Annotated in this window: 63 protein-coding genes and 1 pseudogene (2 of these 64 cut by a window edge); 59 read left to right on the top strand and 5 right to left on the bottom strand. The window is 45.5% G+C overall.

Going from position 1 to position 56,821, the window contains the following annotated elements; genetic code table 11:
* The 4 genes from ACRRU2_RS01795 to ACRRU2_RS01810 form a co-directional block, all read left to right on the top strand.
* Positions 1–73: the 3' portion of an ABC transporter substrate-binding protein gene (locus ACRRU2_RS01795; protein WP_331702357.1), read on the top strand. The gene continues 956 nt to the left of window position 1, outside the view; 73 of the gene's 1,029 nt are visible here — the last part of the coding sequence; the start codon falls outside the window, past its left edge; the stop codon is at positions 71–73.
* A gap of 80 nt (positions 74–153) precedes the next feature.
* Complete coding sequence (locus ACRRU2_RS01800) at positions 154–945, top strand: ABC transporter permease (RefSeq protein WP_432499761.1); 792 nt, start codon at positions 154–156, stop codon at positions 943–945.
* The gene (locus ACRRU2_RS01805) at positions 945–1,715 is read left to right on the top strand and encodes an ABC transporter ATP-binding protein (protein WP_432499762.1); all 771 of its coding nucleotides are present in this window, start codon (positions 945–947) and stop codon (positions 1,713–1,715) included. Before ACRRU2_RS01800 ends, ACRRU2_RS01805 begins: the two co-directional genes overlap by 1 nt.
* Positions 1,712–2,512 (top strand): TatD family hydrolase, encoded by an 801-nt coding sequence (locus ACRRU2_RS01810; protein ID WP_432499763.1) that lies wholly within the window; start codon positions 1,712–1,714, stop codon positions 2,510–2,512. Before ACRRU2_RS01805 ends, ACRRU2_RS01810 begins: the two co-directional genes overlap by 4 nt.
* Positions 2,513–2,569: 57 nt before the next feature.
* Here the strand turns inward: ACRRU2_RS01810 and ACRRU2_RS01815 are convergent, their stop codons facing one another.
* Positions 2,570–4,759 (bottom strand): heavy metal translocating P-type ATPase, encoded by a 2,190-nt coding sequence (locus ACRRU2_RS01815; protein WP_432499764.1) that lies wholly within the window; start codon positions 4,757–4,759, stop codon positions 2,570–2,572.
* A gap of 915 nt (positions 4,760–5,674) precedes the next feature.
* Here ACRRU2_RS01815 and ACRRU2_RS01820 point away from each other — a divergent pair.
* Both ACRRU2_RS01820 and ACRRU2_RS01825 read left to right on the top strand, forming a co-directional pair.
* Positions 5,675–5,848, top strand: coding sequence for an S-layer homology domain-containing protein (locus tag ACRRU2_RS01820; protein WP_432499849.1), 174 nt, complete (start codon positions 5,675–5,677; stop codon positions 5,846–5,848).
* A gap of 28 nt (positions 5,849–5,876) precedes the next feature.
* Positions 5,877–6,332, top strand: coding sequence for a GNAT family N-acetyltransferase (locus tag ACRRU2_RS01825; RefSeq protein ID WP_432499765.1), 456 nt, complete (start codon positions 5,877–5,879; stop codon positions 6,330–6,332).
* A gap of 300 nt (positions 6,333–6,632) precedes the next feature.
* Here ACRRU2_RS01825 and ACRRU2_RS01830 read toward each other — a convergent pair whose 3' ends face one another.
* Positions 6,633–7,505, bottom strand: a complete 873-nt coding sequence (locus ACRRU2_RS01830) for a TetR/AcrR family transcriptional regulator (protein ID WP_432499766.1) — start codon at positions 7,503–7,505, stop codon at positions 6,633–6,635.
* 168 nt (positions 7,506–7,673) lie between these two features.
* On the opposite strand from ACRRU2_RS01830, the gene ACRRU2_RS01835 reads away from it, so the two are divergent.
* The 20 genes and pseudogenes from ACRRU2_RS01835 (at position 7,674) to ACRRU2_RS01930 (ending at position 21,515) form a co-directional block, all read left to right on the top strand.
* A complete protein-coding gene (locus ACRRU2_RS01835) occupies positions 7,674–9,164 on the top strand; it encodes an MDR family MFS transporter (protein ID WP_432499767.1) in 1,491 nt (496 codons plus the stop codon).
* A gap of 667 nt (positions 9,165–9,831) precedes the next feature.
* Positions 9,832–9,993: a hypothetical protein gene (locus ACRRU2_RS01840; protein WP_331698339.1), complete on the top strand. Its 162-nt coding sequence runs from the start codon at positions 9,832–9,834 to the stop codon at positions 9,991–9,993.
* 20 nt (positions 9,994–10,013) lie between these two features.
* Positions 10,014–10,433 carry a DUF1801 domain-containing protein gene (locus ACRRU2_RS01845; RefSeq protein WP_432499768.1) on the top strand — a complete coding sequence of 140 codons (420 nt, stop codon included), beginning with the start codon at positions 10,014–10,016 and terminating at the stop codon, positions 10,431–10,433.
* Positions 10,434–10,517: 84 nt separating this feature from the next.
* Positions 10,518–10,983, top strand: a pseudogene (locus ACRRU2_RS01850) (PhzF family phenazine biosynthesis protein).
* 49 nt (positions 10,984–11,032) lie between these two features.
* On the top strand, positions 11,033–11,920 hold the full coding sequence (locus ACRRU2_RS01855; RefSeq protein ID WP_331698336.1) for an SMP-30/gluconolactonase/LRE family protein: 888 nt from the start codon (positions 11,033–11,035) through the stop codon (positions 11,918–11,920).
* A gap of 148 nt (positions 11,921–12,068) precedes the next feature.
* On the top strand, positions 12,069–12,836 hold the full coding sequence (locus tag ACRRU2_RS01860; protein WP_331698335.1) for a sugar phosphate isomerase/epimerase family protein: 768 nt from the start codon (positions 12,069–12,071) through the stop codon (positions 12,834–12,836).
* A gap of 320 nt (positions 12,837–13,156) precedes the next feature.
* Positions 13,157–13,729, top strand: coding sequence for a bifunctional transcriptional activator/DNA repair enzyme AdaA (locus tag ACRRU2_RS01865; RefSeq protein WP_331698334.1), 573 nt, complete (start codon positions 13,157–13,159; stop codon positions 13,727–13,729).
* Positions 13,719–14,273, top strand: a complete 555-nt coding sequence (locus ACRRU2_RS01870; RefSeq protein WP_432499769.1) for a methylated-DNA--[protein]-cysteine S-methyltransferase — start codon at positions 13,719–13,721, stop codon at positions 14,271–14,273. Before ACRRU2_RS01865 ends, ACRRU2_RS01870 begins: the two co-directional genes overlap by 11 nt.
* 130 nt (positions 14,274–14,403) lie before the next feature.
* Positions 14,404–14,643: a hypothetical protein gene (locus ACRRU2_RS01875; protein ID WP_432499770.1), complete on the top strand. Its 240-nt coding sequence runs from the start codon at positions 14,404–14,406 to the stop codon at positions 14,641–14,643.
* A gap of 14 nt (positions 14,644–14,657) precedes the next feature.
* Positions 14,658–15,101 carry a hypothetical protein gene (locus ACRRU2_RS01880; RefSeq protein WP_432499771.1) on the top strand — a complete coding sequence of 148 codons (444 nt, stop codon included), beginning with the start codon at positions 14,658–14,660 and terminating at the stop codon, positions 15,099–15,101.
* A gap of 33 nt (positions 15,102–15,134) precedes the next feature.
* Entirely contained in the window at positions 15,135–15,845 is a 711-nt protein-coding gene (locus ACRRU2_RS01885; protein WP_432499772.1) for an alpha/beta fold hydrolase, read from the top strand.
* 16 nt (positions 15,846–15,861) lie between these two features.
* Positions 15,862–16,680 (top strand): GNAT family N-acetyltransferase, encoded by an 819-nt coding sequence (locus ACRRU2_RS01890; RefSeq protein WP_432499773.1) that lies wholly within the window; start codon positions 15,862–15,864, stop codon positions 16,678–16,680.
* A 268-nt stretch (positions 16,681–16,948) separates the two neighbouring features.
* Positions 16,949–17,509, top strand: coding sequence for a hypothetical protein (locus tag ACRRU2_RS01895; protein ID WP_331698328.1), 561 nt, complete (start codon positions 16,949–16,951; stop codon positions 17,507–17,509).
* Between the two features lie 4 nt (positions 17,510–17,513).
* A complete protein-coding gene (locus ACRRU2_RS01900; protein WP_432499774.1) occupies positions 17,514–18,107 on the top strand; it encodes an AAA family ATPase in 594 nt (197 codons plus the stop codon).
* 21 nt (positions 18,108–18,128) lie between these two features.
* Positions 18,129–18,749: a histidine phosphatase family protein gene (locus ACRRU2_RS01905; RefSeq protein WP_432499775.1), complete on the top strand. Its 621-nt coding sequence runs from the start codon at positions 18,129–18,131 to the stop codon at positions 18,747–18,749.
* Positions 18,750–18,775: 26 nt separating this feature from the next.
* Complete coding sequence (locus tag ACRRU2_RS01910; RefSeq protein WP_432499776.1) at positions 18,776–19,324, top strand: GNAT family N-acetyltransferase; 549 nt, start codon at positions 18,776–18,778, stop codon at positions 19,322–19,324.
* Positions 19,325–19,328: 4 nt separating this feature from the next.
* Positions 19,329–19,460 carry a hypothetical protein gene (locus tag ACRRU2_RS01915; RefSeq protein ID WP_331698325.1) on the top strand — a complete coding sequence of 44 codons (132 nt, stop codon included), beginning with the start codon at positions 19,329–19,331 and terminating at the stop codon, positions 19,458–19,460.
* Positions 19,457–19,915, top strand: coding sequence for a GNAT family N-acetyltransferase (locus ACRRU2_RS01920; RefSeq protein ID WP_432499777.1), 459 nt, complete (start codon positions 19,457–19,459; stop codon positions 19,913–19,915). The genes ACRRU2_RS01915 and ACRRU2_RS01920 overlap by 4 nt, the downstream gene beginning before the upstream one ends.
* Before the next feature lie 32 nt (positions 19,916–19,947).
* Positions 19,948–20,418 carry an 8-oxo-dGTP diphosphatase gene (locus tag ACRRU2_RS01925; RefSeq protein ID WP_331698323.1) on the top strand — a complete coding sequence of 157 codons (471 nt, stop codon included), beginning with the start codon at positions 19,948–19,950 and terminating at the stop codon, positions 20,416–20,418.
* 47 nt (positions 20,419–20,465) lie between these two features.
* A complete protein-coding gene (locus ACRRU2_RS01930) occupies positions 20,466–21,515 on the top strand; it encodes a DUF1835 domain-containing protein (RefSeq protein ID WP_432499778.1) in 1,050 nt (349 codons plus the stop codon).
* 57 nt (positions 21,516–21,572) lie between these two features.
* Here the strand turns inward: ACRRU2_RS01930 and ACRRU2_RS01935 are convergent, their stop codons facing one another.
* A complete protein-coding gene (locus tag ACRRU2_RS01935; protein WP_331698321.1) occupies positions 21,573–22,430 on the bottom strand; it encodes a Ku protein in 858 nt (285 codons plus the stop codon).
* 363 nt (positions 22,431–22,793) lie between these two features.
* Between ACRRU2_RS01935 and ACRRU2_RS01940 the strand changes: the two genes are divergently transcribed.
* The 10 genes from ACRRU2_RS01940 to coaD all read left to right on the top strand — a co-directional run bounded on the left by ACRRU2_RS01940 (position 22,794) and on the right by coaD (position 33,739).
* Positions 22,794–24,581 carry a histidine kinase gene (locus tag ACRRU2_RS01940; protein ID WP_432499779.1) on the top strand — a complete coding sequence of 596 codons (1,788 nt, stop codon included), beginning with the start codon at positions 22,794–22,796 and terminating at the stop codon, positions 24,579–24,581.
* A complete protein-coding gene (locus ACRRU2_RS01945; protein ID WP_331698317.1) occupies positions 24,578–25,618 on the top strand; it encodes a response regulator transcription factor in 1,041 nt (346 codons plus the stop codon). Before ACRRU2_RS01940 ends, ACRRU2_RS01945 begins: the two co-directional genes overlap by 4 nt.
* A 137-nt stretch (positions 25,619–25,755) precedes the next feature.
* Positions 25,756–27,186: an ABC transporter substrate-binding protein gene (locus ACRRU2_RS01950; RefSeq protein WP_432499780.1), complete on the top strand. Its 1,431-nt coding sequence runs from the start codon at positions 25,756–25,758 to the stop codon at positions 27,184–27,186.
* Positions 27,187–27,265: 79 nt separating this feature from the next.
* Positions 27,266–28,147, top strand: coding sequence for a carbohydrate ABC transporter permease (locus ACRRU2_RS01955; protein ID WP_331698315.1), 882 nt, complete (start codon positions 27,266–27,268; stop codon positions 28,145–28,147).
* Positions 28,144–28,974 (top strand): carbohydrate ABC transporter permease, encoded by an 831-nt coding sequence (locus ACRRU2_RS01960; protein WP_331698314.1) that lies wholly within the window; start codon positions 28,144–28,146, stop codon positions 28,972–28,974. Before ACRRU2_RS01955 ends, ACRRU2_RS01960 begins: the two co-directional genes overlap by 4 nt.
* A gap of 300 nt (positions 28,975–29,274) precedes the next feature.
* Complete coding sequence (locus tag ACRRU2_RS01965) at positions 29,275–30,300, top strand: Gfo/Idh/MocA family protein (protein WP_432499781.1); 1,026 nt, start codon at positions 29,275–29,277, stop codon at positions 30,298–30,300.
* Positions 30,300–31,313 carry a Gfo/Idh/MocA family protein gene (locus ACRRU2_RS01970; RefSeq protein WP_432499782.1) on the top strand — a complete coding sequence of 338 codons (1,014 nt, stop codon included), beginning with the start codon at positions 30,300–30,302 and terminating at the stop codon, positions 31,311–31,313. Before ACRRU2_RS01965 ends, ACRRU2_RS01970 begins: the two co-directional genes overlap by 1 nt.
* Positions 31,310–32,314 (top strand): Gfo/Idh/MocA family protein, encoded by a 1,005-nt coding sequence (locus ACRRU2_RS01975; RefSeq protein WP_432499783.1) that lies wholly within the window; start codon positions 31,310–31,312, stop codon positions 32,312–32,314. Before ACRRU2_RS01970 ends, ACRRU2_RS01975 begins: the two co-directional genes overlap by 4 nt.
* Positions 32,315–32,595: 281 nt before the next feature.
* Positions 32,596–33,222 carry a 16S rRNA (guanine(966)-N(2))-methyltransferase RsmD gene (gene rsmD / locus ACRRU2_RS01980; RefSeq protein ID WP_331698356.1) on the top strand — a complete coding sequence of 209 codons (627 nt, stop codon included), beginning with the start codon at positions 32,596–32,598 and terminating at the stop codon, positions 33,220–33,222.
* On the top strand, positions 33,212–33,739 hold the full coding sequence (gene coaD / locus ACRRU2_RS01985) for a pantetheine-phosphate adenylyltransferase (protein WP_331698310.1): 528 nt from the start codon (positions 33,212–33,214) through the stop codon (positions 33,737–33,739). The genes rsmD and coaD overlap by 11 nt, the downstream gene beginning before the upstream one ends.
* Here the strand turns inward: coaD and ACRRU2_RS01990 are convergent.
* Positions 33,716–34,999, bottom strand: coding sequence for a hypothetical protein (locus ACRRU2_RS01990; RefSeq protein WP_432499785.1), 1,284 nt, complete (start codon positions 34,997–34,999; stop codon positions 33,716–33,718). The two genes, coaD and ACRRU2_RS01990, sit on opposite strands and share 24 nt — an antisense overlap.
* Before the next feature lie 122 nt (positions 35,000–35,121).
* On the opposite strand from ACRRU2_RS01990, the gene ACRRU2_RS01995 reads away from it, so the two are divergent.
* A complete protein-coding gene (locus tag ACRRU2_RS01995; protein ID WP_432499786.1) occupies positions 35,122–36,174 on the top strand; it encodes a S16 family serine protease in 1,053 nt (350 codons plus the stop codon).
* On the opposite strand, the gene ACRRU2_RS02000 is transcribed toward ACRRU2_RS01995, so the two are convergent.
* The gene (locus ACRRU2_RS02000; protein WP_432499787.1) at positions 36,161–37,408 is read right to left on the bottom strand and encodes a nucleotidyltransferase; all 1,248 of its coding nucleotides are present in this window, start codon (positions 37,406–37,408) and stop codon (positions 36,161–36,163) included. The genes ACRRU2_RS01995 and ACRRU2_RS02000 overlap by 14 nt on opposite strands.
* A gap of 225 nt (positions 37,409–37,633) precedes the next feature.
* On the opposite strand from ACRRU2_RS02000, the gene ACRRU2_RS02005 reads away from it, so the two are divergent.
* From ACRRU2_RS02005 to ACRRU2_RS02110, 22 genes are all read left to right on the top strand, one after another.
* Complete coding sequence (locus ACRRU2_RS02005; protein ID WP_331698306.1) at positions 37,634–38,152, top strand: YceD family protein; 519 nt, start codon at positions 37,634–37,636, stop codon at positions 38,150–38,152.
* A 30-nt stretch (positions 38,153–38,182) separates the two neighbouring features.
* Positions 38,183–38,356 carry a 50S ribosomal protein L32 gene (gene rpmF, locus ACRRU2_RS02010; RefSeq protein WP_331698305.1) on the top strand — a complete coding sequence of 58 codons (174 nt, stop codon included), beginning with the start codon at positions 38,183–38,185 and terminating at the stop codon, positions 38,354–38,356.
* 262 nt (positions 38,357–38,618) lie between these two features.
* On the top strand, positions 38,619–39,215 hold the full coding sequence (gene fapR / locus ACRRU2_RS02015) for a transcription factor FapR (protein ID WP_331698355.1): 597 nt from the start codon (positions 38,619–38,621) through the stop codon (positions 39,213–39,215).
* Positions 39,199–40,188, top strand: a complete 990-nt coding sequence (gene plsX, locus ACRRU2_RS02020) for a phosphate acyltransferase PlsX (RefSeq protein ID WP_331698304.1) — start codon at positions 39,199–39,201, stop codon at positions 40,186–40,188. The genes fapR and plsX overlap by 17 nt, the downstream gene beginning before the upstream one ends.
* 9 nt (positions 40,189–40,197) lie before the next feature.
* The gene (locus ACRRU2_RS02025) at positions 40,198–41,184 is read left to right on the top strand and encodes a beta-ketoacyl-ACP synthase III (protein WP_331698303.1); all 987 of its coding nucleotides are present in this window, start codon (positions 40,198–40,200) and stop codon (positions 41,182–41,184) included.
* Positions 41,185–41,270: 86 nt separating this feature from the next.
* Entirely contained in the window at positions 41,271–42,206 is a 936-nt protein-coding gene (gene fabD / locus ACRRU2_RS02030; protein WP_331698302.1) for an ACP S-malonyltransferase, read from the top strand.
* 12 nt (positions 42,207–42,218) lie between these two features.
* The gene (fabG, locus tag ACRRU2_RS02035; protein WP_432499789.1) at positions 42,219–42,968 is read left to right on the top strand and encodes a 3-oxoacyl-[acyl-carrier-protein] reductase; all 750 of its coding nucleotides are present in this window, start codon (positions 42,219–42,221) and stop codon (positions 42,966–42,968) included.
* A gap of 103 nt (positions 42,969–43,071) precedes the next feature.
* Entirely contained in the window at positions 43,072–43,305 is a 234-nt protein-coding gene (gene acpP, locus ACRRU2_RS02040; RefSeq protein ID WP_331698300.1) for an acyl carrier protein, read from the top strand.
* Positions 43,306–43,543: 238 nt separating this feature from the next.
* Positions 43,544–44,785, top strand: coding sequence for a beta-ketoacyl-ACP synthase II (fabF, locus tag ACRRU2_RS02045; protein WP_331698299.1), 1,242 nt, complete (start codon positions 43,544–43,546; stop codon positions 44,783–44,785).
* Positions 44,775–45,473, top strand: coding sequence for a ribonuclease III (gene rnc, locus ACRRU2_RS02050; RefSeq protein WP_331698298.1), 699 nt, complete (start codon positions 44,775–44,777; stop codon positions 45,471–45,473). The genes fabF and rnc overlap by 11 nt, the downstream gene beginning before the upstream one ends.
* 341 nt (positions 45,474–45,814) lie before the next feature.
* The gene (gene smc, locus ACRRU2_RS02055; protein WP_432499790.1) at positions 45,815–49,393 is read left to right on the top strand and encodes a chromosome segregation protein SMC; all 3,579 of its coding nucleotides are present in this window, start codon (positions 45,815–45,817) and stop codon (positions 49,391–49,393) included.
* 66 nt (positions 49,394–49,459) lie between these two features.
* The gene (gene ftsY / locus ACRRU2_RS02060; RefSeq protein WP_432499791.1) at positions 49,460–50,467 is read left to right on the top strand and encodes a signal recognition particle-docking protein FtsY; all 1,008 of its coding nucleotides are present in this window, start codon (positions 49,460–49,462) and stop codon (positions 50,465–50,467) included.
* 180 nt (positions 50,468–50,647) lie between these two features.
* The gene (locus tag ACRRU2_RS02065; RefSeq protein WP_432499792.1) at positions 50,648–51,055 is read left to right on the top strand and encodes a putative DNA-binding protein; all 408 of its coding nucleotides are present in this window, start codon (positions 50,648–50,650) and stop codon (positions 51,053–51,055) included.
* Entirely contained in the window at positions 51,034–52,416 is a 1,383-nt protein-coding gene (ffh, locus tag ACRRU2_RS02070; RefSeq protein WP_432499793.1) for a signal recognition particle protein, read from the top strand. Before ACRRU2_RS02065 ends, ffh begins: the two co-directional genes overlap by 22 nt.
* Before the next feature lie 41 nt (positions 52,417–52,457).
* Positions 52,458–52,730 carry a 30S ribosomal protein S16 gene (gene rpsP / locus ACRRU2_RS02075; RefSeq protein WP_331698293.1) on the top strand — a complete coding sequence of 91 codons (273 nt, stop codon included), beginning with the start codon at positions 52,458–52,460 and terminating at the stop codon, positions 52,728–52,730.
* A gap of 25 nt (positions 52,731–52,755) precedes the next feature.
* Entirely contained in the window at positions 52,756–52,986 is a 231-nt protein-coding gene (locus tag ACRRU2_RS02080) for a KH domain-containing protein (protein ID WP_331698292.1), read from the top strand.
* Positions 52,987–53,082: 96 nt separating this feature from the next.
* Complete coding sequence (gene rimM, locus ACRRU2_RS02085; RefSeq protein WP_331698291.1) at positions 53,083–53,607, top strand: ribosome maturation factor RimM; 525 nt, start codon at positions 53,083–53,085, stop codon at positions 53,605–53,607.
* A gap of 1 nt (position 53,608) precedes the next feature.
* Positions 53,609–54,367 (top strand): tRNA (guanosine(37)-N1)-methyltransferase TrmD, encoded by a 759-nt coding sequence (gene trmD, locus ACRRU2_RS02090; protein WP_331698290.1) that lies wholly within the window; start codon positions 53,609–53,611, stop codon positions 54,365–54,367.
* A 146-nt stretch (positions 54,368–54,513) separates the two neighbouring features.
* The gene (gene rplS / locus ACRRU2_RS02095) at positions 54,514–54,855 is read left to right on the top strand and encodes a 50S ribosomal protein L19 (RefSeq protein WP_331698289.1); all 342 of its coding nucleotides are present in this window, start codon (positions 54,514–54,516) and stop codon (positions 54,853–54,855) included.
* 165 nt (positions 54,856–55,020) lie between these two features.
* Positions 55,021–55,722 (top strand): signal peptidase I, encoded by a 702-nt coding sequence (gene lepB / locus ACRRU2_RS02100; RefSeq protein ID WP_331698288.1) that lies wholly within the window; start codon positions 55,021–55,023, stop codon positions 55,720–55,722.
* A 31-nt stretch (positions 55,723–55,753) separates the two neighbouring features.
* Entirely contained in the window at positions 55,754–56,656 is a 903-nt protein-coding gene (gene ylqF / locus ACRRU2_RS02105; RefSeq protein WP_331698287.1) for a ribosome biogenesis GTPase YlqF, read from the top strand.
* 47 nt (positions 56,657–56,703) lie between these two features.
* A protein-coding gene (locus ACRRU2_RS02110) for a ribonuclease HII (protein ID WP_331698286.1) crosses the window boundary here: on the top strand, positions 56,704–56,821 show its beginning. Its footprint extends 491 nt past the window's final position; 118 of the gene's 609 nt are visible here — the first part of the coding sequence; its start codon is at positions 56,704–56,706; its stop codon lies beyond the right edge, outside the window.

Genomic DNA, 56,821 nt, shown 5'->3' on the forward strand with positions numbered 1-56,821 from the left:
AAACAAGCTGCTTGATGGCGAATTGGATGCAGAGAAGGCGTTTACGAATCAATTTTTGCCAAGCGGCAAGTAATATTGATGAGAGGATGAGCAGCATGGCTAACGCATTAATACGCATTCTGCCGGTGGATCGATTGCTGGAGAAATATCCAGATGGCCAGTAATCATGGAGGAAGACGAGGAATATGGCGAAAAATATGGCCGCCGACCGTTGTGATGCTAGGCTTGCTGAGCGTATGGCAAGCTAGCGTATCGCTGGGGTTGTTCTACAGCTGGATCGTGCCCTCGCCATGGGCGGTCGTGCAGGAATCGATAAAGATAGGGCCGCGGCTGGCGGAGCATACCGGCTCTACGCTTCGCCTTACGCTGATGGGCTTTGGCTTCGGTGCAGCGGGCGGCTTTCTATTATCGATGCTGCTGCATCTAGTCCCGCTGCTGCGCTCGGCCCTGTACCCGCTCCTCATATTGTCTCAAAATGTGCCGCTTGTTGTCATTGCTCCGCTGTTGACGCTGCTGCTCGGATATGGGTTGCTGCCGAAGGTGCTGCTTGTAACGATGGTTTGCTTCTTTCCGGTGGCCATTGCCATGCTCAGCGGACTTTCCGGAACGGACCAGGTGCTGCTCAATTATATGCGCATGATCGGCAGCAGCAAATGGCAGCTGTTTTGGCGCCTGGAGCTGCCTTATTCGATTACTCATTTGTTTTCGGGTCTCAAAATCGCGGCTACATACAGCATGCTGAGCGCTGTTGTTGCGGAGTGGATATCACCCAAAAACGGCCTCGGCGGTTTTCTTATATTATCCTCGCGCAACTACAAGCCTGAACGGGTATTTGCTGCCGTTATTATTATAGTTGCGATCAGCCTGCTGTTATTTGGTCTCGTATTATTGGCGGAACGTTTCATCGTGCGCTGGCGGACGAAGAAGGAAGGGGGCTTGCAGTAATGCTTGAAGTATCGCAATTAAGCAAATCATTTGGCGGCCGCAGGCGCGGCGAAGCCGGCAAGCTCATACTTAATCGATTGTCCCTGCGCGTATCGGAAGGAGAGTTTGTATCGATTATCGGTCCCTCTGGCAGCGGCAAGACGACTTTGTTTCAGCTTATCGGAGGACTGGAGCTGCCCGATGAGGGAGAGATCAGTATTGCCGGCGCAACGGTAACGGGCCAGCGAGGCCATGTTGCCTACATGCCGCAGCAATCAGCGCTGCTGCCTTGGCAAACGGTTCGGCGCAATATCGATCTGTCGTTAACGATTGCAGGCATGCCTGCTGCTGAAGCAAGACAGCAGTCACAGCAATGGCTGCAGCGGATCGGTCTCGGCGAGTATGCAGATGCTTATCCGCAGGTGCTTTCAGGCGGGATGCAGCAGCGAGTATCCTTTTTGCGTGCACTGCTGTCGCCTAAGCCGCTGATGCTGCTGGATGAACCTTTCGGTGCGCTTGATGCATTAACGAGAATGGAGATGCAGCAGTGGCTGCTATCAATATGGGAGGCCAATCGCAGATCGGTGCTGCTTGTGACGCACAGCATTGACGAGGCGCTGCTGCTGTCCGACCGCATTATTGTATTATCTGCTGCTCCGGCCGTTGTTTTGCAGGAGCTGGCCGTTCCGTTTTCACGCCCTCGCAGCAATGAGCTATGGGCAGAGCCGGCATTCAATGAGCTGAAGCGTTATATTTACGGCTTGCTGCATAAAGGAGTGGAGAGCGGATGACGAAGCTGGCTTGCATAGATGCTCATATTCATTTGGATATGTATGAGGAAAGGCGTCAAAAGAGTCTGCTTGCTGATGCGAAGCAAAGCGGCGTTGAAGCAGTTGTCGCAGTATCGATGCATTTGGCGTCATGCAAGGCGACGAGAGAACTGGCCAGCCGCCATACGCCGTATATTATTCCAGCGTATGGCTATCATCCGGAGCAGCCTGTTCCCGGCAAGCTGGAGGCGGATAAGCTGTTTGATTGGCTGCAGCAGCGCTATGAAGCTGGCGAACAGTTTGCCATTGGCGAGGTAGGGCTTCCCTATTATCTGAGAACAGAGAAGGCTGAAGCGGGCGAGCTGTTTGATGAACAGCCTTATGTTGATCTGTTAGTACGGTTCGTGGAGCTTGCTGCCAAATGGAATCGGCCAATCGTGCTGCATGCCGTGTATGAGGATGCAGCCAAAGCCTGCGAGCTGCTTGAGAAGCATCGGGTGACGAAGGCGCATTTTCATTGGTTTAAAGGAGATCGGGCTGTTGTAAGAAGAATGGCCCAGGCAGGCTATTATATATCTGTAACGCCCGATGTGCAGTACGAGGAGGAGATCAAAGAGCTGGTACGCCAGTATCCATTGGAGCTTATAATGGTTGAGACGGATGGACCATGGCCATTCGAGGGCCGCTATGAAGGACTGGAAACTGTTCCGGCTATGGCACTGGATGCAGCAGTTTGTATCGCTGAATTAAAAGGCTTGCCGGCTGAGCAGGCAGCTGCAGAATTGATGGCAAATACGAAAAGGTTTTATGGTATATAAATTAAAAAGAAGAACTTGCGTGTCAGCAGGTTCTTCTTTTTTACAGCTATAGTAAGTTCAGCTTGTTCGCAAGCGCTCTTTACGACTGATCAAAATCGTCAAGCTGACCAGCGTTACAAATATAGTCGCTCCCATATCCGAAAGTATCGCTATCCAAAGCGTCAGCCAGCCTGGAATCGTGAGCAGCAACGCTATTAATTTCAGCCCAAGCGATACGGAAATATTAAATGAGATGATGCGATTGACACGCTTGGCTACGGAGATTGCTTCAGGCAGCTTGCCCAAATGATCCTGCATAAGCACAATATCAGCCGTTTCTATAGCGCTGTCTGTGCCTTTGCCCATTGCGATGCCCAGCTGTGCGGTAGCAAGTGCGGGAGCATCGTTGATCCCGTCACCGATCATAGCAACCTTGCCCTGGCCGGCAAGTGTTTTCACTTTAGTTACTTTATCCTCAGGCAGCAGGCCGCTGAACCATTTCGTCAGGCCTATTTCTGTGGCTACTTTGCTTGCCGATGCTTCATGGTCGCCGGTCAGCATAACAGTGTTGGCAATGCCAAGCTTGCGGAGCTGTGCAATAATAGAATGGCTTTCTTCTCTAATCTCATCGGCGATGCCGAACATGCCCAGCACAGCGGTTTCACTTGCAACGAGCACAATAGTAAGTCCATTAGCTTTCCATTTATCTATTTGCGTTTGCACGGAATCTGGCAGCTCCAAATGTGTAATATTGCTTTCGCTGCCGAGCCAATATGGCGTCCCATTAAGGGAACCTGTCAGCCCTTTGCCGGCTACAGCCTTTAGTTCTTCCATAGCAGGAAGCTCTATATGCTGTTCATCGACATGCTTCATAATAGCTTTTGCAAGCGGATGTGATGAGGATTTCTCCATTGCGCCGGCGATCATTAGGAAGCGTTCGTCGAAGCTTTCTTGTTCGACAACGTGCGGTTCACCCTTTGTAAGCGTACCTGTTTTATCAAATGCAATCGTATCAATCCGGCCAAGCTGCTCCAGATGGACGCCGCCTTTTATAAGAATGCCAGCGCGTGCTGCCCGTGTAATACCGGAGACAATTGCGATAGGAGAAGATAAAATTAGCGCACAAGGACAACCTACGATAAGAACAGACAGCCCTTGATACAGCCAATCCATCCAGCTGCCGCCGAAAAACAGTGGAGGCAGAACTGTAACCAGCACCGCGACGACAAGTATGAAAGGCGTATAATACTTGGCAAAGCGATTGATAAACAGCTCAGTAGGCGTCTTTGTTTCTTGCGCTTCTTGAACTAGATGTAAGATTTTTGCTAGAGAGGAGTCCTCATAAGCTTTATCAATCTGGACAATTAACTGTCCATCCTCATTGATCGTTCCGCCAAATACATGACTGTCGGCTTGCTTATCGACAGGCATCGATTCTCCGCTTATTGCTGCTTCATTTACTGAGCTGAACCCTGAAAGGACAGTGCCGTCGGAAGGTATTTTTTCGCCGGGTTTAATAATAACGGTGTCGCCGGCCTGCAGCTCAGAAATAGCAACAATATATTCGTTTCCGTCGATCAGCTTTGTAGCTTGACTAGGAGCTGTATCGAGCAAAGCTTCCATGGATCTTCTTGCTTTCTCCATGCCGTAGCCTTCGAGCAGCTCGTTAAGGCCGAATAGGATGGCGACAAGCGCTGCTTCCTTCCATTCCCCAATGCAGGCAGCGCCGATAAGGGCGATCGTCATAAGCGTATCAATATTGAATTTGAGCTTAGTTAATTGAATAAGTCCGCGAATAAAAGTGGTATAACCGCTTAACACGATAGCAGCAATAAAAGTTCCAATTACAATATACGGGCTAACGGCTCCGTCAAGCAGCAATGCTGCTGCATATAATATTGCTCCGCCAATTACCTTCATTAGCATAAAACGTTGATTGCCATGATCATGGCTATGCCCATCCTCATGAGCATGCCCATCTTCATGACTGTGCTCATGCCCGTCACTACCGGAGTGGCTGTGTGTATGATGCTGGCCGGAATGAGCAGCTGCCTGCCTTGAGTTAGCTGGATAGGAGCGGGCAATTGAAGCGCCGTCTTTTTTTAAAATACGCTTAATATCTTCCATAGATACTTCGGGATCGACGGTTAATTTACCGGAATTATAGCTGAGCGTTGCACTGTCTCCATGTTGAAGCTGTTTAATTTCTTCTTCAAGCCTGCTTGCGCAACCGGCACAGGATAAGCCTTGAATACGATATTGGTTCATTGTTCTCACCCTTCGAAACAACATATGAGTATTTATTCATATGATATTCCAAGCTGTAATATTTGTCAATTAAATAGGATAGGCAAATTTGTTAATTTGTATGTACATAAGCTAAAATGGTTATCTGCCTTTGAAAATCTTGTGTGAGAATAGCACGTGTAGTGTTTATGTGCAAATACAGGTTTCGGATGCTTGCGTTGTGAATCAATAGGAAAACAAAAAGAGGTGTCGGAGGAAATTCCTCTTTAACACCTCTTTATGACAATCTTATTCCTGAAATGCGACATTGACATTAATTTTTTACAGGGACGGGTTCCTCGTAAAACCAAGATATATGCGTGCAGCGATGACAAACTAAAATAGATGCATTTTTGTTAGCCCAGTCAAAGCCGAAAAAAGTAGCTCCACGGGAATTAAGCTGTCGATAATCTTTAGTAAAGCTGTCATTATGGCAAATGGGACAAGTAATTAATATTCCATTAATAGCAAAATTCATTGATCCTCAACCCCTCCCAGCTTAATAATAGTAATACGAAATATTGGTAAGTAAGTTGCAAATAGCTGATGCCGCAAGACAAGAAAGCATATTAATCCAATCTGCATCAAAACTGGATATGGACGATCATAAGGACGTATATAAGCGAATTAAAGAAATATCTCAGAGATCAACAAATATAACCAGCTATCAATAATTGACAAGTGTGAAGTTATTAGGTATCTTACTTTTCGACAGATGATAATCGGAGAATATGAAGAAGCTCTTAATATAATAGAATTAATAAAAACGTTTGCCAAATTAAACCTTATATCATGCTGTGAAATCTACTATGGATTCTATACATATTGTTACAATAAAAAACCAGTCCCACCCAATATTTCGCGGCAGATAGACGTGCCTTTGCAGCCGTTTGCAAAATTTACAATGACCACGATACTCCCAAGTGGGCAAAAGAAGCGATCGCAGTTGTTGCTGAGCAAGGCATTGTAAATGGGCGCAGTCATAATCGCTTTGCTCCGAATGAAACAGCTACACGAGTTGAGGCTGTTACTGTGCTTTTGCGATTTTTGGCTTTGCAAATAGGAGAGTAGTATTCATTTAAAGAAAGGATGCTGCAGGATGAATGTTTTTCATGTTGTACAGGTTCAATTGGAACAGATTGAGAAGGCCGCTTATTTATTTAACGAATACAGAGTATTCTACGGTCAGCCTTCTGACCTGCAGGGAGCAGTATTATTTTTGAAAGAGCGGACGATGAATGAGCAATCTGTCATTTATTTGGCAGAAGATACGGCTTCTCAACATGCAGCTGGCTTCCTGCAGTTATACCCTTCTTTTTCTTCTATTTCTATGAAAAGAACATGGATATTAAATGATCTATACGTAACAGAACCTTACCGAAAGCAAGGAGTTGCTCAAATGCTGCTGGATACAGCAAAAGAGCTCGCAGTGAGTTCGAACGTAAAAGGATTAGGGCTTTCAACTGCTGTTGATAACATCCAGGCGCAAAGGCTATATGAGAAAAATGGCTACAAGAGGGATAATGAATTTTTTCATTACTTTTTAAGCTTATAAATTTTAAGGGTGTATTTATAAAGATGCGACAGCTTTCCTAGCTGGTCAGAGGATTCGTTATTATGCCTAAAATCGCAGTTTCGGGGCGGCTAAATGACAGACGTTCCGTTATTGATCCATAAATTGCAGAAAAAACCCCATTCAGACACGAATAGCGGAATGTGTGACCGCCAAATTAAATAAATGGCTGTTTTAAGGCAAATAACGGAACGTGTGTCCATATCATACATATAGGCAACCGAAGATTGTCTTCTTTGCCTGCTAAAAAGTATAAAGCACTCCCGCTGGGAGTGCTTTATCTTATTGCTTCAAATACATCCAAGTCAAGCTTGTAATTTCCCTCGCTTGATCTATTAAGTCTGAGCCTTGGAAGGCATTAATGAGAGGCTGGAGCAAGGCGGTTAAAACCGCGTCTCTTACAGGCTCATGCTTTAATTCAGCTTGCATCGCACTCGTCAAATCAGCCTGCGGCTTAGTTAATTGAGCACTTGATCTAAGCTCATCGATTAAAAGGATAATTTCCTGTTTATCTATACGGTTAAAGCGGAGCTTTGTCCGCAGCAGTGCTAACTTTTTATTGTCAAGCAAAGCGGTTTTTTCGTTCACTAACGATTGAATAATATGCTTCATGTAATGAAACACTGTATGTGATACCTTCAATAAATTAAGATCAGTCTGATCGATAATTCTGCCAGTGAAGGTAATATGATGATGAATGCCATAAAAGATAGTGGCAGCTTCCAACGCATGCGGACGCAGCTCTTCGCCAAAAACGTCAACAAGCCGATCGGCGAGCCATTCCATTTCAAATAAGCGAAAGGTTAAAACAAGCTTTTTTAATTCTATGTCTCCAGAATGAAATATTTCTTCAAATATAGCCGACAAATTCCGGCTTGCATTCAATATTGAAATGGTTGCGATTTGCTGCACTAATACGGAAAGATCTTTTTTATCTTTGCCGATAAGCAGTTCACTGCGGCTGATGCTGGCTTCATAACGAATTAATTCTAATATCGCGCCGACGCAATCGTTTTTGGAGCTGAAATAATTGTAGAACGTTCCTTTGGAAATGCCTGCACGCTCGATTATATCCTGGATTGACGACTGTTGAATGCCTTTTTCTATAAAGAGTGCCAAGGCATGGTCTACAACCACTTTTTTTCGTTTATTCATACAGCGCCTCTCCTCTATTTATATACTCCTTACATTGTAATCATAAATAATGACATTTACAACGGTTTTGTACTTGCGGTATAAAAACTTGATATTTTTGTACTCATGATATAAAATCATCGAGTGACCTTATTTTATACTTAATAATGATAGGAGAAAAAAAGCAGGATGAGCGAATTAAAAACTTTAAAAAAACCGCCCTATTTCATGATAGGCATTTTGTTTTTTGGCGCATTTGTATCGTTTCTAAATAACTCGCTAATGAACGTTGCCTTGCCATCGATTATGGTCGATCTTGGCATCGAGAAGTATTCCACTGTACAATGGCTATCCACAGGCTACATGCTTGTCAGCGGTATATTAATTCCGGTATCCGCGTTTTTACTTTTGAAGTTTACGAACCGAACATTATTTATTGTAGCGATGTCGCTCTTTACATTAGGGACGATTGTTGCAGCTGTTGCGCCTAGCTTTGGATTGTTGCTAACCGGCCGTATGATCCAGGCTGCAGGCTCTTCTGTCATGTCGCCTTTGCTGATGAACATTATGCTTATCAGCTTTCCGAGAGAGAAACGCGGTACAGCGATGGGTGTATTTGGACTTGTAATGATTACAGCGCCTGCTCTTGGACCGACATTGTCAGGCTATATCGTTGAATATCACCACTGGCGCTTATTGTTTGAAATGATTATTCCATTTGCCATTCTCAGCTTATTGCTAGCAGTATGGAAGCTGGAAAACGTGATGCCAACGAAAAAATCATCTCTCGATTATACGTCTGTTCTATTATCTTCGATCGGTTTCGGCGGTATGCTTTACGGCTTCAGTGCAGCAAGCAGTGCTGGCTGGTCAGATATAACGGTTTATGGAACAATTGCGATTGGCGCTGTCGCCATCATCGCTTTTGTAATTCGTCAGTTCAAGCTGAAAGAACCGTTATTGAACCTAACAGTGTATAAATATCCGATGTTCGCATTAAGCTCCATCATTTCCGTTGTGAATGCTGCAGCTATGTTTTCAGGCATGATTCTTACACCTGCCTATGTCCAGTCCGTTCGCGGCATTACACCGTTTGATTCTGGCTTGATGATGCTGCCTGGCGCTATCGTTATGGGTATTATGTCACCGATAACAGGCAAGCTTTTCGATAAATTTGGACCTAGAGTACTTGGTTTTGTTGGTTTGTCTATTACAACATTAACAACTTACATGCTTTCGCATCTGCAAGTGGATACTTCGATTGGATATATTATTTTCCTGTATAGCGCTCGTATGTTTGGTATTTCAATGGTTATGATGCCGCTTATGACTAACGGCTTGAATCAGCTGCCGACACGGCTTAACCCGCATGGTACGGCCGTCAATAACACCGTACAGCAGGTTGCAGGCGCAATCGGTACAGCCATCTTTATTACGATTATGAACTCCAGAGCTGAAAAGAGCGCTGTCGAGCAAATGTCAGGATTGGATCCTGCTACAATTACTGCTGAGGTGAAAGCTCATATCTCGCAGCTTGCTTTGCTGGAGGGAATTCAATTTACTTTTGTTATTTCAGCGATTACTTCTGTAGTAGCCTTGCTGTTAACACTGTTTATGAAGCGTGTTGATGTCAGTGAAGCTGCTGTTGCAAAACTCGAGAAGGAAGATGCAGCAAGGTAGTGAAAAAATTTTCTAATGGAAGTGAAGCCTTTGCCGTGCGGCAAGGGCTTTTTTTGTTGAGAAGCCAGAGACATGGAAGAAACAGATTTTGGGAACTTAATGCGAATTACTTCTCGAACAATCTGCCATAAAAGATACCAGACCGTACATGAAGTATGCATACGGTGCAACAGGGATGAAGATGGCGTAGTTCTGTATGTTTGGCGTATGATGCGGCTGGTGAGCTCAAATGATCCTAACGATACGGACAGTGATGAACGTTAGCGCTCATTTTTCGCCAACTTCCACTTTCTAGCGGACAGAAATATCCGTTAGCGCGAAAAAAGCTCAAGAATTCGGCGGAAATATCTTCTAATGGTCATAAGTGTCCGCATATGCAACAAAAAAACTGCATTTTGGTTCTAACGGTCATGGATGACCGTACCGCAATGACACATCGTTTGTTCTTCACGATGACGGCAAGTTAGATCACCGATAGGTTCTTTTTTGAAATATAAGAAAGTATAAGTTTGTAATCTTGTATCTGTTCTTATATTTCAACGGTAAACGCGCCTGTCTAAAGGACGGCGGAGCCATTCATCCTTGTTATTGGCAAATAACAGAAAAGTATTGGGTAAATATGGTACAATTGAGCTGCAATGTTATAGAAACTGGAGGATTAATGAGTATGGGAACATTATTAATGGTCTTAATTGGTGTTTTTCTAACTGCTCTATCCGTCCGGATAGGTGTAGATTACTCACATAACAGACAGCATACAAAAGAAATATTGCAGGAGCTTCGTGAAATAAAGCAGTATTTAAAGAGCAGAAATGATTATGACTATTAAATAGAAGGAGAGACTCATTCATGCCATCGCCCTCAAAAAAATCTAAACTGACTGGCGAACAAGAAGCAGCACTATTTATGGAGGATCTGGAGCATCCTTTGAAGCTTGAAATCGAAGAGGTGCGTGCTATCATTTTAAGTGCAAATGATCAACTGGCAGAGCACGTGAAATGGAACGCCCCTAGTTTTTGCGTGGACAATGACGATAGAATTACATTCAACCTGCAAGGAAAAGGTTTCTTCAGACTTATTTTTCATTGTGGCGCAAAGATAAAGAAGCGTGCGGCTAACGGGCGCATAATGGACGATCCTACAGGCTTGCTTGAATGGGTGGCGGATGACAGAGCAATCATAAAGTTTGCCAATATGAATGATGTAGTACGAAATAAGGAAAATCTGATAGTCGTCATTAATAAGTGGATTGAAGCAGCTCGCATATAAGTAAAGAAGGAAATATGAAGGCAATAGGGAATATTATTTTTGTAGATCATCTTGGCACGTGGATAAACTGGAGGCGTTTAAAGGATGAAACTATATATTGTGGACGCTTTCACAAATAAGCCTTTTGGGGGCAATCCAGCAGCAGTATGCTTGCTGGATGCTGAAATTACTGATTATCGGATGCAGGAAATTGCTGCTGAGATGAATTTGTCAGAGACAGCCTTTCTGATCAAGCAAGAGGGAGGCTATTTGCTAAGATGGTTTACACCCGAAAGCGAGGTTGATTTATGCGGCCATGCAACGTTGGCAAGTGCATGTTGATTTTGTTTCAAGGTGTTTTTATCCGCGTCTAGGTGTTAATGAAGACCCTGTTACCGGATCAGCTCATTGCTGTCTAGGTCCCTACTGGAGCAATAAACTCCAGAAAAGTACGCTGGAGGCGCTGCAGCTTTCCAAAAGACAGGGTCTGCTTAAGCTTGCTGTTGCTGAAGAACGCATATTAATTTCTGGCCAAGCGGTGACGGTTGTAAAGGGTACGTTATTGCAATAGGCTGATTACACAGCGAGGAGATATGCGAATCAACGAAGGAGGCGTCTAAATGACAATTAAACCAGTAGCCGGTTCAATCTCGCAGCTGGGCGAAGGACCTGTATGGCTTGAGGATGAAGGAGTTTTTTATTGGGTAGATATTATAGCCAAGCAGATTCGTTTTTATTATCCTGCAACGGAGGAACTGAAAACGATCCAGCTTAATGATTTGATCGGTGCAGCTGTACCAGCTGGCAGAGGAAGCTTGATATGTGCTATGAAAACAGGCTTCTACCGGTTGGAGCTGGCTTCTCAGCAGCTGAGCGAAATCGGAAAAGTCGAGGAGCATTTGCCCGATAATCGCATGAACGACGGAAAATGCGATCGCTCCGGACGATTTTGGGCAGGAACGATGTCGATGAAGGGCGAAACTGAGACAGGAGCGCTCTATTGTCTTGAACGTGACAGCTCAGTCAGACAAGCTGTTAGCCATGTTAGCATTTCAAATGGGATTTGCTGGAGCAGCGATGATACAAAAATGTACTACATCGACACTCCTACCCGAGAGATTCATCAATTCGATTATAATGCTGAAACAGGCGAATTAAGTAACCGCAAAGCTATTATTACGATTGAAAAAGAACAAGGCTTCCCAGACGGAATGACAATTGATGCTGAAGGGATGCTTTGGGTAGCGCATTGGGGAGGAGCCTGCGTATCAAGGTGGAATCCGGCTACTGCCAAGCAAGTAGAAAGCATATCAGTGCCGGCAACGAATATTACGTCCTGCTGCTTTGGCGGTGACAATTTGGATCAGCTTTTTATTACATCGGCCAAGGAAGGCCTGAGCGAAGAGCATTTGCTTGCGGAGCCATTGGCGGGAAGCTGCTTCATATTCACGCCCGGCGTAAAAGGCTTGCCGGCTCAAAGATACAAATCATTGCAGGAAAGCAATTAAAGCAGGGTTAATCTTTGAAATAGTCCAATAGCAGTTAAATGAATAGGCTGCGAATGTAAACGTAAGTAAAGTGGGCAAGTGCTCATAATGCTATACTGAGTATAGATTAGCAGCACTAAAATACGTTTGCAGATAAGGCGGCGAGAATATGAAATTATCGAATATTGCAGCTCAGTTGTATACATTGCGGGAATTTTGCAAAGACGAGGAAGGCTTGCGAGCTTCCTTGCAAAAGGTGAAAGAAATTGGCTACCAGGCTGTCCAAGTGTCCGGTATCGGCCCAATCCCGCATGAAACAGTTAAATCAATTGCGGATGAAATTGGCCTTAAAATTTGTGCAACGCATGTCAGCTATAAGGCGCTTACAGAAAATTTGGAAGATGTCATTTATCAGCATAAGCTATGGGATTGCAAGTACGTTGGACTTGGAGGCCTCCCGGAAGAGTTTCGTTCCAGCGCAGAGGGCTATAAGAAATTTGCATCAATCGCCAATGAAATTTCTGCCAAGCTGGCTGAGCAAGGCTTGCAATTTATTTATCATAATCATCATTTTGAATATACGAATTTCGACGGCACGACAGGCATGGATATACTGCTGTCCGAAAGCAACAGAGAGAGCTTTGGCTTTGAACTCGATATGTATTGGGTACAAACTGGTGGTGTAAATCCGCTGGAGATGATTAAGCTTGTCGATGGCCGCATGGCAGTTGTGCATCTGAAGGATATGGCGATTGTTGACAATAAGCAGGTTTTTGCTGAGATTGGCGAAGGTAATATGAATTACAAAGCGATCATCGATGGATGCCGCGAGATTGGTGTGGAATGGTACGTCGTTGAGCAGGATGTATGCTTGCGCGATCCATTCGAAAGCCTGGCGATTAGCTTCAATTATTTGAAGCAATTGGCTGATAAATAAAAATTTACAAAAACAAACAAAGTTCTGCGATGCCGCAGAACTTTGTTTGTTTTATAAATAATATAAGACAGTATAAGTTTTTGTACCTTAATCGTTATATTTCACCGGTAAACGCGCTCGTCCAGAGGATGGCGTAAGCCGTTTATCCTTGATACAAGAAATAATAAATTTTTTGCTTAAAATGGATCGTAGATTCGTCATCTGTATTGAACAGCAGCTATCGAAATATTGCTGTCGTATTTGTAATGTCTTGGGCGGACAGCTGGTCAGATGTATACTAGTCATAAAGACAGTATATTTGCGCGGAGGAGAAATGAGAAATGGATACCAAGCTATTTGATCAGGTATATGCTTCAATAGCAAATAAAGAGACAACCTTTGACGGTATTTATTATACTGGTGTGAAAACGACAAAAATAGTATGCCGCCCGTCCTGCCGGGCTAGAACGCCTAAGCGTGAAAATATTACGCTTTATCCGAGTGTTGATGCTGCTATCAAAGACGGATTTCGACCTTGCAAGCGATGCAAGCCGGAAGAGAATGGGAAGCACGGGCCAGATGCTGTCCTTGTGGAGCAAGCCAACGCTATATTAGCGGCTCGCTATACAGAGAGGATTAGCTTGGAGGTGCTGGCTGCGCAGCTCAAGATCAGCCCCTTTCATCTTCAACGTGTATATAAACGGGCAGCAGGGCGCTCTCCTGCGCAATTTGTGGATGAGAAAAGGTTGGAGACCGCCAAGCAGCTGCTGAAGGGCAGCGAGCTGGAAGTGAAGGAAATTGCGGCGCAGATTGGATTTCGCAGCGCTGCCCATTTCACCAAATGGTTTAAACAGCATATGCAGCAAATCCCGACACAATTTCGCCAAAAGGAGAGGACGACTAATGGGTGCTAAGCAAATAAAGTGGACAGGTATCGGGCTGGATGGAAGGGAATGGTTTGTAGCAGCAAGTGAGAAAGGGGTTTGCAGAATTATTTTTCCACATGAAGGCTTGGAGCATTGGGGCACCTGGTTTGCCCGGAATGCATCGCAGGGAGTGCTGCAGGAAGATAAAAAGGCAATAGCCTCAACAGGAGTACTGGAAAAATTGCAAGCCTATTTTGCAGGGGAACCAGTTGGTTTTACAGATATTCCGCTTGATCTGATAGGTACACCATTTCAAAAAAAGGTTTGGCAAGCACTTGGCGATGTCCCTTATGGACAGACAAGAACGTATGGAGATATTGCTGCTGCAGTAGGCAGACCGGCAGCTTCGAGAGCAATCGGCGCCGCAAGCGGCGCTAATCCAATTCCTATCATTCTGCCTTGCCATCGGATTATTAGTAAGGCGGGAAAATTGACAGGCTTCCGAGGCGGCTTAAATATGAAGAAAAAGCTGCTGGAGCTAGAAGGGATCGCTGGCACTTTGGAGGCTGGACATGCTAGGTTCCAGTTCTAAGGCAGCTGCTAGGCTGCACAATCCCGCGAATGCGGGATGGTAGACTGTAGTCATTCTCCTTATAATTGATAATTATTATCAATTATAAGGAAAATGACAATGAAGGACCAGATTTTAGTAGTGGGCGGATATGTATAGCAGAAATGTCATTGCTGCCGGGCGCAATTTGCAAAAAGCAGTGGAGCATAGCAAAAAATATGCTGGATCGACTGGAAAGGATCACTCGGCCATGACTGCAGCAGTAGCAGCATATGTGGTGGATTCTCTCTATAAGTCAATAAATCCGGGCGGCATCTATCATATAGAGCAATTATTTTCTGCCCATGACATTTTGCAACTTATGGAGGAGGTAGCGCATAGGATGGTGTAAGGAGGCTGATAAAGATGCTGCTGCGAAAATCTTTACTAGTCATTATATTATTTTGTACGTTGGTACCGACCGTAAATGCGGATTGGGCGCGCGCTTTTGTTGTATATGCTGGAAATACCTATGAAATTACAAATGAAAAAGTTGACGCAGATAATATTGGAAAAATAATAGGACAGGTGACTTCTTACTCTGATAAGGAAGGAACATATAGCGGTAATTTCTCAAATGTTTACCCTGTCGGGACGAAATATTATATGCTGAAAGGGATAGAACTGGGGGAAGCGATCGCTGTAAAAACGAAAGACGGTTATATACGCTGTAACTTTGTAGGGAAATATGAAGGAGAATTTATGGACACGGGCAAGCTGATTGCGTTTCTGTTCGTTGCAATTCTATTTATTATCCGCTGGTATAACATAAGAGAGAAAAAGCGATTGAAAGCCAATGGTGGAAAGTAAAGAATGGAGAGAGAATGCCAAGGGAGGAAAGACATGAGCGTACGTTCAAATTTTGCTGAAAATGATGGTTTAGCCATTCATTATCTTGATTCATTGGACATGGCGGATCCAAGCTTGACACCTGTACTTATATGCCCGGGTCTTTCCGAAACTGCAGAAGAGTATGCAGATTTAATGGAGGAGCTATTGCCGCGCAGGTGTATCGCATTATCCTTTCGGGGAAGAGGGCAGAGCGATACGCCGCAGCAAGGCTATGATTTAGAGCACCATGTGTCCGATATTGCAGCAGTTATAGGGGAGGCTTGTGTGCCGCTTATTCATTTGTTTGGATACTCCAGGGGCGTGTCTTATGCTTTATCCTATGCAAGTCAAAATAAACAAAAAATTGCTTCTATTCTAGTAGAAGACTATCCGCCCGAACATCGAGCGATGACTGTCAGCTGGCAAGAGGATTATATAAACAATTATGTAATTACTGCAAAAAGAAATATACGTCCTGCAGCTGTCCGCGGTATTCAGAACGATTCAACTCAGCAGGACATCTTTTTTACGTTTGAAAAACCTGTGTTAGTGACGCGCGGGATGCTTAGCGACACCCTTCTTACGGATGAAGGGATAGCCAGCTATCGCAATATGTTTGCTGCCATGCAGCTCCGTGAATTTTTACATAGCGGGCATAATATACGAGGTACAGAAAAGCAGGAGCTATATTTGGCCGTACAGCATTTTATTAATAACATTTGAGTTGGAGGCTGGAAATATGATGTCATTAACTCCTTCGCAAGAGCTGCTTGAAACAATTGAGCTGTCAGAAAGAGATTATATGCTGGATCGTATGCTGGCGATACAGTCTAGAACCGGCAATCCGGAAGGAGTTGCCATACTGAAATTTGGACAAGCCTATGCTTTTTACAGCAAAATGATGCCATGGCCTTCCTTCAACACTGTAATGGGGCTGCGCAGCACGAGTGCAGATTATTTGGAGGGAATATTAGCCTATTACAAAGAGAAGCAAAGGAATGTACAGCTAGAAATCGTTCCGACGCTTGTTGATCAGCCATTTTTAAACCGCCTGGCAGATGCTGGGCTATATGTTTCAGGCTTTCATACTTCGTTATATATGTCGCCGCGTTTTTTTGCAGAGGAGCATGTCAAGGATATTGAAATAAAAGAGCTGGAAAAAGACCAATTTTCACAATATGCAGCTATCCACTGCAAATCTTTCGGAATGACAGATAACGGAATACCCCATATAGCAGCCAATAATGCAGTGCTGTATGACCGCCCCGGCTGGAAATTTTATTTGGCCTCGGTTTCAGGGGAGCCGGCTGCAGCAGCAGTCATGTTTATAAAAGGCAGTGTCGCCTCACTCACTTTTGCTGCAACACTACCTCAATTTCGAGGCATGGGCCTGCATCGTAAATTACTGCAAAAAAGAATCAACACTGCATTTGAGAATAACTGTGAAATTATTGTAGGGCAATGTGCGCTTGGTTCGCAAAGTCATAGAAATATGGAGCATACAGGGATGAAAATCGGTTATTTAAGAGCAAAATGGACGGAAAAGATGGATCGATAAGCAGGTAAGGAGCAAATTATTAACGAGGCAATTGAGGAAGGCAATTTGAAACGATAGCACATAAAAATAGCTTAAGTTGAGAAAACAAGCGGGTGTCCTTTATTAAGGATGCCGGCTTATTACTTTTTGTAGTGTTGTTCGTTCTCCCTGCAATGTATAATAATGGTATGTCTTCTGAAAAACTTCTCAAGAAAACGATAAAAGTAGCAGAAGGATCATATTTTTAGTTGAATTTTAGCTATTAGCTTATCAAAGTGGGGGAAATAAATTGCTTGCGGACTTAAAAAAGTACATTTTTTTTATTATTGCCATTGCTGTTTTTGCAGCAGGGATTGCTCATGCCGTTATTATTTTAACTCATCAAAGTACTATCAAAAATCGAGTAAGCCTAGATTATCCTAAGCATGAGCTGACTTTAAAGCCAGGGGTCTATACCGTTTTTTACGAATACCTCAAGACTACAAAAAAGCTTGGCCCGATTGAATTTGGGGAATTTGATCGTATTCAAAATCTTGAGCATCGACTTGAGTTTACTATTCAACATTTGAAAAATCATAATTTACTTAAAGTTAAAAGTGACACGTCTAAATCGTACATGTATCATGGCAGCGTCGGCGAATCTTTATTCGTTTTTCGTGTGATCGAGCAGGGAGACTATATAATAGAAACATCCCTAGATCATGCCAATAACGACAGTCCATTAACGTTGACTTTAGTCACAGATTTTAATAAATGGTTTCTGCGAATTTTCAAAACAGTAGCTATTTATATTGCTATTGCTTGCTGCTTTGCTGTATTAGGCTTAGTAGTAGTAATAAGAACGAGGTGATGCAATGATTGTTTGGATAAACGGGGCCTTTGGATCTGGTAAGACGCAAACTGCACATGAATTACATCGCAGAATTCCTGAATCATTTATTTTTGATCCCGAAGAAGCAGGCTATTATATACGAAAAAATATTCCGACTGCTCTGGCAAAAAATGATTTTCAAGATTTCGAGCTTTGGCGTGAAATTAATTATACTTTTTTAAAAATGATGGCAGATCAATATAGCGGGATCATTATTGTGCCAATGACAATCGTAAATCCTCAATATTTTGCAGAAATTGTTGGCAAGCTGCAACAAGACGGCTTTGATGTCCGGCATTTTACATTATACGCATCGAAGGAAGTCCTGCTGAAAAGACTCAGAACTAGGGCGGAAGGAGCGAATTCGTGGGCTGCAGCACAGATTGACCGGTGTCTGGAAGGACACTCCAACCCGATTTTTGAACAAAAAATAAATACAAATAATCTTCCCATAGAACAGGTTGCAGAGCAAATAGCGATGGAGCTAGGCATTGATCTGCTGCCCGATTCTAGAAGCAAATTGAAAAAAAGCTATGACCGTCTTGCTGTAAAATTAAAACATATACGTTTATTTTAAAGAACTAGAGGAGTGGAAGCAATGAATGAAAAAACAACGGTTTACATCGTCAGACATGGACAGACGGAATGGAATATTGAGCATCGGCTCCAAGGCCATCAGGATTCTCCGCTTACCGAGCTGGGCGTTAATCAGGCAAAGTGGTTAGGCGATTCATTAGAAAACGAAAAAATAGATGTCATTTATTCAAGCTCAAGCGAAAGAACAATGAAAACAGCGGAGCTTATACGGAAGGATAGGGAAATTCCGATTTACAAAAGCGATGAGCTGAAGGAAATTAACTTGGGGATATGGGAAGGCAGGAAGCAAGAAGAGGTGAAGCAGAGCCATCCCGAACAATTTGATCACTTTTGGAATGATCCTGAGCTGTTTGCGGTAGAGCGAAGCGAGACATTCCAACAGGTAGCTAACCGCGCTGTACATAAATTGAACGAAATTATTGCTCATCATTCCGGCAAACATATTTTAATTGTAACCCATACGGTAGTCGTAAAGGTGTTAATGGCTTTTTTCGAGGACAGGCCCATGAAACAGCTATGGGAGCTTCCTTATATTCATCCAACGTGTTTAAGCAAGATCGTTATTGAAGAAGACAAGGCCGAAATTGTACTTCATGGTGATATTTCGCATTTTAAAGAATAGTATTTGCTTGAAGCAGGAGGGGCGCTATGCAATTGTTTCAATACAAGGAAATCGGTTTAAAGCTGCTTGCAGATGAGGATGCCCTGCTGTTAGTAAAGTGGCTGTCGGATCCAACTGTGCTTGCTTATTACGAAGGACGTGATCGTCCACATGATTTGGCATTAGTTCGCGAAAATTTTTATAGCAAGGATAGGCATGTTACACCATGCTTGATCCAATATAATGGTCTATCGATCGGATATTTGCAATTTTATGAGCTGGATAAGGAGGACCAGGCAGCATACGGCTACTCGAACCCGTCAGAAATTATTTTTGGCATGGATCAATTTATTGGCGAGACGGAATATTGGGGGCGTGGAATCGGCACAAAGCTTATTCAATCCATGATAAAATATTTAACAGAGCAGCGCATTGCCAGCAAAATAGTCATGGACCCGCAAACGTGGAATGAAAGAGCGCTTCATGTATATGAAAAATGCGGCTTTGTCAAAAAGCAGCTGTTAAAGGAGCATGAGCTTCATGAGGGAAAGTATAGAGATTGCTGGCTAATTGAATATACACATAATAAGGAGTAAAGATATGATACTAGAAGTCGCAATTCTGCAAATCAAGCCGGGACAAACAGAAGAGTTTGAACTAAGCTTTCGGCAAGCTTCATCTTTTTATGATCCGTTCCCGACCGTGGAACATTACGAGCTGGTGAGCTTATGAGCATAGCGATCCGATATCTTGCAGAGGGGGAAGCAGCGCCGCTGCCGCTGCTGCTATTGGCTGACCCGTCAGAGAAGCTTGTCCAGCAGTATTTAAAATCGGGTCACTGCCTAGTTGCTGAGGAGAATGGCGAAATAGTAGGCGTAATCGTATTAGTTAAGAAAGCCTCAGCTAAAATGGAAATTATCAATGTAGCGGTAGCTGAAGCTTGTCAAGGCAAGGGCATAGGTAAACAACTCATTAAACGAGCTATACAAGAAGCTAGTCAGCTCGGTGCTAAAACGTTAGAAGTAGGCACAGGCAATTCCAGCATTTATCAGCTGCTGCTGTATCAGAAATGCGGTTTTCGCATTACTGAGGTGGAAAAAGACTTTTTTATAAAGCATTACGATGAACCGATTATTGAAAATGGCATTCCGTGCGTAGACATGATCCGATTAAGTATGAACTTATAATGACAAGCTGAACGCGGGGGAAAGTAACAGCAATGATTAATCATAAATTGTATACGATGTGTATGGTGGAAGATGAAGACAAGGTTTTGCTAATTAATAGACCTGCGGATCGGGGGTTTCCTGGCTATATTGCACCAGGCGGCAAGGTCGATTTTCCAGAAAGTATTGTAGAGGCCGCAATTCGCGAAGTAAGAGAAGAGACTGGACTTATTGTGAAGGATATTACCTATAAAGGGCTGGATGAATTTTGTGATCCCGTGCAAAATTTGCGTTACATGGTATTTAATTATTTAGCCACGTCGTACGAAGGCACTCTGCTTGAACACCCGCCAGAAGGGGAATTGCGGTGGGTAAACAAATGCGATATCGATTTACTGCCTGCGCAGGATTGGTTTAAGCAGCGGGCTCCGCTTTTTTTCAGAGCAGGCACGTTTGAACGTAGTCTCGTCTGGGATAACAAAAATAAAGTTCTTTTTGATGAAATTTTTAAATGCTATGAGTAATTGTGAGCGGGATAGCTTAATAGGTTGCGAAAGGCAGGTTAAAGCTTTTGGACAAAAGACTAGCACTACGGATGGCGATTCAGGATATTTCCTCGCAAGATGCAAAGCAGCTGCTTACAATGATCAAGATGCAGCTGGATATTGCTGAAAGGAACAAGGATGCACAAACAGATTTATACAGAAGCTTGAGAAATCTTTATGAGAAGCTATTAGTTCCCCATAATCCGGTATCATACTGGGCGCCGAACGCTGCTACCACGAAGGTGCATATCGTTTTCGGTGATTCTATTGGTGGCAGCTTGAAATTTGCGATTAGACAGCTCGGGTATGTGGATTCAAACAAAATAATAAATTTTCGCGACCACTTTTCTATCGGCCCTCTATGGCAGCTGCATGTGGAGGCTGGCCGAGCACATAGAAGCGAATGGTTTAAAGAACATATTAACGATGACAACGACGAGGCTGATTGCGATGATATTGCCTATTATCAAGAGATAAATAAACAGATTGCTAATATTCCAGCCGAAGCTTCCATTGAAATATGGTGCGGAAAAAATGCACACGAACAGGCTGGGCTAAGATATGCTATGTATTTGCTGAGAAATAATTCAAATAAAATATATGTTTTCGATGTTGCTGAGGCTTGTGAGAAAAAATATAATACGGCAGATCGGTCAATTCAATATTTACATACGGGCGAAATCCCGCCCGATAAACTTCAAGCTATTTATGGAGAGGCAAAGGAACAAGGGGAAATAACGCACGAAATGAAGCGGCTGCTGGAGCATGAATGGCTGTCGCTGGCTAACAGTGATGAGGTGCTGCGTGTATGGGATGGAGAAAAGGTCCTTAACGTTGCAGCGGATTATTTGGATGAGTATTTGCTTGAGACGGTGGAGAAATTACACGCCTACAAGTCAAGCCGAGACTTTATTAAAGCAGCAAGAGTGATTGGCGAAGCATATGGGCATAGTGAGCAATGTATCAGTGACGGCTACTACGAATACCGGCTAAGACAGCTTATTTACGATGGTTTGCTGGAAATTAAAGGCGTGCCGCGAGCGATGAGGTACTACAGTGTAAGGCGAAAAAGCTAGCCACTTCATCAAGCAAACAAGCCCCCATACGAAGGGGCTTGTTTTTTTGCTTTGTGATCATGATACGACATCCTTGGCTGCCTTTTTCGTTTTACGCGGCTGTTTAGGCTTGTCTGTTCCAGGATCCTGAGGAATTTGCACAGCTTGCAAAGAGGCTTGCAATGCTGCCATCAGGTCAACTACTTTGCTAGGGCCCGCAGCTGCCGGAGCAGCAACAATATCAGGGCTTTCTCCCGCAATCTTATCCTCAATTAGCTCGATGAGTGAAGATCTGTATTCATCAGTATATTTTCCTGCATCAAACTCGCTCGATAGCTGCTCCACAAGCATTTTAGCCATTTGCAATTCCCGATCATCAATTTTGGCAAGACCCGCATCGGTTAAGTTAGGCACTTGATTAACAGACCTGATTTCGTCAGGAAAATGCATGGTTTCCATGCAGATGCAGTTATCGATGACACGAATAGCAGCAAGACTGCTTTTGCTTCGAATCGAAATTTTAGCTATTCCTATTTTATTCGTTTGAGAAATTGCCGCAAGCAGCAGGTCATAGGCTCCCGAACCAGCCATATCCGGAGAAAGATAATAGGTTTTGTCGTAGTAGATCGGATCGATTTCTTTTAAATCGACAAAATCCAAAATTTTAATGGTGCGGGCAGATTCCGGCTTAATCGCTTCAATCTCTTCCTCTTTAATAACGACAAATTTATTTCTTTCGTACTCAAAGCCTTTGACAATATCGTCAGGCCCTACTTCTTTATCACAATTGCCGCATGTTTTTTTGTAAGAAATCGGCAAGCCGCATTCCTTATGCAGCTGCCTGAAGTGGATATCTTTATCCTCCGTAGCGGCATGCATTTTAATTGGAATATGAACTAGCCCAAAGCTAATTGCGCCTTTCCAGACAGTATGCATATATTCAGCCCCTATCATTTTGAATATTTATTTAGAACAGTTATTTATACTATTTCTAAAAAAACGAACATTTATACGGTATTGTCCGCCACTCATGTTATGTACAAAAAAAATCGGAGCCCTCTTTCGAGAGCTCCATACATGGGAGAGGAGAAACCGGACGAAGAACTTATGGGGAAACGTAAGTCTTCTCCGCGGTTGTCTACGGCATCTTCCGACGCCGATGAACTTATTTTGTCCGCTTTTAAAATGTTTATACCTGTATGCCCTGAAATATTTGGCTGCTGAAAGGATATTGACAATTTGTTAGCGGCGTGTCATAGATATAGTCACCTGAAATCATTAAGAGAGGATACGTGAAGGATGCTCCAACGGCTGCTGACTTTTTTAATGAATCGTTCTTTATTTACAAAAATATTCGTATCGATAAGCTTAGTATCGATGATCGGCGTATTCAGCATTGCTACGGTTTATCAAATTTATTTTAAGGATATTTTGATTGGCAACGAGATTGACCGCGTTCAGCGTTCGATCAATCAAGCGGCTCTGAATCTGGACAACCAGCTGAAACGAATCGTCAACGATATGTATTATTTCTTTGAATACTCCGAAACAGGTCTGGATTTGATGAAAGCAGAAATATCAGATATAAAGACAACAGAGGATATGCTCAATGCTTATAAAGTTTTGGAAGCGTTTCAAATGAGGTATTCAGGGGATGTAGAGTCCATTTTTTTAATCCGTAAGGATGAAGACGGCAAGGAGCGGTTTCTCTATGATCCGCGCTTCGTGCGCAATGAAGCTATAGATTACCGAACTCATCAATGGTATCGCAATTTTACCCGAAAACAGAAGGCGCTTTGGTCGGAGTTGACGAAGGAGCATATTTTTTATCAGGATCGTTCGCTTCATTCTGTATATTTGACGATGGCTAAATATGATATTGACGGCAGGGACGGGATGATTGTAATACGGCTGAACGCCAAAATGTTCGGGGACGCCTTTCACCTGCTGGCAGATAATGATTTGTACATTGAGCTGATTCATACGACAGGCACCAAATTATTTGCTTCTTTCCCGCCTAAACCGGAGGAGAGCGCTGACTGGATCGCTATGACCGCACCGCTGGAATATTCAGGATTTGAGGTCCGCGCTTATGTAGATAAGCAATCGCTGCTTGATAAAGTGATGAAAATAAAAACCTTCCGAACGGTTGTCGTAGCTGCAGTGTTTATGATCACGCTAGTCATTTCGATTTTGCTCTCTTTAACTTTGGTCAGACCTATTCGCAAGCTGCTGAAGCTGATGAGGCATGTGGAAAAGGGGGATTTCGACGTCAGGTTTCCGACTAAATATAAGGATGAAATCGGCACACTAGGCCTTGGTTTCAGCAAAATGATAGCACGAGTATCAGAGCTGATCCAGCGGGTTTATGTCGTAGGCATGGAAAAGATGGAATCCGAGCTTCAGCAGAAGGAAGCAACGATAAAGGCGATGCAAAACCAAATCAATCCTCATTTTCTTTATAACACACTAGAAACGATCAATTGTCTTGCTATTGTTCATCAAGTGCCAAGCATTAATCATATGAGCAAGGCGCTTGCCGACTTTTTTAGATATTCTATTGAAAAACAGCATATTGAGGTTACGCTCGGAGAAGAGCTGGAGCATGTGAAAACCTATTTGCTTATACAGGCGGAACGCTATCCTGATATCGAAGCTGACTTATCAATCCCAGAGCATTTATACGATTATTCTATTATTAAACTTACTTTGCAGCCGCTTATCGAAAATGTTTACTATCATGCTTTTACCGGAGAAAGAGATTATTTTTTTACAGTATCAGGCTACGAGGAAAGTCATGCATCCTATGTCATTCAAATTGAGGATAATGGAGAGGGCATGGGCGAGGAGCAAATGCTGAGCATGATGGACTTGTTTCGTTTGGAGGATGTAAAAGAAATGCCGGAAACTATACCGGTGCATCTGAATACCCGTCATGGCATCGGCATGCTGAATGTGCATTTTCGGATTCGCTTGCGCTTTGGCGCCCCTTACGGCATCGAGCTGTCACATTCTGACTGGGGAGGATTGATTGTACGGGTAAGGCTGCCAAGAATCTTACATCAGGAAGGGGGAGCGACAGCGTGAAAGTGTTGGTTGTAGACGATGAGGCGATTATAAGGCGAGGCATTATTACGCTGCTTCAGCAAATGCATGCGGATATTGCATTGTGCATGGAAGCGAAGAACGGCAAGGCTGCTTTGGAAATGATGGAGCAAGAGCTTCCGGATTTAATAGTATCTGATATAAAAATGCCAGTGATGGATGGCATGGAGCTGATTAAAGCGGTAAAGGAACGCCAGCCGCATATTGCAATCGTTATTTTGACGGGATATGCCGATTTTTGTTATGCGCAGCAGGCTCTTAAATACGGGGTTTCGGACTACTTGCTTAAGCCGGTTACAAAAGAAAAGATGGAAGAGATGCTGCTCAAAATAAGGCTGAGAACGCCCGATGCTTGGGCATCAGATTATCAGCTTGTGCGAGTCATGAAGGATACGGTGATACAGCTGACTCGAAGCATGCTTGGCGAGCGAATGGATGAGGCTGAGCATTTGCTGGCGCAATGGAAGCAGTTTTGTTCGCAACGGAAGCTTACTCTGCTAGAGCTGCAGCAGCTGATGTCTCACTTTTATGTAGCATATACAGCAGAGTTAATTCAGCATATTCCTTCAGTTATAGAAGAAGAGCTTCAGCTTCAGCAAGCATCAAGCTCGGCTGAGGAGTTATTTCATAACTGGCAGTTATTCCTGCTAGAGCAGGTTCAGCTTATTGCAGATAAACGAGCGCCGCGCAACAAGCGTGTAGTTGATTTGGTAATAACTGAGATTGCGGCCAGCTTCTCGCGCGAGGACTTAAATTTGCAATATTTATCGGAATGCGCCGGAGTATCCCCTGCTTATTTAAGTAAAATGTTCCGGGAAGTGATGAATATGCCTATTACGCAGTATATAAGCGAGTACCGTCTGGAGCAAGTCAGGACAAAGCTGGAAAATGGGGATGAGGAGCGGATAAGCACCATTGCCGAACAATGCGGCTTTTATGATTACCCTTATTTCTCCAAAGTATTTAAACGAGCCTTTGGCGTCTCACCCTTGGAATATAGGGAAAAGGCTTTATCTTAGACCGCTGATGCGGTCTTTTAGTTTTCTAAAGACAAGCGAGGGCGTTTGGCGACATGGTTGAAAGCCTTTTCACATTTTATAATCACAATTGTAAGCGCTAGATTAGCTTCAATAAGACATAATCAGGGAGGTTCACTATGTACGGAAAATCGTCTAAGTCGGTACTCGTTTTTTTCTGTCTTGTATTAATGGCTTCGTTAATTGCAGCTTGCGGAGGCTCGTCATCCGGCAAGCCGGCTCCGAGCGAAAGTAATTCGGGCGGCAGTGCAGCACCTCAGGAGTCGGATAACGGCAGCGGAACGGAAAACGGTCCATTATCACTGGAGGACTGGGGCAAGAAAATAGCAGAAAAGCATAAGGGAACTGAGATCAAGCTTGCATTTGCCAGCCATCCGTCCACTGATGCTTTTCAAAAGATGACAAAAAGCTTCGAAGAGTTGACGGGCATTAAAGTGCGCTGGGAAGTAATGGAACAAACCTACTTGAAAAATAAGCAGCTTATGGATATTACAGCGAAAACAGGCACGTATGACGTATTAATGGTAGATAATTTTTGGAATGACGAGTATATATCCAAAAATGTAGCAACACCGCTTAACAGCTACTTGGATGACAGCAGCTTAACGCCAGAATGGTTCGACTATGATGACATCGTTCCTGCTTACCGCAATATGTTTGCGAAGCAAGACGGTACGGTCTATGGTATTCCTACGGCAGGAGAAACGCGCTTTATTGCTTACCGCAAAGACTTGTTTGAGAAGTATGACAAGCAGCCGCCGAAAACGATGGATGAATACTTGGAGCTGGCGAAATTTTTCAACGGCAAAGAGGAAGGCTTGTACGGTGTAGCGATGCGTGCGCAGCGCGGCATTCATTTTGCATCGGGGCTTATGAGCATCATGTATAACTTCTCCGACGGCATTTTGAATCAGAAGACAGGTGAAATTACGATGAACGATCCTTCTATGGTGCAGGCGTTGCAATTTTATGTAGATTTGCTGCAAAACGCCCCGCCAGACGTAGCTTCTTACACGCATGAAGAAGCAGTATCGGCTTTTATGTCAGGCAAGGTAGCGATGTGGCTCGATGCGACAGCGATTGCGCCCTGGATTCTTGATCCGAAAAAGTCAAAGGTGTATGACAAGGTTGGCTTTATGCCTACACCGGAAGGGCCGGCTGGACGTGCAAGCGCGCTTGCGGGCTGGACGATGGCGATTTCTGAGCAATCTAAAAATAAAGATGCGGCTTGGGCGTTCATTGTTTATATGAACAGCAAGCTGAGCAGCAAGGAGTATATCCAGCATGGCGGCGTATTGGTGCGAACCTCGCAATTCGAAGATCCTGAGCTGGCTGGCGATGATGTTATGTATCCGGTTGTGCTTGAAGCGCTGAAGGATGCCAACGCTCTTATGGAGCGCGGTGTTTCCTGGGTTCCGCCGCACGAGAAGCTGGGACAAATGCTTGACCGTGTAGGTTATTACGGCAGTATGGCATTAAGCAATGAGATGACGGTCGCCGATGCTGCCGAAAAAGCGCAGAAGGAGCTCGAAGATATCGTCAAGGAGTAGCAGATAAATTAGAAGAATGAGGAGTGCTGAGCCTGATGGATAATGCACTCCTCTCTTCAAGAAGTGAGAGGATATAATTATGCTGCGATCATACTTTAAACAACGGCCGTATATGGTTTATATACTGCCTGCGGTGCTTCTGCTGGGCCTGCTCACCCTCATTCCGACATTAGCGCTCTATTTTTTAAGTATTACAAATTATGAGCTGGGCGCTTCGTCTTTTAAAATAGTCTGGTTTGAAAATTATTGGCGTTTAATAAAAAGCGTTGAGTTCCGCAATTCCTTTTCGCTGAGCATTTATTTCAGTGTTCTGGTAACGGCAATTGAACTGGTGCTCGGTTTTTTCCTGGCCAAGCTGCTCGATCGCGAGATGAGATTCAAGTCAGTCGTTTTTGCCTGTTTAATTGTACCGATTGCGATGACACCGAGCATTACGGGACAAATATGGAAGCTGATGCTGAATGCAGAATATGGCGTGCTTAACTTTTTACTTGAAAACTCGCTTGGACTTAAAGTTGTATGGCTCGCTCCAGAAAATGCGCTGCTTTCAACGATGATGGTTGATATTTGGCAAAATACTCCGTTTGTAGCTTTAATTCTTTATGCCGGATTGCGATCGCTTCCTATAGAACCGTATGAGGCCGCGCTTACGGATGGCGCAAGTAAATGGCAGGTTTTTCGTCATATTACGCTGCCTTTGCTTAAGCCTATGATATTGCTCGCTCTTATTTTCAGACTAATTGACTCGCTCCGTACCTTTGATATCCCGTTCTCCTTGACGCAGGGAGGGCCTGGAAGCGCTACTGAATTTTTAAGCTTGCACGTCTATAGGCTCGGATTTGCTCAAACGGGCTGGGTTGGCCGGGCATCGGCCGCCGCTTTGGTGCTGATGGTGCTCATTACGGTAATTAGTATGATATTACTGAGAATATTCCGCAAAGGAGTGGAGGAGAAAGGATGAAAACGATGAAGCTTGCCAAGCATACCAGTCACATGAGCCTGTCACTGATCACTGTTTTCGTCTGCGTTGTATCTGTCTTCCCGCTCTTTTGGATGCTGCTTGTAAGCTTTAAGACAGGAACGCAGACGCTTGATCCAAGCGTATGGTTTTTTAAACCGACATTGGATAATTACAGAGAAACTTTCATGTACCGCAACATTACGAGCTATTTGAGCAACAGCTTTATCGTGGTTGTCTTTACGACGCTTATTTCAATTATAATCGGCGGGCTGGCGGCTTATGGGTTTGCCCGGTTTGAATTCAAGAAGAGGGAGAATATGGCTTTTTGGGTATTGAGCTTGCGCATGCTGCCGCCTATGGCGACGGTTATACCATTTTTCGTGATGGCGCAAATGCTGCGAATTCTCGATACTCATTTGGTGCTCATTATTTGCTATATGCTTTTTAATATTCCTTTTACGATTTGGATGATGAGAGGCTTTTTTGAAGAAATTCCGCTTGCTATCGAGGAGGCTGCTTTGGTCGACGGCTGTTCAAGATTTCAGGTGTTTATGAAAATATTACTGCCTCTGGCCGTGCCGGGACTTATTGCTACCGCTATTTTTTGCATTATACAATCGTGGAATGAATTTGCCTTTGCGCTGTTTCTTACCAGCTCGGATGCGAATACGCTGCCGACAACTGTTACGCTATTTCTCTCGATTACAGGTGTCGTATGGGGCGAGATGTCCTCAGTTGGCGTAATCACCATCATTCCTGTGCTTGTGTTTGCCATGATCGTTCAGAAATATATGATCCGGGGTTTAACCTTTGGCGGAGTTAAATAGAAGATGTCGGGGGCTGCTCATTTATTGTGGGAATCATTGGTAAGCAATATGAAAGGGGAACGGAGAGCAAGATTGGGACTGGAGAAGCGGCAGCGTCCGCCTTTGTAGGCCTATTTTAACCTTTAAATGTTTTAAATAATCTAAAAAATTGGCGTACAACAGCGGTCGGAAGCCCAAACTTGATCGTAGTGTCCATCTATTATCATTGCTTGATGCTTAAATCACAATCGACAGCCACGGCAGATATGTTTAAAGACAAATGTAGGGAATGTATGATATAGGGCAAAGGAGAGCTTGAACATGAAAGTGGCCATTATCGGTTGCGGTTTTATGGGATTTACGCATGCTGCGGCTTACCAGGCTATGGCAAATGTGGAATTGGTCGGCATGTGCGGCATGAGAGAACGGGATCGGATGCGGGTTGTTGAAAGAGGCATTCCTTATTTTGATACGCTGGAGCAAATGATTTCGGAGGCGAAACCTGAGGTTATCAATATTTGTCTGCCGACACATTTGCATAAAGAAATGACAGTAAAGGCTGCCTCCGCGGGCATACATGTTATATGCGAAAAACCGATGGCCGGTAATTTAGCAGACGCCAAAGAAATGATCCAGGTATGCAAACGAAATAAGGTGAAGCTGTTTATTGCACATGTTCTTCGATTTTTTCCAAGCTATCAAAATATGACCGCGCACGTCAGACAAGGCGAAATCGGCGATCTTGGCGTGATTAACACGAGGCGGGTTGTCGCCCATCCGGGCAAGGAGCCCGGCTCCTGGTATAACGATGACGCCAAAAGCGGCGGAGTAGTGATGGATCTTATGATTCATGATACGGACTTTGTAAGCAGCCTGCTGGGCGAGGCAGATACGGTATATGCTATGAAACGAAAAACGGCAGAAAAGCAGTATGCGCTTGTGACTATAAAATTTACGAACGGAACGCTTGCTAATTTGGAAGCATTATGGGGCTATGCGGGACCATTAACTTATTCCTGCCGCATCTCCGGGAAGAAGGGAGTTATTCGTTTTAACAGCGAGAGCAGCTCGAGCATTCGGATGATTAAAGATGTAGAGAAGGAAAAAGTTTCTGGTGCGGATTCCGGATCAGCAGCCGAAGCTGTCAGGCTGCAAAGCCCGCTGCTTCGGGATCCTTATCAAACGCAATTGGAGCATTTCATCGCTTGTATAAAAGATGGGACTGAGCCGGTTATTTCGGAGTACGATGCTTACAATGCGCTGCTTCTCTCTTTGGCTGCCAACCATTCTGCGGAGATTGGCCAGCCAGTAAAGCTTTCAACTTTTGCAACTGGAGGGGAAGTCTGATGACAATTCTAAAGGTCGGCATGATCAGCTTTGCTCATGCCGGACATCCCGAAAATTATTTGAAAGGACTGTTGAACCATCCTAACGTAATCATTGCAGGAATTGCCGATGAGAAAAAGGAACGGGTCGACAAATGGATCAGCGAGCATGACATACCTTATTACGCTGATTATCGCGATCTATTGCTGACGGATTGTGATGCGGTCATTATTTGCTCAGAGTACAGGGATCACGCTCGCATTACAATCGAGGCCGCAAAGGCTGGAAAGCATATATTATGCGAGAAGCCGCTAGGCTTGTCCATTGAAGAAATGAGGCAAATGATCCATGTATGCCAAGAACAGCAGGTGCAGCTTATGACGGCGTTCCCTTGCCGTTATCTGACTTCGATTATTGAGGTTAGAGCTGCTATTCAGCGTGGTGATATTGGTGAGGTAATCGCGATAAAAGGGACGAATCGCGGTGTCAATCCGGGACATTGGTTTATTGATGCGGAGCGGTCAGGCGGCGGCTCAATAATGGATCATACCGTTCATATTATGGATGTAATGAACTGGATTATGGAGGTGCCGGTGAAGGAGGTTTATGCTCAGGCAAGCACCGTGTTTTACGACATCGACGTCGATGATGCAGGCATGGTGCATGTGAAATTCGAAAATGACGTGATTGGTGTTATCGATACGAGCTGGTCGCTTACGGAGGCATTTCCGATGATTTTTGATGTGACGCTTGAAGTGATTGGCACGAAAGGCGTCATTTCGGTGGATGCGCTAGCGCAAAACAATGAAATTTACGGCGGCAGCAGCAACAAAGCACAGTGGAGCTTTTGGGGAGATGATCTTGACCGTTATTTGGTAGAAGGGTTTCTCGATGCTTTGCTAAGCGGGAAAAATGTGCCGATTACAGGCGAGGACGGCTATAAGGCGACTGCTGTTGCATTGGCTGCCTACGAATCGATTCGTCGTGACGAAACGGTAGCGATGGCTCCTTTCGAGAAAGAGAGGCTTGCATGATAAAAGTCGGCGTTGTAGGGATGGGAATACGCGGCCAGTTATACGCGCAGACTGTGCAGCAAAATAATTATGCCAAGCTGCAAGCGGTCAGTGATGCTTATGAGCCTTCATTAGCTGCAGCTTGCGAGCGGTTCGGAGCAAAAGGGTATAGTCATATCGAGCACATGCTGGAGCAAGAGCAGCTTGATGTTCTGATTGTGGCTACGCCGGATTATTTGCATAAGGCTCCGGTGCTTGCGGCAGCAAGCAAAGGTGTTCATATTTTAGTAGAGAAGCCTTTCTCCACTAGCCTGGAGGAAGCAGAAATCATGTATTCAGCTGTTCAGAAATCAGGCATCAAATGCATGGTAGCATTTGAAAATCGTTGGAATAGCCCTTTTGTTGCGGTTCAGGAGGCGATTAGGCAGGGGGAGATCGGCCGTGTACTTACGATGAATTCGCGTCTTAATGATACGATCTACGTGCCGACAAAAATGTTGAAATGGTCGCAAGGCTCTTCTCCGGGATGGTTTTTGCTGCCGCATTCAATCGATTTGGCATTATGGTTCAAAGGCGTTAAGCCGGTTAAGGTGTTTGCAGCAGGCTCAAAAGGCAAGCTGGCCGGCATGGGCATCGACACCTATGATTCAATCCAGGCAATCATTTCGTTTGAGGATGGAACACATTCGTCCTTTACGACGAGCTGGGTTTTACCTGAAAGCATGCCGATGATTTATGATTTCAAATATGAAATTATAGGGTCAGACGGAGCTTTATATGTTGATTTGGCCGATCAAATGGTACGTCAGGCGTCAAGCAGCTACAGACATATGCATACGCTAGGCACATCGATCAATGGACAGCTTGGTGCAGCGCCCAATTATATGCTGAACGCTTTTATTGATAATGTGCGTCTGGATACCGAGCCGTTGGCATCCTCAGCTGACGGGCTGTTGAATACGCGAGTTGTAGCTGCTATTCATCAGTCGATCAAATCAGGAATTTCAATTCATATCCAATAAATTCAGCGATAAATCACTTGTTTGACAGGCAAGCTCAAAGGAATGACATGCTCCCGTCCTTTGTGCTTGCCTGTGCTGTCATGCTATCCAACGCCTCTTTTAAAGACTTCATTTCCCCGAAATCCAATATCATTAAATCGCCATTCTTACTAATTAAAATAAGCTTATACTTTATTCCCTTACAGAATGTATGTTACTATAAGCGGGAATAGTCAAGAAGAATGCTTGGCTAAAGATATACAGTTTTTTGGTGAATAATAAGAACATCTTGAGGTGGATATCTGGGGTTCTTATATTTTAGAAAGGGGCAACAGGCAGTGAGAGTAATTGCAGGCGAAGCAAAAGGACGAGCCCTAAAAGCGGTTCCCGGCAATCAAACGCGGCCAACCTCGGATAAAGTTAAAGAGGCGATCTTTAGTATGATCGGTCCATACTTTAATGGAGGTATTGCGCTGGATTTATTTGCTGGAACAGGCGGACTCGGAATTGAAGCCTGGAGCAGAGGAGTGGAACGGGTTATATTCGTAGACCGCGAAAAGCAGAGCACGGATATTATCCGCTTGAATGTCCAGACCGTCAAAATGGAGCCATTTGCTGAAATTTACCGGAATGATGGAGAACGTGCCCTAAAAGCGTTAGCGCGGCGTGGGCTGAAGCTAGCTATCGTGTTTCTTGATCCGCCCTATCGCATGACGAATATGATAGAGCTGATGGAATCGCTTGCAGAGCTGCAAATGCTGGAGCAGGATGCTGTTATCGTCGTGGAGCATGACGCAGCTGTCAGCTATCCCCAGGAGCATCCGAGGTTTGAATTAAAAAAAGCTGCCGAGTACGGTGATACGGCGGTTACTATATATCAGTATAAAGACATCAATAGTTTTAGCGGGAGTGATTCTAATGTCGAATGAGCAAGCGTCCGATACGAAAAAAATAAGAATTGCAGTTTATCCAGGCAGCTTTGATCCTGTTACATATGGCCATCTGGATATTATTCAGCGTTCAGCCAAGCAATTTGATCGTTTAATCGTCGCTGTTCTTAATAATACAAGTAAAAATCCGCTATTCTCGGTAGAAGAGCGGAAAGAGCTGCTGGCGGAAGTGACGAAACATATTCCTAATGTCGAAATCGACAGCTTTCGAGATCTGCTCGTTCGATTCATGAAATCCAAAAATGCGAATGTCATTATAAGAGGTATCCGTTCCGTTACTGATTTTGAATATGAGCTGCAGCTAGCTTCAACGAATCATTTGCTGGACGACGAGATCGACACCATTTTTATGATGACTAATCCTAAATTTTCTTATTTAAGCTCTAGTATTGTAAAGGAAATTGCACATTTCAACGGTGATGTACATGAGCTCGTGCCTCCTTATGTAGAGATGAAGCTGCAGGGAAAATATTTAGAGCGCTCTAAGAAATCGTAATAAAATCGTATAAACAACGAGCAGCAATCCTGCTGCTAATATAGTAAACGGAAGCGATAGCTGCCAAATATACGGCAAATCATGAAAGTAGAATAACAGTCGATGTTCTTCGGTTTGCCCGATCCATTTTTCTGTGAAAATCCGTACAACAGGGAATGTATTTTCCTTTACCATATGTGAAAGCAGCCAGGATAATGGTTTCCATAGTATAATCGTAAACAGAAAAGCATGCGCGGCATGCAATATACGATACAATACGAATGGGAAAATGGAAATTCTAGAGCCGAAGGTAGTATAACTGGCTTGCAAAATACCGCTTATGCCGCTCCAGGATAACGCTGCAGCGATAATAGCAGCAGGCAAGGCCAAGCTTTTTCCCGGCTCAGCGTTAGCTGCAATGGCATGTGCTCCAAGATGGCTTTCAAGCAGTGCCTGTCCCAAATAAGGGAGCTGGGCGGACTGAAACAACGGTGAACATAACTTGGCTACCATAGCTGCAAAAATCATAAAGCCGCCTACGACGAGCAGCTTTTGAACAGATGCGGCGACAGCATCGCCCAATACTTTGCCGAAGCTTCTGCCGTCCTCCAATCTGGCAAGCCGCATCGCTGCTGCAGCTCTATGAAGCAGTTTTTTATTCATCAACGATTTTTGAATATGAGCTTGCCATTCATGATTCGATGCTACAGCTTCAGAGAGCTCAGCCGCTGAAGCTTTTTTTTCATTGGTTGAGGCATGCTGCTGGTGTGCTTTTTTCCTAGGGAGCAGCATTTGAACACTAAACATCATCCAAAGGCCTGACAGCCAAATGGCAGCCAAAATCATGATTCCTGTAATGGGCTCCTTCAAAAAAGCAGAGCCTACGATAACTAAAACGAAAAGCGGGCTGGGCATGTGGGCAATTGCCATCGTCCGCGCTGCTTCCGATTTATTCAGCAAGCCGCGCTTCATTAAATTCATAGCGGCATCGGAGCCGGCGGGGAAGCCGCCGAACCAGCCGATTGCAATTGGAACAGCAGCAGTGCCAGGCAGCTTGAAGCAGCGCCTTATTGCAGGCTCTGACAAAGTTGCAAAGCCACGGATCAATCCAAAGGCAAGCATAATTTCAAACAGAATAAGAAAGGGCAGAAGCCCGGGGAAAACTATATTCCACCACACGCCAAGCCCTTGCAGTGATGCTTGAAAGGAAGCGTCCGGCTGGATAATGATCATACATACTAGACTGAGGGAGAGGGCTGCAAGCAATAATGTTCTACCCAACAGCGTCAGCTCCTTTGCTATAGATTGGACAAACGGTGCTCTGTAAATAGACTACGCTTAGCGGTGCGAATATAGACCTGTCTAGTTAAGCAATAAGTAATTTCAGTAAGGACGGAGGCAAAATGTACAATAAACTTTCCTATTGGCATAAAGCATTGTTAAGTGCGCTAGCAACTGCTGTTATGATGTGGCTGCTTTTATATTCTCCTACTCCATATGTGATTTTCGAGCCTGGTATTGCAGTTCCAGTTAAGCCTATGGTAGATATTGAGCAAATAAACGGCGAGGAGAGCAAGGGGAAGCTGTTACTAACCGCAGTTAAGCTTTCGGAACCTAATTTTTTTGAAATTATTAAGTCAGCTTTTGACCGGGATAAAGAAGTTTTTTATAAATATAAAGTGTTTCAAGGTCAGTCCAAAAAGCAATATGCCGAGCAGCTTGCGCACGTTATGCAAGGCTCGCAAAACGCAGCGATAGAAGCCGCCTACCACTTTGCGGGCATTCCATATAGCTACAAATTAAAAGCTATTTCAGTAGCCGCAGTGAAAAGCCGCGAAGAAGGTGGGGAATTGCTGCACGCAGGGGATATCATCCTGGGATTAAAAGGAAAAGAGCAGCTGGATAGCTTGAAGGATATGGTGCAGCAGCTAAAGCCTGAGCGAAGCGGCCAAACCTTTGAGCTGGAAATTATAAGAGGAACAGAACCGAAGGATCTGCTTGTCACGCTTGATCTCAATGTTGATTCGGAGCAATGGTCGCTCGAGCAATTGGCGGACCAGCTAGGTGTACAAACCTTTGCGGAAGCCAGGGAGCTGGTACCGGCACAGAGCGATGCTGCCATTGATATTAAAGCTGGAGAAATCGGCGGGCCATCAGCAGGTTTAGTATTCGCTCTGCATGCTATTGATTTGCTGACGGAAGGGGATTTGACCGAGGGGCTTGTTATCGCAGCTACAGGTACGATTAATTCAACGGGGCAGGTAGGCGCGATAGGAGGCATAAAGCAGAAGGTTGTCATTACAAGCAAGCAGGGCGTCCAATTATTTTTAGTGCCAAAGGCGAATGAAAAGGAAGCAGTGGCAAAAGCGAAATCGCTGCATACAGCGATGCAGGTTGTTGGGGTATCAACCTTGCAAGATGCTATAGCAGCGATCCACCAAGTTAAGGGGCGATAATCGGTTTTTCCCGGTAATCTCGATATAATTGTATGCGTGCTTCTGAAGCCGGCTTTGCCAGCTCGTAGACGTGGCTGGCGCGAATATCAAGCTCCAGAAAGTCTGTTAGCTGCTTTGGCCTTGCTGCGCTCATTAGAACAGGCAGCGTGGCTTCTTTGCGCATTCTGCGCAGCAAGCTGCGGCCCTTTTCTGTGAAGCCGAGCACACGAATATAGGTTACGCCCTCAGCAAGCCGCTTGGCCTCGAAGTCTTTTTTACGATGTCCAAGCAGAATAGCCAGCAGTGCACGCTGAAGCTTCGTTCTCGTATAGCGCTTAGTTTTCAGGGCACTCAACATTTCCTCCACAGTTGAAAACGTATTAGCTTGCAGCATATGATGAATGCGATACTCTAGCCCTTCTGTAATTTCATGAATGCTGGCCAGCTCATGAATTGGGGTTGTAAGCAGCTTGTGCAGCAATTGGCTGCGGAAACGTTCCCAGTCCATAGGACAGTGCCTGTTGCGCCAATGCTTTTCAATGATCTGAAAGGTAGCTTCTGGAATATATCCCTTTATTGCTTGCAGGTCTTGCTGTTCAAGCAGCATTTTGCGAATTGCCGTAGCGCTTGCTATCGTGCCGTCTTGAGCGGATGTGTCATTGTATTGCGATTTTTCTCGGGCGATAGTGTAAGGCTTCATCGTGCCGTTTATCCGTCTTAGTGCAGTCAAGTAATGCAGTCCTAAAGTGTGGTTAGGCATATCGAATGAAAATTGTGCCGCATCAAGATCTCCGCAGTGCAACAAATATTGTTTGATTGCTGAGCTGTATGCATTCGGATAGCTGGTGCCAGCTTGGAGCAGCTGCTGCAGCAATGCTTTGAAGTCCTCCGGTTCATTGGCAACGATTCGCGCGGCAGTCTCCAACGGTTTGATGTTGCCGCTCTCCGTTCCAAAGCAGAAGCTGTCCACGACGCCAGTCGCCTGCAGCAGCGATACAGCGCCAAAGGCAAACCACTCCGCCGCTTGTGTCGCATAGGCAGCCGGCAGCTCGATAACCAGGTCGCAGCCGTTAGCCAGCGCCATCTCGGCCCGCGCCCACTTGTCCAGAAGCGCAGGCTCGCCGCGCTGCAAAAAGTTGCCGCTCATTATGGCTACAACAGCATCTGAGGATGTCATTTCTTTTGACTTTTGCAAATGGTAAAGATGTCCGTTGTGAAAAGGATTGTATTCTACAATTAGCCCGACTGTTTTCATGCTTGAATTCCTCTCAAGATGAAGTAATATTAATATAATGGTTATACTATAGCATAGCATATGACAGGGCTGGTTTGAATTTCTAATTGAATCAGGCGCTTAAATAAGGCATTGGCACTCAGCTTGCTGCCGGTTTGGAAGTTTTGACTAATCTTGAACAGTGAAATTGTTGACAAAACGCAGTACAAATAGATATAATAAACTTTGTTTGTTTGAGGTGATCTTATGCAATTTCATATTCAAGAGATGATGTCCAAGGGCTTGCAGGCTACGATCGATCAACAGATTGATGTTAGCGAGCTATTCAAGGGACGGCGTGATGTACTTAATGCAGGACCGCTGCATGTTTCACTTCAGGTAACCGGTTATGATGACTTCATAGCAGTTGACGGTCAGTTGACGATCGACCTGGAGCTGGCTTGCTCGCGTTGCCTGGAACCGACAAAGGAACATACGGTGATATCTTTTTCCGAACAATTCAAGCCTGTTGAATCGATTGAGGATACAGACGAAGAGGAAGAAGCAGACAGCGAGTTTATAGAAGTGACAACGGATAAATTGGACTTGCTGCCCTATTTAGAAGAATCACTGCTGCTGTTTATGCCGTTTGCACCACTATGTGCTGATGATTGCAAAGGTCTTTGCCAGCATTGCGGACATAACCTCAATGAAGGCTCATGCAGCTGCGAGACCGATCACATAGACCCGCGGTTTGAAGCTTTGAAGGATTTGTTTAAAAAATAGTGTTTTGATTATGTGAAGGAGGTGGGAAAGATGGCAGTACCTCAACGTAGAACATCCAAAACTCGCCGCGACAAGCGTCGTACACACTTTAAACTTGCACTACCTGGTATGGTGAAATGTGAGCAGTGTGGAGAGTTCAAAATGTCTCACCGTGTTTGTAAAGTTTGTGGTTTTTACAAAACGAAAGAGATCATTTCCCAATAATCAATTTATTACAGCAATAACGCTTCATCATCCGATGAAGCGTTATTTTTTTTGAAATTAGTGAGGCTTTGTTGCCCGGCAGCTGTTATTTCATATATAATTTGCTAATCCATTGCACATGGACACATTTTTTTATATACTGTTTTAGTACCAGGTGATAAACTTGAATTAGATTGATTATATTTTTGTTATTTAAATAATGGAATCGTTTCATCTTACAGAAAATATAACTAGTATAAAGGTGGTGCCGATCATCGAACGGATGCCTAAACGGCAGCGGCATCAGCAGCTGGCCCAGTTGATTGAGGAAAATCCATTTATTACCGACCGAGAGTTAACGCGCTTACTGAAGGTAAGTATACAAACGATACGGCTTGATCGCATGGAGCTTGGCATACCGGAGCTGAGGGAAAGAATGAAGCTTATGGCTGAACGTTCCTATGACTCGGTCCGCTCTTTGCCTCTGCATGAAGTTATAGGTGATATTATTGATTTAGAGCTGGATCGTAGCGGTATTTCTGTATTTGAAATTAAGGAAGAGCATGTATTTTCAAGAACATCAATAGCCAGGGGACATCATGTGTTCGCCCAGGCTAATTCGCTTGCAGTCGCCGTTATTGACGATGCTATCGCTTTGACGGTTACTGCAGATATTCGTTTTATTCGCCCCGTTAGACTAGGCGAGAAGTGTATTGCGAAAGCTTATGTACGCTCCATTTCTGGCGAACGCAGTAAAGCAAAGGTAGAGCTGTTTACTTATGTTGGCGATGAAATGGTTTTTCAAGGCAATTTCGTTATATATCGATCCGCAGGGGAGTCTGATCAAGAAGGAGGAGAAGCAATTGCGGATCGCAATTGATGCAATGGGCGGGGATAATGCCCCCGCTCTTATTGTGCAGGGAGCTATTGAAGCGGCAAGACAGTTTCCGGATACGGAACTGTTGTTGGTCGGGAACACGGCTGCAATTGAGCCCTTGCTTGGCAGAGGCTGCCCGGGCAACGTGTCGCTTCATCATGCCGATGATATTATAGAACCGGATGACGAGCCGGTTAAGGCGGTTAGACGCAAGAAGGGCGCGTCCATGGTAGTGGCGGGGCAGCTCGTTCGGGAAGGCAAGGCTGATGCGATGCTGTCAGCTGGCAATACAGGAGCACTTATGACAACAGGCCTGTTGGTTGTTGGCCGCATGGAAGGAATAGAACGCCCGGCGCTTGCGCCAATGCTGCCTACGATGGACGATTTGGGCGTGCTTGCGCTTGATCTTGGAGCAAATATGGATGCAAAGCCCGATCATTTGCTGCAATACGCGATTATGGGCAGCTTGTATCGTGAAAAGGTGCATGGACTACAAAAGCCGCGGGTAGGACTTCTAAATGTCGGAACAGAAGCGAAGAAGGGCAATGAAGTATCGCGTGCTGCATTTGATTTGCTCGAAAACGCTCCAATTCATTTTATAGGTAATGTGGAAGCAAGAGATGTGTTGAACCGCAACTGTGATGTGCTCGTTTGCGACGGCTTTGCAGGAAATATACTGCTTAAGGCGATGGAAGGCGCAGCCGGCACTATTTTTTCAGAATTGAAAGGGGCTTTCGGCCATTCCTTAATGACTAAATTAGCAGCTGCCATTATGATGCCTCGCCTGCGCGCTCTAAAGAAAAAAATGGATTATAAGGAGCATGGCGGCGCTCCTCTGTTAGGATTGAAGGGGCTTGTCGTGAAATGTCACGGGTCTTCGGACGTAGTAGCCGTCAAAAATGCAGTACGTCAAGCGAGATTAGCCATTCAAAGTAATTTGATTCATTCGATTGCAGCAGAAATTAATGGGAAGTGAGTGTGTGTAATGAGTTTGCGTCCAGTCGGCATTATTGGAACAGGCAAGTACGTTCCGGAGCGGATATTAACCAATCATGATTTAGAACAAATGGTAGAGACGAATGATGAATGGATCGTCACTCGAACAGGTATTAAGGAGCGTCGCGTTGCCTCAGCTGGCGAGGCTACTTCTGATTTGGCCTACGAGGCATCGCGACTAGCGATAGAGGCAGCTGGGCTTACTGCCGATGATATTGATCTTATAATTGTAGCTACGATTACGCCGGATATGTTTTTTCCGTCTACAGCCTGCTTGCTGCAGGATAAGCTGGGCGCCAAGAAGGCGGCTGCCTTTGATCTGTCAGCAGCTTGCTCCGGCTTCATCTATGGGCTTTCAACAGCTTCCAGTATGATTGCTACCGGTATGTACAAGCATATTTTGGTTGTAGGTGCCGAGACGCTTTCGCGCATTACAGATTACACGGACCGCAATACTTGCATCTTGTTTGGCGACGGCGCTGGAGCAGTTGTGCTGGGCGAGGTTCCGGAAGGCCGAGGCTTCAAATCGTTCGTGCTTGGCGCGGACGGCAGCGGCGGCGAACTGCTTAAGGTTTCTGGCGGCGGTTCAAGAATGCCGGCTACTGAACAAAGCATAGCGGATAAAAAGCATTATATTTATATGGCAGGGAATGATGTGTTTAAGTTTGCTGTTCGCATTATGGGCAGTGCTGCTGAGGAAGCGCTGGAGAAGGCTGGCATGACCAAGGATGAGATTGACTTGCTTATTCCGCATCAAGCCAATATTCGCATTATTCACTCAGCGATGAACCGATTGGAGTTATCTGAGCAGAAAGCAATGATTAATTTGAACAAGTACGGCAACATGTCAGCTGCTTCAATTCCTGTCGCATTGGCTGAAGCAGTCGAACAACAGCGTATCCAGACGGGAGACAAGCTTGTATTTGTTGGTTTTGGCGGCGGTTTGACATGGGGTGCTTCTGTACTTGTATGGTAAATTTATAATAATATGGTAGTAATTGCGGCAGCGAGCGTCAGGTTGTGTGATGGCACTCCTTTCAGCTCGATGGGAATGGGGGAAACATGGGCAAAATAGCATTCATATTTCCTGGGCAGGGGGCTCAGGCTGTAGGTATGGGGAAAGATGCTTATGAAAAGCATGAAGCTGCTCGAGCTATATTCGAGCAGGCGAATGAGGTGCTTGGCTACTCTTTGACAGACTTGATCATGGAGGGACCTGAGGAAGTTTTAAAGCAAACAGCCAATACACAGCCTGCGCTGCTTACAGTAAGCACTGCGCTGCTCCAGGTTGTAAAGGAAAAAGGGCTGAAAGCTGATTATGTAGCCGGCCATAGCCTTGGTGAATACAGCGCGCTTGTCGCTGCGCAGTCTCTTACGTTTCAGGATGCTGTTCTGCTAGTCCGCTCACGCGGTTTGTTTATGGAGGAAGCGGTGCCTGGCGGGCAAGGAGCGATGGCAGCTGTGCTTGGAGCAGAGCGAGGAGCGCTTGACGAGCTTTGTAAGCAAATTTCTTCAGAAGTAAGCGTTGTTGAGCTTGCCAATGTGAATTGCCCTGGACAAATTGTTGTATCAGGCAGTGCTGCGGGTGTACAGGCGGTTGCCGAGCGAGGCAAGGAAGCAGGTGCGAAACGTGTTATTCCACTGGAGGTAAGCGGACCGTTCCATTCCTCATTGATGAAGCCTGCCGCTGAACGATTAGCGCAAAAATTGGCTGAAGCGGCTATTGCTCCGGCAGCCATTCCGGTTGTTGCCAATGTTACAGCCAAGCAAGTAACGGCATCAGAGGAAATTCGCGCGCTGCTTGCTGAGCAGGTATATTCTCCTGTATTGTGGGAAGACAGTATCCAATACTTGATCGGACAAGGGGTAGATACCTTTGTTGAGATCGGTTCAGGCTCTGTTTTATCTGGATTAATTAAAAAAATAGATAAGACCGTTCGTATTATTACTTTGAATAGCCTAGAAGCCATTGAGGCGCTAGATGCTATTGAAGTATAGGAGGGATAGCTTATGTTTGCGAGCTTAGAAGGCAAAACAGCATTAGTTACTGGCGCTTCTCGCGGAATTGGCAGAGCGATTGCGATTGCGCTTGCTGAAGGCGGAGCTAATGTTGCAGTGAATTATTCCGGCAGCGAGGCTGCTGCGGCCGAAACTGTCCAAGCGATTGAAGCGCTTGGCAAGAAGGCGATAATGATTAAAGCAAATGTAGGTAAGGCCGATCAGTTTGACGCCATGGTTAAAGAAGTTATCGATCAGCTAGGCGGCTTGGATATTCTAGTAAATAATGCAGGCATCACAAGAGACAATCTCATTATGCGCATGAAGGAAGAAGAGTTCGACGAAGTAATCGAAACGAATCTCAAGGGCGTTTTTAACGGCATTAAAGCGGTGACACGCTCGATGATGAAGCAGCGTTCTGGCCGCATCATTAATATTTCATCGGTAGTTGGTGTGCTTGGCAACCCTGGACAGGCGAATTATGTCGCTGCAAAGGCTGGCGTAATCGGTTTGACAAAGGCTAGTGCCAAGGAGCTTGCATCGCGTGGAATTACAGTCAATTGCATCGCTCCAGGCTTTATTCAAACGGATATGACAGATCAATTGCCAGAAGAGATGAAAAATACTCTTTCTGCACAAATTCCGCTGGCTAAGCTTGGACAAGCATCTGATATTGCGAACGCGGTGCGTTTTCTGGCCTCGGATGCAGCATCCTATATGACAGGTCAAACGGTTCATGTAGACGGTGGTATGTACATGTAGCTTTCTTTTTAAAATATAGGAAAGTATAAGAAATTGCTGGACAAAGGTTGCAATAGCATTTTATTATTAATTTTCGTATAATACGGTGGAGGAGGTGAACCGGATGAGCGATATAGTAGAGCGTGTAAAACGCATTGTCATCGATCGCCTTGGCGTGGATGAAGCAGAAGTTACTCTTGAAGCTTCTTTTAAAGATGACCTCGGCGCTGACTCACTTGACGTTGTAGAACTAGTCATGGAGCTGGAAGACGAGTTTGATATGGAGATCTCTGACGAAGATGCAGAGAAAATTACTACTGTAGGTGAAGTTGTGAACTACATACAATCCCTTGCCTAATAAGCAGTAGTAAAAGAAACGTTTATGGCGTCCTTGCTTGAGGACGCATAGTTTCTCGAAAAAATATAAGAACAAAGTAAGTGAATATGCTTATTCATTCTTATGTTTCAAGAAAAGTCCCGTTGCAAGACGGGACTTATCTCCATCTATTACGGTTATTTCGCGACTTGTCGCATTTATATAGAAGCAGTATTAGAAATTAGCATCATCTATATTGCTAAGTGCAGGGGTGAATGGAATGAAACATAGAGTAGTTGTAACTGGTATGGGCGTCATTACTTCTCTAGGGTCTGACCTGGAGCAATTTTGGGGCAATTTAATGGAAGGCAAATCTGGTGTTTCTGAAGCAGAAGCATTTGATTTTTCGGACTATACAACTCGAATTGCTGCAGAAATCAAAAACTTTAATCCCGAGGATTACGGTATTGATAAGAAGGAAGCTCGCAAAATGGACAGATTTGTTCAATTTGCTGCAGTAGCCAGCAAGCTTGCCATTGAGGACTCCGGTCTTCGCATCGGCGACAATGCTGATGCAGAGCGCGTAGGGGTTATGGTCGGGTCCGGCATCGGCGGTCTTGGCACTTGGGAAGATCAGCATAATATATTGCTTGAGAGAGGTCCGAAGCGTGTCAGCCCGTTTTTTATTCCAATGATGATTGCGAATATGGCATCTGGACAGGTTTCCATTATGACTGGAGCTAAGGGTCCTAACAGCACAGCAGTTACAGCCTGTGCGACAGGCACGCATTCAATCGGAGATTCTTACAAGCTCATTCAGCGCGGAGATGCAGACGTTATGATTGCGGGCGGTGCGGAAGCGACGATCAGGCCTACAGGAATGGCTGGATTTTGTTCAATGCGCGCTATGTCAGTCCGCAATGACGAGCCAACAAAAGCCAGCAGGCCGTTTGATATTGATCGCGATGGTTTTGTCATGGGCGAAGGGGCAGGCATATTGGTGCTTGAATCACTTGAGCATGCCAAGGCGCGCGGCGCAAAAATCTATGCCGAGATTATCGGTTACGGCATGAGCGGCGATGCGCATCATATGACGGAGCCAGATCCGAACGGAGCGGCGCTATGTATGAAAAAGGCAATTAAGGATGCAGGCATTGATCCTTCAGAGATCGACTATATTAATGCGCATGGCACATCAACGCCTGTAGGCGATATTTCCGAAACGAAGGCGATTAAAATTGCTTTTGGCGATCATGCTTATAAGCTGGCTGTCAGCTCGACCAAGTCCATGACAGGCCATTTGCTTGGCGCTGCCGGCGGGGTAGAGAGCGTAATTATCGGCTTGACGCTGCAAAATGGCATGATACCGCCTACGATCAATTTGGATAACCAGGACCCGGAGTGCGATCTGGATTATGTGCCTAACCAGCCGCGCAAGGCTGAAGTGCGTACAGCGTTGTCCAATTCCTTCGGATTTGGCGGCCATAACGCGACGATTGTGATGAAAGTATATGAAGAATAATTCATTTGATGAGCTGCAGCGTTCGCTGCAGCTTAATTTCAAACAGCCAAAGCTGCTGAAGCAAGCGTTTACGCATACCTCATATGTAAATGAACAAAGAGGCGTTGTTCAGCATAACGAGAGATTGGAATTTTTGGGCGATGCGGTGCTTCAACTGCTCGTTTCAGAATATTTGTATACAACTTACCCCAAGCGCCCTGAAGGGGAGCTGACCCGCATGCGCGCCTCAATCGTTTGCGAAGCCTCGCTGGCTTATTTTGCCGAAAAGCTGGAGCTCGGCGAGCATATTTTGCTTGGCCGCGGTGAGGAGCAACTTGGCGGCAGGCAGCGTCCGGCCCTGCTTGCAGACCTGTTCGAATCGTTGCTTGGCGCTCTTTATCTGGACGCCGGTCTGGAAGAAGTCAGACGATTTCTAGAGCGGTATATGTTCCCTAATATTGAGTCCAATGATTTCGGACTCGTTATGAAGGATGCCAAATCGAAGCTGCAGGAGCGAGCGCAGCATCACGGGCTAGGGGCAATCGAGTATAAAATTACGGAAGAAAAAGGCCCGGCGCATGACCGGGAATTTGTCGTAGAGGTATATCTCGGCGAAGAAAAATACGGTACAGGCACCGGCCGCACGAAAAAGGAAGCGGAGCAGCGCGCTGCTGCTGAGGCGTGGCAAAAGCTGCCTCAGGAAAAGTAAACGCATACGGCAGAAGAGCTGCTGAAATGAAAGGCGCTACGAATGCAAGTGTGCAGGATGGATTACTATACGGAGTGAATGCGGGATGCTGTTGCACGATATGCGATAGCATTCTTTTTGTGTTTTTATAAATGCAGGAAAGTATAAGTTTTCACCTTATACCAGTTTTTATATTGTTTTTATATTAGTTCGGTAAACGTTACTACTTCATTAAAGCGAAGAATAAGGGGGCCGTTTGTCCTTGTCAAAAAAAGACGGTGAAGCAGCCGTTTCTCGTGCATATGCTAGTCGTTTCTTAAGAGTTAATATGATACAATATGCTATGAGGTGAAAGCCATACCATGTTTTTGAAACGGATCGAATTATCAGGTTTTAAATCATTTGCCGACAAGACCGAAATGGAATTTGTCAACGGCATTACAGCTGTCGTTGGGCCGAACGGCTCCGGCAAAAGCAATATTTCAGATGGCATTCGCTGGGTGCTGGGCGAGCAAAGCGCCAAAAGCTTGCGCGGCGGCAAGATGGAAGATGTCATTTTTGCCGGAAGCGATGCCCGCAAGGCAGTCAATTACGGAGAAGTATCTCTTACTCTGGACAATGAGGATAATGCGCTCCCGCTAGAGTACAATGAGGTAACCGTCACCAGGCGTGTTCACCGCAGCGGGGAAAGTGAATATCTCATTAACAAGCAGCCATGCCGGCTTAAGGATATTACTGAATTGTTTATGGATACCGGTATCGGCAAGGAAGCTTATTCCATTATTGGACAAGGCAGAATTGAAGAAATATTAAGTACAAGATCAGAGGATCGCCGCGGTATTTTTGAGGAAGCGTCAGGAATCGTCAAATACAAATCGCGTAAGCGTGAAGCGCAAAAAAAGCTCGATGAGACTGAGCAAAATTTATTGCGCATCCATGATCTTGTCTCGGAGCTTGAGGATCAGGTCGAGCCATTGCGCAAGCAATCCGAGAAAGCTATTCATTATAAATCGCTCAGAGAGCAGCTTAAAACAAAAGAGATCTCGATGTACGTACATAATATCGAGACGGTCCATCGATCCTGGGAAGAGTCCAATCAGAAGCTGGAGCAGCTCAAGCAACAGCAGCTGCAGCTGTCCACGGTCGTAAGCAAGCATGACGCCCATTTGGAAAATGACCGCCAGCTGCTGCGCAATATTGAAGCCGAGCTAGATGAGCTGCACGCTTTGATGCTGCAAATTAGCGAAGAGGCAGAAAAGTGCGAAGGCTACGGCGAGGTGCTGAAGGAACGCAAAAAAAATCTGGAGCAGAACAAGCAGCAGCTTGAGCAAAGCATCGCTGCGCAGGATGAAAGAATCGTACTGCTTTCGAAGGAGGAAGCCGAGTACCGCAGCAAAGCTGCCGGCTTGGAGCTTCAGCTGTCGGAATTGAAGGCGGCGCTTGCCAAGGAAGAAGCTAATTTGCTCGGCGTATCTGGCGAGGCTGTAATGGATGCTCAGGAGCGACTTAAGGCAGAGCTGCTGGAAGTGCTGAGCAGTATGGCTCAGCACCGCAACGAGCTGCGCTATTACGCTCAGCAGCAGGAATCGCTGCAGCGCAGAATGGAACGTCTGGATGAGGATGAAAATAAATGGACGGAGCAGCAGGAACGGCTGAAACAGCGCCATTCTGAGCTCCAGCGGACAATTAATGAAACGTTGGAGCGGCTCAGCAAGTTCCGTAACGATTCTATTACGGAATCCGAAAAGCTGAAAGAGATAACATCTATGCTGGACGAGGTGTCGCAGTCGCTTCGCAAATGGGAGCAAAGGCTGGACAGCTGTATTTCGCGACGGGATACGATGAAGGAAATGCAGGATGCGCTCGACGGTTTTATGCAAGGTGTTAAAGAGGTGCTTAAAGCGTCTAGGCGCGGTGCAAGCGGAATTTCCGGTGTGCATGGCGCGATAGCCGAACTGATTGTTGTGCCGGAACGAATTGAAGTTGCGGTAGAGACAGCGCTTGGCAATGCGATGCAGCATATTGTAATGGAAAATGAACAGACAGCTAGATCAGCCATTAGCTTTTTGAAGCAAAGGCAGCTGGGGCGTGCGACGTTCTTGCCGCTTGATGTAATCAAGGCGCGGCATATACCTGAGCAGGACAAGCGCATGCTTCAATCCCTCGACGGCTTTGTCGGCGTTGCTGCCGAGCTTGTTCAGTGCAACAGCCAGTACAACGCTGTTGTGTTCAGTTTGCTGGGCAACGTCCTGCTTGCAGAGACGTTGGAGCAGGCGAATCGGATCGCTTCGAGATGCCAGTACCGTTTCCGTGTCGTAACACTAGAAGGCGACGTCGTTAATGCGGGCGGCTCGATGACTGGCGGCAGTCTTCACAAGAAGGGTGCAAGCCTGCTTGGGCGCCAGCGCCAAATTGAAGCACTGGATCAAGAAATTGACCAAGCTAAGAGCACTGTAGAGCATTTGCGCGATAAGCTATCCGATTTGCGCAAGGAGCAATCAATCCGCAATCAGAAATTCGATCAGCTGAGAGAGCAGGCGGAGCAGTGCCGTTTTGAAGAACAGCAGGCAAAGTCCCAGCTGGATCAGCTGCAAAGCGAAGAGCGTCATATGAAGGAGCAGCTGGAAATTTCGTCGTCTGATCGCGCTACGCATGTTTCGGAGCAGACAGCTGCCGAGGAAGCGATTAAGCTTGCCAATGAGCGGCTGGAGAAATTGACAGATGATGAAGCAAGATTGCAAGAGGCGATCAAGCTTGCGGAAGAGCAGCGCAAGGCTAGCGAGAATGCCAAGGAGCAGCTTCAGGGACAGTTGACCGACCTCAAAATTGCAGTCGCCAAAACCGATCAGGAGCGCTTGTCGAGTCTGGATCAGGCTGCTCGCGTCCGCACTGATATTCAGCATGCGAAGCAGGAGCTTCAGCAGCTGCGCCAGATTGCAGAGCAGCAAGCTGCTGAGACCATTCGCCATGAAGAGGAAACGAGCAATCAAATCGAGCAGCTCAATGAATTGCGGATTAAAAAGCAGCAGTGCGCAGAGCAGACCGATTTCAAGCGTGCTGCAAGGGCGCAAAGAATTGCTGATCTGGATCAGGGCGAAAATGAAACGAAGGAGCAGCGCAGCCAGCTTCGCGATATTGAAGAGCAAATGCGACAAACTGAAATAGCAGCTAATCGTATGGATGTTGAGCTTGAAAATTTACTGCGCAAGCTGAGTGAAGAGTATGAGCTAAGCTTTGAGCTGGCCCGCACGCAATACCCGGTACCGGAGGATATTGCCGGAACGCAGCACGATGTCAGAGATTTGAAGCGGCAAATTACTGCGTTGGGTGACGTCAACCTAGGGGCGATAGATGAGTATGAGCGCATCAAGGAGCGCTATGAATTTTTATCCGAGCAGAAAAATGATTTAATTGAAGCAAAGACTACGCTTTACCAGGTTATAAGCGAAATGGATGAAGAGATGTCCAAACGCTTTAGGACGACCTTTGAAGCGATCCGCAGCCATTTTGTCGTCGTATTTGGAAAGCTGTTTGGCGGCGGCCGCGCAGATCTGGTTATGGTGGAGCCGGATCGTGTCCTTGATACGGGAATAGATATCGTGGCTCAGCCGCCAGGCAAAAAGCTGCAAAATTTGCAGCTGCTATCAGGCGGAGAGCGGGCGCTGACGGCAATCGCCTTGCTGTTTGCGATTTTGCAGGTGAAGCCGGTTCCGTTCTGCGTGCTGGATGAGGTTGAGGCAGCATTGGATGAGGCCAATGTGTCCAGGTTCGCTCAATATTTGCGAGAGTTTTCTGAACTGACGCAATTTATTGTCGTTACTCATCGTAAGGGTACGATGGAAGAAGCAGATGTGCTTTATGGCGTTACGATGGAGGAAGGCGGCGTTTCCAAACTTGTCTCCGTACGGCTGGAGGAGGAAGAAAACCAAGTAACTGCGTAAATGGCTGTCTTTGATAAAAGATAAAAGGTTTTGAAGGGTTATAGCAAAAATGAAGGAGCTGCAGCAATGAGTTTTTTTAAAAAGCTGAAGGAAAGCATCGCTTCGAAAACAGAGGCGGTAACTAATGTATTTAAGGAAGGCTTGTCCAAGACGCGGACTGCTTTTGTTGAAAAAGTAGAGGAGCTCATTCTTCGCCGCAAAAAAATCGACGAGGAATTTTATGAGGAGCTTGAAGAAATTTTGATCGGTGCAGACGTCGGGGTTATGACGGTTATGGAATTAATCGATGATTTGCGAAAGGAAGTCAAAAAACAAAAAATTGAAGCTGCTGCTGAGCTGCAGCCTATTTTGTCAGAGAAGCTGGTTGCCTTGCTTAAGGGTGACGACAACGCTGAGCTGCGCATGGCGAAAGACGGCATTACCGTTATTCTATTTGTTGGCGTAAATGGAGTAGGCAAAACGACGACAATCGGCAAACTTGCCCATAAATTCAAAAGCGAGGGCAAGAGTGTCCTGCTTGCTGCCGGCGATACTTTTCGCGCGGGCGCAATCGAACAGCTTGAGGTATGGGGAACCCGCGTCGGTGTAGATGTAGTGAAGCAGCAGGCCGGCTCTGACCCGGCGGCCGTCATGTTCGATGCCGTTCAGGCTGCCAAGCAGCGCGGAGTAGACGTATTGCTCTGCGATACCGCAGGCCGTTTGCAAAACAAGTCCAATTTGATGGAAGAGCTGAACAAAATTTTTCGTGTTATACAGCGTGAGATACCGGATGCTCCTCATGAGGTGCTGATGGTGCTTGATGCTACGACGGGACAAAACGCATTAAGCCAAGCCAAGCTGTTTGGCGAGAAGAGCGGCGTTACAGGCTTGGTGCTTACGAAGCTTGACGGCACAGCCAAGGGCGGTATCGTCATCGCGATTCGCAATGAGCTGAACTTGCCGGTTAAGCTTGTAGGGCTGGGCGAAAAAATGGAGGATCTGCAGCAGTTTGACTCGGAGCAATTTGTACATGCACTGTTCGCAGGCTTGATTGTGAAAGAAGAGCAGCAGGACGCAGTAACGCAGGACAAGTAAACGATAGTTAGGAGGACCGGTTTAATAGGCGGTCCTTTTATTTTAAAATAAAAAACATATTGATGTGACAAGTAAAAAGACTTGACAGGCTGAGTGAACTCAAGTATGATAAGTATCGTTGATATGCTGTAAAGGGATGTTACTTGACAGGTTTGCGAAATGTAAGAAGGGGGCGAGGCAATGAGTGCTGAGGAAGCGAATGCCCTGGCCAGAACGACGCGGATTAATTTGTTGTTTGACTTCTACGAGCCTTTATTAACAGAGAAGCAGCGTACTATACTTTCATATTACTATCATGATGATTTCTCGCTTGGCGAAATTGCGTCTGAATTTAATATTAGCCGCCAAGCTGTTTATGACAATATAAAAAGAGCAGAACAGGCGCTTGAAACCTATGAACGAAAATTAGAATTGCTGGAAAAGCACGAACGGCGTGAGCGGCTGATTGGACAGCTGAAGCGCGGTATCGAGCAGTTGGCTTTGACTTCACAAGACAAGCAGTGTCTGATGGAATGGATTCAGGCATACCATCAAACCGAACAATTACAAGAAGGAGGTGACGGTTCATGGCAGCATTTGAAAGCTTAACCAGTCGATTGCAAAATGTATTCAGCAAGCTGAAGGGAAAAGGCAAAGTATCCGAAGAGGACGTTTCGGAGGCGATGCGCGAGGTGCGGCTTGCCTTGCTTGAAGCGGACGTTAACTTCAAGGTTGTAAAGGATTTTATCGCGAAGGTAAAGGAACGCGCAGTCGGCATTGAAGTGACGAAGAGCTTTACTCCAGGCATGGTCGTCATCGATATCGTTAATAAAGAGCTGACTGAGCTTATGGGCGGTACACAGAGCAAGCTAGCCAAGGCTAACAAGCCTCCGACTGTCATTATGATGGCCGGCTTGCAGGGTGCGGGTAAGACGACTACATCAGGAAAGCTTGCTAAGCTTCTGCAAAAAAGCAATCACAAACCGCTTTTGGTAGCATGCGATATTTATCGGCCTGCAGCTATCAAGCAGTTGCAAGTGCTTGGAGGCCAAATCGGCGCGCCGGTATTTGCAATGGGCGATCAAGTATCGCCGGTTGAAATTGCCAAAGCAAGCTTGCAGTTCGCAAAGGACAATGGTAACGATTATGTTATTATCGATACAGCCGGCCGTCTGCATATTGATGAGGCGCTCATGGAGGAGCTCAAGCAGATCCATGCGTTTGTAAAGCCGGATGAAGTGTTGCTCGTTGTAGATGCAATGACAGGTCAGGATGCAGTTAACGTTGCGAAGAGCTTTCATGAGCAGCTTGAGCTGACAGGCGTCGTATTGTCCAAGCTCGATGGCGATACGCGAGGCGGTGCCGCTCTGTCGGTCAAGGCCGTAACCGGCCAGCCGATCAAGTTTGCAGCAATGGGCGAGAAAATCGATGCGCTCGAGCCGTTCCATCCGGAGCGCATGGCTTCAAGAATTTTAGGCATGGGAGACATGCTTTCGCTTATTGAGAAGGCACAAGCGAATATCGATAGCGAAAAAGCGGCTGAGATGGAGCGCAAAATGCGCAATGCCGAATTTACCTTTGATGATTTCCTTGAGCAAATGGAGCAGGTGCGCAAGCTCGGACCGCTTGATCAGCTTATGGATATGTTGCCTGGCATGGGCAAAATGAAGGCAAATATGAAGGATATGAAGGTAGACGACAAGCAGATTTCTCGCGTTGAAGCGATCGTCAAGTCGATGACGAAGGAAGAGAAGCAAAAGCCGGAGCTGCTTAATCATAGCAGACGCAAGCGCGTCGCTGCCGGCAGCGGAACAACCATCGTTGAAGTCAACCGCTTGATCAAGCAATTTGATGATATGCGCAAGATGATGAAGCAGTTCTCATCCATGATGGGACCGAAGGGTCCGAAAGGCAAAGGAAAAAAAGGGCTTAAGGGCTTGATGGGAAGAAACATGAAATTTCCGTTTTAATATATAGAGGCTTTTATTTGATTGAAGGAGGTGAATTATAAATGGCAGTTCGTATCCGTTTGAAACGCATTGGTGCTCATAAAGCTCCTTTCTACCGCGTAGTGGTTTCTGATTCTCATTCCCCGCGCGATGGACGTTTTATCGAAGAAATCGGTACTTACAATCCGGTTGCTCAACCGGCTCAAGTAAAAATCGATGAAGATAAAGCTTTGAAATGGTTGCAAAATGGTGCTCAAGCATCTGATACAGTTCGCAGCTTGCTTTCTCAAGCAGGTGTATTGAAGAAGTTCCATGAGCTTAAGCAACAGAAATAACTGTTGAACAGCGGAGGGCTTTGTGATGAAAGAATTAATTCTTGTCATAGCGAAGGCTTTGGTGGATCATCCTGAAGATGTGCGAGTACAAGTGAAGGATGATGAACGCAGCGTGATTTACGAGCTGTCAGTACACCCCGACGATATCGGTAAAGTAATCGGTAAGCAGGGGCGTATTGCCAAGGCGATACGTACGGTTGTAACGTCAGCTTCAGTCAAATCGAATAAGCGTGTAGTCGTCGATATAAATTCATAGTTCGCACGCGACTAGAGAGGGCTGGGATCATGATCCTGGCCTTCTTGGCGTGTTATAATAGATTGTATGAAACAGATAAAATAAAGGGGCGGTATGATGAGCGAAAAATGGTACACAGTCGGCAAGCTAGTAAATACGCACGGTATTCGCGGCGATGTCAAAGTGCTGCCGCAAACTGACTTTGCTGATGAGCGCTTTGCGCCAGGCAGCGAGCTGCTGCTTGTGAATGAGTCTGGTAAGGAATCGCTGCAGGTTACAGTTACAGCTGCAAGATTGCAAAAAAATATGTATTTTATTCGATTTGCAGGCTTGGACAACATTAACGAAGTTGAAAAATATAAAGGCTGGAGCTTAAAAGTATCAGAGGCGAATCAAGGGGAGCTTGATGAAGGAGAATACTATTATCACCAAATTATCGGCTGCACGGTTGTGTTGGAAGATGGTGAGCAGCTAGGAACGATCAGCGAAATTTTATCGCCGGGCGCCAATGATGTGTGGGTTGTGGATCGTCCAAAAAATCAAGGCAAGCAAATATTGCTTCCTGTCATAGACGAAGTTGTACTTGACGTGGATGTAGCAAACAAGCAGGTGACTGTTCGACTTTTGGAAGGATTGATTTAGTGTGAAAATAGATGTGCTCACCTTGTTTCCAGAAATGTTCGATGGTGTATTTAATGCCAGCATTCTTGGAAAGGCTAGGGACAAAGGTATTGTATCCTTGCAGGCTGTCAACTTTCGCAATTACTCCAAAAATAAACATCAGACGGTCGATGATTATCCTTACGGAGGCGGCGGAGGAATGGTGCTGCAGGCAGAGCCAGTATTTGAGGCGGTTGAGGCGCTCATAAAAGCCAATGAACCGGCTGGCAAGCCGCGCGTCATACTTATGTGCCCGCAGGGTCAACCGTATTCACAGAAAAAGGCGGAGGAGCTTGCTAAGGAAGAGCATCTCATTCTTATTTGCGGACATTATGAAGGCTATGATGAACGTATTCGCGAGCATCTGGTTACAGATGAGCTGTCTGTCGGCGATTACGTGCTGACCGGAGGCGAACTGCCAGCTATGACTATAATTGATAGCGTTGTCCGCCTTCTTCCTGGAACGCTCGGCAATGCTAGCTCTGCTGTTACAGATTCGTACAGCACGGGCTTGCTGGAATATCCGCATTATACTCGGCCAGCTGTATTTCGCGACTGGAGTGTGCCGGACGTGCTTGTTTCGGGTCATCACGCCAATGTTGAGATATGGCGCAGAGAGCAGTCATTGCTGCGTACGCTGCGCAGGCGTCCTGATATGTTAAGCGCTGCAGAGCTGACAGATAAGGAACGGCAGTGGCTGAAAAAAATTGCGGAGGAAGAGCAAATAAAAATAAACGTTTAGCACGGTTTTAGTGTTGAAATATTGCGCTGGTTATGGTAGAATTTGCAGTGTTGTTCTTAAAGTCGGACGGTCCGCTATACGCCATGAAGCGATTCAGAGGAATCGTGGAGCCTATAAGAACGTCTATGGTGGAAGGAGTGAACGAAATGAATATCGTACAAGCAATTACACAAGATCAATTGCGTAAGGATCTTCCGAGCTTTCGTCCTGGTGACACTTTGAAAGTTCACGTTAAAGTCGTTGAGGGTTCGCGCGAGCGTATCCAGTTGTTCGAAGGCGTTGTAATCAGACGTCGCGGCGGCGGCATTAGCGAAACATTTACAGTGCGTAAAATTTCTTACGGTGTAGGTGTGGAAAGAACTTTCCCGCTTCATTCGCCTAAACTCGATAAAATCGAAGTGGCTCGCCGTGGTAAAGTACGCCGTGCGAAGCTTTACTATCTTCGCAGTCTGCGCGGTAAAGCTGCTAGAATTAAAGAGATTCGTTAAAACGACAAGAGGGGCTTGCGCAAACAAGCTCCTTTTCGTTTTTTAGGAAAAAAGTTGAACGTATTGGGTGTAGGCTGCCTTCTCTTTCGATTTTGTAACCGATCGCACCCTTTACGAATGAGGCGGCTGTTACGTATAGCAATATGACTAGAAAAGGAGAATTTGATGAGTGTGAATAAACATGATAATGATCAATGGAATGAACAAATAACGGACCAATCTCCTTCTTCGCAATCAGAACATGCAGATATGCCCGACCGTTCCGCGGTACATGGAAGCAAAGTAAAAAGTAAAAAAGCCGGCAATGAGTATTTGGAGTGGACTAAAGCGCTAGTAATAGCCATCGTGCTTGTTTTTATTATCCGACAGTTTCTGTTTTCGCCGTTTATTGTTGATGGCGCGTCGATGCAGCCGAATTTTGAAACGGGTGAACGGTTGATCGTGAACAAATTGATATACAATATAGGGAAGCCTAAATATGGAGATGTAATCGTATTTAATGTTCCTGAACAAGGAAGAAAGTTTATTAAGCGTGTAATTGGCGTACCTGGCGATACAATTTCGCTTAAGGGCGATGATTTATATATTAACGACAAGCTTATAGATGAGCCGTATATAAGAGAGGTTGTAGCAGCCAAGCATGCTCAGGGCATGCTGTATAATGGCAGCGGCAATCAGTACAATTATCCTAATTCCAAAAATGGTGAAACTGTCGTTCCGGAGGGAACTGTATTTGCAATGGGGGATAATAGAGGAGACAGCACAGACAGCCGTTATTTAGGTTTTATTAATGAAAAAGAAATTATTGGTCGTGCAGAGGTAATATTCTGGCCGCTCAACCAAATCAAATTCATTAATCATTACTAGTACGGCTCAGTATACACCATGAGGTGAGTAGATGAATATTCAGTGGTTTCCAGGTCATATGACGAGAGCGCGCCGGCAAATACAAGAGAAGCTCAAGCTGATTGATATCGCAATCGAGCTGCTTGACGCTCGTGTTCCAATGTCGAGCCGCAATCCGATGGTCGATGAAATTTTGCTGCATAAGCCAAGGTTGATCGTATTGAATAAAAGTGATTTGGCTGATCCGAAGGCGACGGAGCAATGGATGGCGTATTTTGCGCATGAAGGGCATGAATGTATCGCTGTCGATTCGTCGACAGGCTTCCAGGTTGGTCAAATTGCTGTGAAATCCAAAGAGATATTAAAAGAGTGGATCGACAAGCAGGTTGCCAAAGGAATTAACCCAAGAGCAATCAGAGGATTGATAGTCGGTATTCCGAACGTTGGTAAATCGACGCTAATAAATCGATTGGCCGGAAAAAAGATAGCTGCTACCGGGGATCGTCCAGGCGTAACAAAAGGCCAGCAATGGATCAAGCTGGCGAGCGGTGATATGGAGCTGCTGGATACGCCGGGTATATTATGGCCCAAATTCGAGGATCAAAAGGTAGGCTACCGCTTGGCTGTTACAGGCGCAATCAAGGAAGAAATTCTTCATGTAGATGATATTGCCTTTTACGCTGTGAAGGAGCTAGCCAAGCGATACTGGCCGGCGTTGTCTGAGCGCTATGATTTGAAAAACAAACCGGAGGATTTCGAAAATCCAACAGCAATCGTTGAGTTGATGGAAGAAATCGGGCGACGCAGAGGCTGTGTCGTGAGCGGCGGTCATATTGATTTGGAAAAAGCATCAGTATTAATATTGCGTGATCTTCGTTCAGGCAAGCTGGGCCGCTTGACGCTGGAGGAGCCGTATGAAGATATGCCGGTTCGTTCGATTGGCTCGGAGGAGTAAACCTGCGCGTCGCCATCAACGATAGATTCAGGCAGGGGGAAAAGATAGTGCTGCAGCATGAACAAATGCTATGGGAGATGGGATACACAGCAATAGCGGGGGTGGATGAAGTTGGGCGCGGCTGTTTGTTTGGCGATGTAGTGGCCGCGGCAGTTATTTTGCCCC

Origin of the sequence: Paenibacillus sp. GXUN7292, from assembly GCF_050864975.1 — a bacterium.
Lineage (GTDB): Bacteria > Bacillota > Bacilli > Paenibacillales > Paenibacillaceae > Pristimantibacillus.

Coding starts and splice junctions, on each gene's coding strand:
- ACRRU2_RS01905 (WP_432499775.1), top strand. CDS start 18,129: ATGAATGAAAAAACAACGGTTTACATCGTCAGACATGGACAGACGGAA.
- ACRRU2_RS01840 (WP_331698339.1), top strand. CDS start 9,832: ATGGGAACATTATTAATGGTCTTAATTGGTGTTTTTCTAACTGCTCTA.
- ACRRU2_RS01910 (WP_432499776.1), top strand. CDS start 18,776: ATGCAATTGTTTCAATACAAGGAAATCGGTTTAAAGCTGCTTGCAGAT.
- ACRRU2_RS01975 (WP_432499783.1), top strand. CDS start 31,310: ATGATAAAAGTCGGCGTTGTAGGGATGGGAATACGCGGCCAGTTATAC.
- ACRRU2_RS01935 (WP_331698321.1), bottom strand. CDS start 22,430: ATGCATACTGTCTGGAAAGGCGCAATTAGCTTTGGGCTAGTTCATATT.
- smc (WP_432499790.1), top strand. CDS start 45,815: ATGTTTTTGAAACGGATCGAATTATCAGGTTTTAAATCATTTGCCGAC.
- ACRRU2_RS02005 (WP_331698306.1), top strand. CDS start 37,634: ATGCAATTTCATATTCAAGAGATGATGTCCAAGGGCTTGCAGGCTACG.
- ACRRU2_RS01800 (WP_432499761.1), top strand. CDS start 154: ATGGCCAGTAATCATGGAGGAAGACGAGGAATATGGCGAAAAATATGG.
- rpmF (WP_331698305.1), top strand. CDS start 38,183: ATGGCAGTACCTCAACGTAGAACATCCAAAACTCGCCGCGACAAGCGT.
- ACRRU2_RS01880 (WP_432499771.1), top strand. CDS start 14,658: ATGCTGCTGCGAAAATCTTTACTAGTCATTATATTATTTTGTACGTTG.
- ACRRU2_RS01835 (WP_432499767.1), top strand. CDS start 7,674: ATGAGCGAATTAAAAACTTTAAAAAAACCGCCCTATTTCATGATAGGC.
- ACRRU2_RS02025 (WP_331698303.1), top strand. CDS start 40,198: ATGAGTTTGCGTCCAGTCGGCATTATTGGAACAGGCAAGTACGTTCCG.
- fabF (WP_331698299.1), top strand. CDS start 43,544: ATGAAACATAGAGTAGTTGTAACTGGTATGGGCGTCATTACTTCTCTA.
- ACRRU2_RS01970 (WP_432499782.1), top strand. CDS start 30,300: ATGACAATTCTAAAGGTCGGCATGATCAGCTTTGCTCATGCCGGACAT.
- ACRRU2_RS01845 (WP_432499768.1), top strand. CDS start 10,014: ATGCCATCGCCCTCAAAAAAATCTAAACTGACTGGCGAACAAGAAGCA.
- ACRRU2_RS01900 (WP_432499774.1), top strand. CDS start 17,514: ATGATTGTTTGGATAAACGGGGCCTTTGGATCTGGTAAGACGCAAACT.
- ACRRU2_RS01890 (WP_432499773.1), top strand. CDS start 15,862: ATGATGTCATTAACTCCTTCGCAAGAGCTGCTTGAAACAATTGAGCTG.
- ACRRU2_RS01920 (WP_432499777.1), top strand. CDS start 19,457: ATGAGCATAGCGATCCGATATCTTGCAGAGGGGGAAGCAGCGCCGCTG.
- acpP (WP_331698300.1), top strand. CDS start 43,072: ATGAGCGATATAGTAGAGCGTGTAAAACGCATTGTCATCGATCGCCTT.
- fabG (WP_432499789.1), top strand. CDS start 42,219: ATGTTTGCGAGCTTAGAAGGCAAAACAGCATTAGTTACTGGCGCTTCT.
- ACRRU2_RS01815 (WP_432499764.1), bottom strand. CDS start 4,759: ATGAACCAATATCGTATTCAAGGCTTATCCTGTGCCGGTTGCGCAAGC.
- ACRRU2_RS02000 (WP_432499787.1), bottom strand. CDS start 37,408: ATGAAAACAGTCGGGCTAATTGTAGAATACAATCCTTTTCACAACGGA.
- ACRRU2_RS01825 (WP_432499765.1), top strand. CDS start 5,877: ATGAATGTTTTTCATGTTGTACAGGTTCAATTGGAACAGATTGAGAAG.
- ylqF (WP_331698287.1), top strand. CDS start 55,754: ATGAATATTCAGTGGTTTCCAGGTCATATGACGAGAGCGCGCCGGCAA.
- ACRRU2_RS01805 (WP_432499762.1), top strand. CDS start 945: ATGCTTGAAGTATCGCAATTAAGCAAATCATTTGGCGGCCGCAGGCGC.
- ACRRU2_RS02080 (WP_331698292.1), top strand. CDS start 52,756: ATGAAAGAATTAATTCTTGTCATAGCGAAGGCTTTGGTGGATCATCCT.
- ACRRU2_RS01960 (WP_331698314.1), top strand. CDS start 28,144: ATGAAAACGATGAAGCTTGCCAAGCATACCAGTCACATGAGCCTGTCA.
- ftsY (WP_432499791.1), top strand. CDS start 49,460: ATGAGTTTTTTTAAAAAGCTGAAGGAAAGCATCGCTTCGAAAACAGAG.
- rimM (WP_331698291.1), top strand. CDS start 53,083: ATGAGCGAAAAATGGTACACAGTCGGCAAGCTAGTAAATACGCACGGT.
- ACRRU2_RS01875 (WP_432499770.1), top strand. CDS start 14,404: ATGTATAGCAGAAATGTCATTGCTGCCGGGCGCAATTTGCAAAAAGCA.
- ACRRU2_RS01925 (WP_331698323.1), top strand. CDS start 19,948: ATGATTAATCATAAATTGTATACGATGTGTATGGTGGAAGATGAAGAC.
- fapR (WP_331698355.1), top strand. CDS start 38,619: ATGCCTAAACGGCAGCGGCATCAGCAGCTGGCCCAGTTGATTGAGGAA.
- rpsP (WP_331698293.1), top strand. CDS start 52,458: ATGGCAGTTCGTATCCGTTTGAAACGCATTGGTGCTCATAAAGCTCCT.
- ACRRU2_RS02065 (WP_432499792.1), top strand. CDS start 50,648: ATGAGTGCTGAGGAAGCGAATGCCCTGGCCAGAACGACGCGGATTAAT.
- ACRRU2_RS01870 (WP_432499769.1), top strand. CDS start 13,719: ATGGGTGCTAAGCAAATAAAGTGGACAGGTATCGGGCTGGATGGAAGG.
- ACRRU2_RS01860 (WP_331698335.1), top strand. CDS start 12,069: ATGAAATTATCGAATATTGCAGCTCAGTTGTATACATTGCGGGAATTT.
- ACRRU2_RS01885 (WP_432499772.1), top strand. CDS start 15,135: ATGAGCGTACGTTCAAATTTTGCTGAAAATGATGGTTTAGCCATTCAT.
- ACRRU2_RS01965 (WP_432499781.1), top strand. CDS start 29,275: ATGAAAGTGGCCATTATCGGTTGCGGTTTTATGGGATTTACGCATGCT.
- coaD (WP_331698310.1), top strand. CDS start 33,212: ATGTCGAATGAGCAAGCGTCCGATACGAAAAAAATAAGAATTGCAGTT.
- ACRRU2_RS01810 (WP_432499763.1), top strand. CDS start 1,712: ATGACGAAGCTGGCTTGCATAGATGCTCATATTCATTTGGATATGTAT.
- ACRRU2_RS01915 (WP_331698325.1), top strand. CDS start 19,329: ATGATACTAGAAGTCGCAATTCTGCAAATCAAGCCGGGACAAACAGAA.
- ACRRU2_RS01830 (WP_432499766.1), bottom strand. CDS start 7,505: ATGAATAAACGAAAAAAAGTGGTTGTAGACCATGCCTTGGCACTCTTT.
- rnc (WP_331698298.1), top strand. CDS start 44,775: ATGAAGAATAATTCATTTGATGAGCTGCAGCGTTCGCTGCAGCTTAAT.
- fabD (WP_331698302.1), top strand. CDS start 41,271: ATGGGCAAAATAGCATTCATATTTCCTGGGCAGGGGGCTCAGGCTGTA.
- ACRRU2_RS01955 (WP_331698315.1), top strand. CDS start 27,266: ATGCTGCGATCATACTTTAAACAACGGCCGTATATGGTTTATATACTG.
- rplS (WP_331698289.1), top strand. CDS start 54,514: ATGAATATCGTACAAGCAATTACACAAGATCAATTGCGTAAGGATCTT.
- ACRRU2_RS01995 (WP_432499786.1), top strand. CDS start 35,122: ATGTACAATAAACTTTCCTATTGGCATAAAGCATTGTTAAGTGCGCTA.
- ACRRU2_RS01940 (WP_432499779.1), top strand. CDS start 22,794: ATGCTCCAACGGCTGCTGACTTTTTTAATGAATCGTTCTTTATTTACA.
- ACRRU2_RS01950 (WP_432499780.1), top strand. CDS start 25,756: ATGTACGGAAAATCGTCTAAGTCGGTACTCGTTTTTTTCTGTCTTGTA.
- lepB (WP_331698288.1), top strand. CDS start 55,021: ATGAGTGTGAATAAACATGATAATGATCAATGGAATGAACAAATAACG.
- ffh (WP_432499793.1), top strand. CDS start 51,034: ATGGCAGCATTTGAAAGCTTAACCAGTCGATTGCAAAATGTATTCAGC.
- ACRRU2_RS01865 (WP_331698334.1), top strand. CDS start 13,157: ATGGATACCAAGCTATTTGATCAGGTATATGCTTCAATAGCAAATAAA.
- ACRRU2_RS01855 (WP_331698336.1), top strand. CDS start 11,033: ATGACAATTAAACCAGTAGCCGGTTCAATCTCGCAGCTGGGCGAAGGA.